The following is a 57671-nucleotide window of genomic DNA, read 5'->3' on the forward strand; positions in this document are numbered from 1 at the left end:
CAATTATACAGAATAATTGGGTACTATCGAACATAAGGACTAGAGTCGTAAGTTTTGTGTGGTAACTCAACTGATGGCTCTAGTCCTTCTCTTTTTCAAGTCTATGGCTTATCCGTGATTCAGGTTAATTATAGTAAATTATTATTTTAAATGATTAAAAATATGGAAATCAGCTATAAAATAAGTGATAAAAGCCTATTTGATTTACTTAGATTAAAATTCAAAACAAGTTTGGCAGACTGTGTTGAGTCGAAAAAAGACGATTTTTCAATTTTTAGTGAACATATTGATGTCTTGGAATTGTTATGGGGAATAGAAAAAAATATAGACAATAATAAAATTCACCAGTCTGTAAGGTTGGTTAACCTAATGACTAAAACTGCTTATATCTTTAAGCAGTTATTTCAAGTGTGGAATCACAATCGTGGAATATGGGAAGTCACCAGTTCGATTGAATTTCAGTGCTTTCATACGCTTTTATCTGTAGCTCGAGATACTACAATAGGAACTTCTATAAGCCATTGGCAACTTTATTATTTGAGATATGAGGCTCAAGTTGAGCTTGATTGTTTAGTAAATCTAATAAAATCTTTGAATGCTCAATTGAACAAAGGAGCAGGTCTTATCTCTGAAAGGCAGAAAAATTACTTTAGTCTACAGAAGCAGGATAAAGCACCCCATCCGCATAATCACCATTTAGCAAGTTCATCATCGTTTAGATGATTTAGAAATCATGGAAACTGTTTTACCAAAAATGGAGTACGTTCATCATCGTTTAGATGATTTAGAAAAGAATGGACTGGAGTCAATTTATACAGACTGGGTTCATCATCGTTTAGATGATTTAGAAAATACGACCTTGCATTAACAAGTCGCGAATAGTGTTCATCATCGTTTAGATGATTTAGAAAGTCAAACGCCATTCGCATGCCGTAATCATTGCGTTCATCATCGTTTAGATGATTTAGAAACCAAAACGGCTAAGACTAAGCTGAGAAAACACGTTCATCATCGTTTAGATGATTTAGAAAGATATTAGACGACTGCTAGTTACGTCAGTAGCGTTCATCATCGTTTAGATGATTTAGAAAATCAGCGTGATGTTTAATCAACTCTAGCACATGTTCATCATCGTTTAGATGATTTAGAAATAAAAAATTCCTAAGTTTAAGAACATAGGTATGTTCATCATCGTTTAGATGATTTAGAAAAGACGCTTGTAGTTTAATTCCAGATTTTTGATGTTCATCATCGTTTAGATGATTTAGAAAAACACTAACCGCACTGTTTTGTTTAGGCATCTGTTCATCATCGTTTAGATGATTTAGAAAGCTTTGATGGTGGTGGCCTAGATGATCTATTCGTTCATCATCGTTTAGATGATTTAGAAAACGAATGGGCATGGGTTAAAGAAGTTAAGGATGTTCATCATCGTTTAGATGATTTAGAAATTTAGACGCAATTGTGATTTATGAATTGAAAGGTTCATCATCGTTTAGATGATTTAGAAAGTCTAAAACGGCTCATTTTTTTTGTTCCTTTGGTTCATCATCGTTTAGATGATTTAGAAATACAGTGCACATCCTTGGCTGTCCTAAAGATAGTTCATCATCGTTTAGATGATTTAGAAATTGAAAATGAGATCAGTAATTTTTTTATTAACGTTCATCATCGTTTAGATGATTTAGAAAATTAATAATGACCATTATTAATAATGGTGCTCGTTCATCATCGTTTAGATGATTTAGAAATCTGTGTAAGAACAATGACAATATTCATGAACGTTCATCATCGTTTAGATGATTTAGAAATGCGGGAGATAAAATCCAGTGGACCACACGTAGTTCATCATCGTTTAGATGATTTAGAAAACAACCGTAACGGTATGACGTTGCAGAGCTAAGTTCATCATCGTTTAGATGATTTAGAAACGAATGGAAAGCCGTTTGTAAGCGATACCGTTGTTCATCATCGGTTAGATGATTTAGAAAATACACCTGATGGGACTGGGCGTGTGCACTGAGTTCATCATCGTTTAGATGATTTAGAAATATCAGTGGAATATTTGGCGTGGGCATCTACGGTTCATCATCGTTTAGATGATTTAGAAAAGGATATATGATTCGTATCCGCGGCCTGTTCCGTTCATCATCGTTTAGATGATTTAGAAAAATACCGTCAGCACCCCAAGTAAAACCAATTGGTTCATCATCGTTTAGATGATTTAGAAAAAGTAGTGCCCAAACACAACCAAGACGATTAAGTTCATCATCGTTTAGATGATTTAGAAACAATAAAGTCTGGTCTTGACATAGTTTTATTCTCCCTCTTAGGCTTTATCTTCTTCTGCTTTACTAACACACCTCGACTGAATAATTTAACCTTTTGTTTGCCCAATGGTAATTCTTTACTATCAACATTATATGGTAAGAAGAAATGCCTATACGTGAAATATGGAACCAAGTAGTTAGCAATCTCTTTATGTAAGGCCTTATTCAAAATTTCGACCACAACTGAATCTTGATTTAAGGCATGTACTGAACGCATGATTGGTAGATTAACTACTTGTGAAAAAAATGAATTTGGCTTTACTGGCCCAAACTCTAATTGTTGACGTAATAAAAAACTTTTCCATGCCTCATCCAATTTTTTAGCAAGAATTAATCGGTTTTTAGATGTGACACCAGTGCATTTTAAAATAACAATCAAATCGATATAGGGCCTGTTTTGGTGATCATGCAACCATACCAAGAAATATCCTAACAATTCCTTTAACAACTCAGTACGCTTGTTAAGACGAAGAAATTCAGTAAAAAATGATGAAAAAGTACTCCTTAAAGTCTCACTATCAAAATAGGGATGATTATAAAAAATTTGAAATCTTGCCAACTGAAAGTCTTGTTTAAAAAAAGCTTGAACGTATTTTCTTGTTTCGGCTGTTCTTTTCTCATAGTAGGTAAATTGGTCATCGCTATAAAAGGTTTTTTTATGGACAGAAATAGAATTGAAATCAGGTATGCGAACTTCATGTTTAGGAATACCACTGGCAAAAGGAGTCTGATCACGAGCAATGTTAAAACCATGTAATTGTTCTACAGTTAAACGGCTATCTCTACGTAGAGCAATCTCCCTAATCTTAAACCAAATATCGCTCTTGAGAAGTAGATCAAAACGGCCATGCAGAACCCTATTAGAAATTTCATAGGTATCAATTGCGTCACCACCCATTAGAATAAAATTCTTCAGGAGGAATAATAATTGATTACCTATACGTGTTACCCGCACCTGTTTTTCATTTTTTTGTGCCCCATAGGTGAAAATAAAGAAAGGCTCTCTTTGCTGACTAAGATTGTCTATAAAAATACTGAGATAGTAAAAACCAGAAAGATCATCTAGTCTTCCTTGAAAATCATCCCTCAACTCAAGCTCATGATAGTAGATGAATGCAGCCTTATTTTTTTCTTGTAGTAATTTATCTAAATTCTTAGTATCCCAAACCACATCAACACTAGAACTATAATTCTTAAACTTCCTAAAATCCATAGGTTGCTCATAGTCATCAAGTTGATTTTGCTTTACGCCTAGATACATCCCAGAGAATTCTTCATTGACCATTATTAATGAGGTATTGAAGTTAGTAATCGTTCTTAATTTGAAAAATTGTTCATAACGACAATAAGGACTTACTGTCCAATAAAAAAAGCGTCTTAATTGCTTTTCATTACTTAAAGACCCAACCACAGATTGATATGCTAGTTGCTCAATTTCCTTACCCCAATCTTCTAATTCAATGGGATAATCGATAATGAGGCCAGCTAATTTGTTAGATATAAGTCTGATCAAATTTTGCTTTGATTTTTTTGCACTACCTGCATAGATCAGAATACAACTAAACTTTAAACCTCGTTCACCATCATCTTCATATTTATAAAAAGCTTTTACTAATGCTGGATCACTTTCCAAGATTTTCTTTTTTATAAACTCAATATCCTTGTATCTCTGTTGAGTAAACTTATCAAAATTAAAATACAAACTTTTGTTCGGAAAATGAAAATTTAAACAGGTCGTAAAGAGTGATCCATACATCTTAAATAAAGAAAATACTTCCTGATACGTCTTTCTAAATCATCTAAACGATGATGAACGTTTCAGTAGCTGGTGTTGATGCAACAAATAATTTCTAAATCATCTAAACGATGATGAACTAACAAATTCAAGAACGTAAGGATATGACAAATTTCTAAATCATCTAAACGATGATGAACGCCGTTCCCTTGTGCTCGTATTCCTTGACCACTTTCTAAATCATCTAAACGATGATGAACAATGAATAGAATTTGAAAGCGTTATTCGCTTTTTTCTAAATCATCTAAACGATGATGAACCTACACCGTCTTTCTCAGCACGGTATACAGACTTTCTAAATCATCTAAACGATGATGAACAATGCAAGCCCCCAAAAGTTCAGGCAGTGATTTTTCTAAATCATCTAAACGATGATGAACATAGACTTTTTCTACACCGTCTTTCTCAGCACTTTCTAAATCATCTAAACGATGATGAACTTTCACATAATTTTCAGGACACTTTCCAGTGGTTTCTAAATCATCTAAACGATGATGAACCGGTTCATCAGCTCATACGTCACCCTGCATCTTTTCTAAATCATCTAAACGATGATGAACTTAGCATTAGTATCTTTTTGACCGTTGATTAATTTCTAAATCATCTAAACGATGATGAACCGATGGTCGTTTGCATTCTTTAAGCAGATTCTTTTCTAAATCATCTAAACGATGATGAACGAGGTGGATGACAAGGTTGTTAATGCCACTGATTTCTAAATCATCTAAACGATGATGAACAACATTCTCGTCTGGCTTATGTGAGCAATGGATTTCTAAATCATCTAAACGATGATGAACGTTCCAGATAAGGGCTTGATTCACCTGGATAATTTCTAAATCATCTAAACGATGATGAACCCACTGGCACCTTCGTTCTTGGAATTATGTTCTTTCTAAATCATCTAAACGATGATGAACTACTTGCAGTCCAAGAATTACCACCATTTTGATTTCTAAATCATCTAAACGATGATGAACAAGAGGATGCCGCTAAGGCTGCAACAAAGTCATTTCTAAATCATCTAAACGATGATGAACATGCTGAGTTGCTTCTGTTCAATGATGATTTGTTTCTAAATCATCTAAACGATGATGAACATTATTGGCCCAGTCATTATATTGGCTCTCAATTTCTAAATCATCTAAACGATGATGAACCGTAGGCATCGAAAAGATCCCCCACCGTTCCATTTCTAAATCATCTAAACGATGATGAACGAACATTCCCGTTTACCAGTGTTGTCACAGTTTTTCTAAATCATCTAAACGATGATGAACCAGTAAAGGTGTAGTTGGTTGAAAAGGTTTGGTTTCTAAATCATCTAAACGATGATGAACGGGAACGCTTGATTGACCGTCCCGAACGCTTTTTTCTAAATCATCTAAACGATGATGAACGTTGTGTACTAAATCCAACAGGTGGATTTTCATTTCTAAATCATCTAAACGATGATGAACTCCCCCGTGATTAACAATCCATTTACAACAAATTTCTAAATCATCTAAACGATGATGAACGCGACGAGCTTAACGCTATAGGTGACGTTATCTTTCTAAATCATCTAAACGATGATGAACTAGATCGTGCTAGAGCCATGCTTGATAAGTTCTTTCTAAATCATCTAAACGATGATGAACGCGCGCTAGACGCGTTTGAACCATCTGACTTATTTCTAAATCATCTAAACGATGATGAACAAATGGGAGGGCTTAAAGCTCACAGCGTATCATTTCTAAATCATCTAAACGATGATGAACGGGTATGACAAGGCAGGCAAGGCATTGATCAATTTCTAAATCATCTAAACGATGATGAACTTTCACGTACGGCGCCAAACTTCATATAGTCTTTTCTAAATCATCTAAACGATGATGAATAAAAAAGCACCCAACTGGGTGCCATAAGTTAATTTCTAAATCATCTAAACGATGATGAACATAGCGGATGTTGAGGGTAATGTGGCCGCATATTTCTAAATCATCTAAACGATGATGAACACTGAGTCTTTTAAGAAATACTGCCTATCTTTTTTCTAAATCATCTAAACGATGATGAACAGCATGATCAGTGAACCATTGAAGAAGTATGCTTTCTAAATCATCTAAACGATGATGAACCAACAAAAAAAGAATTACTGACGGGCAATGTTTTTCTAAATCATCTAAACGATGATGAACGTCATTATGCAGCGATTACATGAAGAGGATTTTTTCTAAATCATCTAAACGATGATGAACATTGATAAATCTTTAGAGCGTAATACACGTAGTTTCTAAATCATCTAAACGATGATGAACTGTCAGGAATGAGATGGATCTTGTTCGGTTAATTTCTAAATCATCTAAACGATGATGAACACGAAGCTTAGTAGTGATGGTGCGGGTGGTGTTTTCTAAATCATCTAAACGATGATGAACGGTACATCGTTGGTGTTGAGCACGGCCAGTTATTTCTAAATCATCTAAACGATGATGAACTCAGGAAATGCTCCATGAGCGTACCTATCAGATTTCTAAATCATCTAAACGATGATGAACGCCATCAAGCATCTGCATGACCCGATCACGCATTTCTAAATCATCTAAACGATGATGAACACTGACGTAATTACCGCGACTGTCAAGATAGCTTTCTAAATCATCTAAACGATGATGAACGTTTCAGTCTCGGCAAGTCTCTTGCTGTGACTTTTCTAAATCATCTAAACGATGATGAACGTCATTGAAGAGGTGGCAGCGATTGTTGGCTTTTTCTAAATCATCTAAACGATGATGAACTGTAAAGCAGGCACCTGTTTACGCTCCAGATATTTCTAAATCATCTAAACGATGATGAACGATTAACTGGATATTTTTTCATGATCTTCTTTTTTCTAAATCATCTAAACGATGATGAACGCTGACCTGCATCGACTTCATCCAGCCTTGCATTTCTAAATCATCTAAACGATGATGAACCCGCACTTCGTCCAACCCACTTAGCAAATGCATTTCTAAATCATCTAAACGATGATGAACATAACGTGGCTAGAAAAAAGAAATTTGAGATATTTCTAAATCATCTAAACGATGATGAACCATTGAAGTCAGATGGGATAGATGTTGCTTGTTTTCTAAATCATCTAAACGATGATGAACAAAACAATCCCCGCAACCTTTGATTTAGTCATTTTCTAAATCATCTAAACGATGATGAACGGGTTTGCCTTGATGGTGAAATCTTTGGCATTTTTCTAAATCATCTAAACGATGATGAACTAAATCATCCAGAACGAGCTGATCCGCTTTCGTTTCTAAATCATCTAAACGATGATGAACTATGTAAAAACAATAGCTTGTGAAGCTGTTCATTTCTAAATCATCTAAACGATGATGAACTAGGTGGCCCATTGAAATTTCACAGAATTCAATTTCTAAATCATCTAAACGATGATGAACAAAATTACACGTGTATTAAATTGAACTTGCATTTTCTAAATCATCTAAACGATGATGAACATGACCCATTCGCGTAGTGTCAACAGGAAACATTTCTAAATCATCTAAACGATGATGAACGCAGCGCCAGGTGAATTGCGTTGGTTTGCAATTTTCTAAATCATCTAAACGATGATGAACGCCAACAGAGAAAACTCCAAGCGGGAAATTCTTTTCTAAATCATCTAAACGATGATGAACGATAACGGTCATCATGTAAATCAAACGTAATGTTTCTAAATCATCTAAACGATGATGAACCAAAAGCCAATGACGGGCTATCACCTGATTGATTTCTAAATCATCTAAACGATGATGAACGTACATGAAGCCACCTTAGATTTTGACAATTATTTCTAAATCATCTAAACGATGATGAACCACCAGAGATCAGTGCATTATCATCCCATATCTTTCTAAATCATCTAAACGATGATGAACGTACTGTTTTTTACACCCGAAAGTTGTCTATATTTCTAAATCATCTAAACGATGATGAACAAATTAACTCCAGATGCAGGCAAGTCCAGTAATTTCTAAATCATCTAAACGATGATGAACGATTCTTGTGAACCACAATATGTATATCGTATTTTCTAAATCATCTAAACGATGATGAACAGCTCGGCAACTGGCTACAAATCAGCAAGCTCTTTCTAAATCATCTAAACGATGATGAACCACAGCGTATAGCTCAAGCAGCAGAACAGGTTTTTCTAAATCATCTAAACGATGATGAACCTTGTCTAAGCTCGGTTTGAACAGGAGCAACATTTCTAAATCATCTAAACGATGATGAACAAGTGGCGTTTTTAGACTTACAGTACGTGTTTTTTCTAAATCATCTAAACGATGATGAACTGGAGTTAATCAAGCACAAAACTCCTAAAATCAATTATATAAGCTTTTAATGAGTGAAAATACTTCAAAAAGAAGTGATATTTATAACTAGATGATTTTATTTGATTTTAGTGCATAAATCAGAAATGAAGCCAAACATATAATCTAACAGGTCATTATCTTGACAAGTTTCAATCAATTGCATACGAAAGTCTTTTTGATTTTGTCCCTTAGCAGCGCAAGAAAAAGCAAGTGGCATAACAAAAGCATCTTTAACTAAATCAGCAATATCAAATACCAACCCACCACGACGAGTTTTACCATGCAGGATAGGCAAGGCAAAGCTAATTCCCATGCCATTTAGGGCAACGGCTGCATAACCATAGGCAATATAATTGCCATGATCTAGATAATTATTGGCGATATCTGTAATGGTATCGTGAGAATTTTTACCCTCATTCCGAGTGAAATCAAGTTTAAAACCTTTTGCCAATTCTTTGTATAAAGCTTTTGCCCATCGACCCTCGGCAGCCAATAATTCTTGCTGATTGGTCGCTTGATCAATATCTTGTTTAAAGGTATTTAACGCATTTTCATTGATATAAATACCGTGTTGAATCAGATCAATATTCTTTTTCCATGTATCAGAAACTAAAACAACACGTTCCAATAATAATATTTTTGCCATAAGCAGGCGTGCATCATCATCTAGCCATGCTCTCATCCAAATTTGCATATGGTCAGTTGGACGGTATTCACTTTGAGGTGCAAGAAAGGTTAAATCTAAAGCAGAAAATAGGGGAGAGCCACCAGAACCACAGAATCCAACCATGACATTGGATTCTGCTAAACGTCGAGCGGCTGCATCTGTGATGGAACTGCCTTTACCCAATAAAAGAAAAGCCGTATTTTTCTCAGGAATATTATAAAAATACTCAACAGGTTGTAGGCTATTGGTTAAATATACAACCCGATCATCTTTTAAGATAACTTGTACTTTTTCCAAATAAAATACACAAGCTCGCTTTGAAAGCATTAGCGGTTTGCTACGTTCCTGACGGAGTTGGCTCATAACTCCTCCTTAAAATACAGGCAAGGCAAAAGGGCTTTCTTTACGAGCCAGTCCATAACTATCAGGTAAACCATGTCCTGCATTTTCACAGTCTTGAATATCAATAATGATGGTAAAGCCCTGACCTGTACTTTGACTTATGACCTGAAAAAATGGTTTATCTTTTGCTGCTTGTAAACGTCGATCACGCAAAGGCTCATTTTGATGGGAAAGTTGGGTACGTTCTGCTTTTTGGGTTGGAATGCGAAAACGTCGATAACTTTTCCAACCTGATATTTTGGCTGTAGGCACGGCAATCGCTGTCCCTAGAACAGTATAGTCTCGAATTTTCCAGTGTCCTTTAATGGCTTCAATCAGTTGCTCTAAGTCATCTTGTTGTTCTGCAAAAATACGCAAAATATCAAAATTAGGTTTAGCTGTACGACCATGCTTTTTTTCAAACTGTTCTTGTTTGGCTTTTAATTTATCAGACATTTCTACAGCCAACGCATAATGCGCTGGCAGTTTGCGAAATGCACCATGAATCACGGTATAAATCTGATTACGAATATGACCCAGTTTTAAATCCGTATCATCTGAAGATTCCAGTACACGGACATCAAGGTAGAAATGAGCATCCATGATTATTCACCCTCAGAGTACACGCCACCACGAATTAAACACGCAATCAGGAACATCCCTTTATCACTGTTTGGATCAAGCTCATCCACTTCTTTTAAAATATCAAATGCAGATACTTTATCTCTACCCACCCGATAAAAAATCTGTCCCTCTAAATTTGCACCATTCGGTTCAACCGCAATTGGTTTTTTATCATTTTCCTCAAACAATGGATACCAGGTATCAATTGTTCTTAGCGCATTACCAATCTTTTGGTCACGCAATGCAGCCTGACCTAAATATTGATTGTCGTTGGCCTTATGATCAGGTTTTTTAGGCGTGAGTTGATAGAGAGAACGAGAAAATCCTTTAGTTTTTTCTTCTAAATAATTTTGAGAGGGAAATACTTCAACACCTCCCATACCAAAATCAACAATCGCTTCAATATGCAAAGCCGCATTGGTCGATTCGCCAGTAATACCTTTTAGTAAAATATTAGCCAGTTTTTGTTCTTGCTCAGATGGATTTTCAAAACTCTTGAGGTTGTAGGAGAGCGCATCAAAACTAAATTTTTCAGGATAGTCTTGTGCAGTCACTTGAATATTAATACTTTCAGCAACGATACGATTACGCCATAACCAACGACCATTGATGATATTACGGATATAGCGACGTACAACTTCTTTCAGTCCATCACTTTGTTTAGCACGATCGACAAAACCTAAAAATGCTTGACGGAAATTATATTCCTCACTTTTATCAGCACCTGCTTTGGATGCGCTGGCAAATAGGACATAACTTAAATCGATAAAACGAAAATCCCATTTCACCAGAAGTTTAGCATTCGGTTGTAATTTTGCAGATTCAGTCAATTGAATATTGGTGACTTCACGGGCAAGAGAATTACCTGTTGCTGCACCTTTCTCTTTATTGCCTGCCACATTCTGAGTACCTCGAATACCGTGATACATCACGTGTAAAGCTTCTTGTTTGCCATCTTCATATAAGTTAAAGAATGCTCCATCACTTACCACTGTGCCACGTTGTAGGGAAAGGCTGCCAGGTAATTTTTTAAAAATTGTCATGTGAAAAATCCTTATATTTAAAGCTTAATTTGCATTGGTACAGTTTTGTTGTAAAAGGAAAATGTCATCTTGTGGCCATTGATAAGTCCACAAAAGTTGTTGCAAGTCATGCCATGTATCACTTTCAGCTTCGGTTGATTTACGTAAAATTTCCCCTAGAGAAAAATATTGCACAATTCCTGTTAAAGGTTCGGCGTAAGCATGGGTTGTACTTTGCTGATCTTGAGCTTGGCGAATCCCAGTACGCTGATCGGTTGCTGTTTCAAGCAGGGCATAACCCAAAGTCGTAGCGGAAATCCAGCTTAAACTTTGGTCATTAAAAAATGCTCTCAGTGGATCAGACTTTAATGCTAACAGTTGGGTAAATGCCTGAATTCGATTGATTTGATGGCGTTGTTGATATTCAAGTAATAAGTCTTGTCTATTCAAAATCACAAAACCTGTTTTGATCTTTTTTAGTGCTGTTTCCAGTTCATTGTCACTGTGTGTGGTAATGTCGGAAAACTCGATAATCTGTCCTCCTGCAAAACGACTGCGCTTTAAAATATTGGTCAGTTTCTCTGGACTAATTCGAGAACTGGCAAACTTAATAATTAGACTAAACTCTAAATGACAGGAGGCTGTGGGTTGTAAAGACAATGCATATTTATTTTTGGAGGAATAATCCTTTTTACCAATAAATACTGCACCACGTCGTTGAGCGGGCGTAAACTTTCCATACGCCTGTCCACCTAAACGTTGCTGATCATGGTGAATATAAATGATGCCTTGATCTTGTGTACCCAGTTGCTTTGCCAAATGATGAGCAAACATATTGGCAGTCATGAGTGGTACGCCACCTAACAAAAAGCCATTGCTTTGCATATTGGCATTTTGCACCCGAATACGAGGAATAACCGCATAACGACTCATCGAATGATCTCCCGTAAACGTCGGGCGAGGTAGCCTTTAGCATTTTGATCCAAGGGTATGCTTATTTCTGGTAGTTCAGGACGAAGATAGAATGACTGGCCAATGATTTTATCCGCTAATTCATCAGCAAATTGAATACGCCAAATATCATCTCTTAACTCAGGCACAATAAGCCCTTGAATAACAAATCTCACTTGTGGGTGTAATAAAGAAGTTAAAGGCTCTTGATTATTTTCTTCATTTTTAGAATAGATAGGTAATCTATCCTGAACAGTTTTAAGTACTTGTAATTGCTTATGTCCTTGATAGTTTACAAAATCAAAGATGTTTTTTAGAAAGGACAACTCAGCTCGACGAACTCTAGCATTGGTCTCAGGTGCAAATACTCCTAAGTCATTCCAATCTTGATAGGTATTTTGTGCTGTGGCAATCAGCTTTTCTTCAAGCATTTTTGACCATAAAATAATGTCAGGAATAATTTCTTCATCATTTTTAAACAAGATTTTATTTGGAATATAATATTCAAATCCTGTATGGAAAATCTTAAATGCTGCACGAATATTCTCATCTATTTTAGGTGAATCTAGAGTAATTGGACGTTGCATGGCTCGTACAAGACTTCCAACATTTTGTGGATTTGCACCGCCAATGCCGAAAACAGCAGTTTGAATTCCATTGAACTCACTGTCTTTTTCTTTACGAACAATATTAATGGCATCAACTTCCTGATTAATCAAATAATTGACACCAGCAGCAGTGAGTGGACTTATTGAGACATATTCACCATTTTGGGGAATTAAAAGCTGGCGCATCCGAATATCAATATCTTCTGTCCCTGCCTGATAAGGTGTAGCAAAAATAGGCTGGATATACGGTTTAAGTCGTTCAACTTGTTGTTGAAATTCGGTTTCTTCTGAACTGATGTCATCATTCAGCATCGCAGCTTTAACCACTTTAAAAAGAGAAGCGGTTTTACCTGCATTAGCCTGATAGTCGGTTGGAATCAGAAAGTTTTCATTGAGTAGGGTTCTGGCACTGAGATAAGGCAAATCAAGTGCCTGTTGCGTACTTAAACGAAGCCCGCCTTTTTCAATATTAGAATTGATGGTCTTAAATGAAAAATGTACTGATTCCTCTAAAGCATTTATAAAAACATCATTTTCTGGTTCGGGCATTAGGTTCTCCATTTTTCTTGTCTTAATCTTTTTTAACAGATTCTTTTACGCATACAAACAGTTAGCTCTACTTATGCGACATAGGGTGTCGCATAAGTATTTTGTCTAAAGCTTATGACTTTATATCGGTAATTAATGTGAATTAACTTGTATGACAAGGATTACAACAGTAATAGCAACCATTGATTCTTGCTTGAGGCCAATTTCTTTTCGCCAATGAAACAGCACCAAAGCAATAAGTATGTTCACCTAAGTCAATTCTATTTTGAGGTTGGGGCATAAATGGACAACCAGTGGTTAGGTTGTGAACTTCATGATCGCCATTCGCTTGAGCATTTTGGTTAATGATGAACTTAGACATACATTATTCCCCGCTTTGTGATTTGCTGAGGAAGTAATAAAATTTGCAACTTAAAGCTGCATGGAAATAGGACAGGTTGTGCTACCATTTAGATAGTCCTCCGTAGTAATTAGACACTGTGGAAATGGACAAAAGCAGATATGAAGTTTTTGCAGGCTGAATATCTGCTTTTTTTATGTCCATTTATTCATAAAAATATCTGAATAAAATACTGGTGTCAATTTAAAATTTAAAAGTAACTATTAAGGATAATTTTATGAATTTTTAGACATGTTACACTCATGATGCCATCGTATTAGATGGTTGAGAAATTAATGGTTACACTTAATTTTTATATGTTTGTCATCGCTTAGATGGTTTAGAAGTGCTTTGGAATGAGACATCCTAAGAGGAATGAGTATGATCAAACGATTAAAAGATTTTAAGGTTGAAAATCATAAAGCACGTTCAGCTTTGGCTGGACAAGTCGTGCCTATTCAGTTTGAAAATAATGATGCAACTAAGCGTATGGTTATGCACAGTGCTAAACGTGTTATTCGTCAACATAAAGAAGAAATACAAGAGCTTGCTTATAAATGAGTATGATTAATTCAACCTTTGTAATTGCTGTTCATGACGAGATTCTTCGTCAGACAGGTGTGGGTCGAGAGGGATGTCATATTGAAAAACTAGAGAGCGTGTTGGGACGTATTGATCAGCAAATTTATTATAATAATGTCAATGATTTATTTGAAATAGCAGCATGGTATGGTATTGCTTTAGCCAAAGGTCATGCTTTTGTGGATGGTAACAAGCGCACTGGACTAGCTGTAATGCTGACTTTTTTAGAGATTCAAGGCGTGTCCATTCATGAGAGTACAGGCTTAGATGATCTAATGGTTGATATTGTGGAGAGTCAGGATCAACATGAGGATTTAGCTAAAATTGTTTCTGATTTCTTATATGAACTGTCTGAAATATAATAAAGTTACAGATTCAACTTTGTTGTGATAAAAAATACGACGCAAAATGTCGTTTTGATAATTATTAACTTACGTCTTATCTTTCCCTACTAAAACAACCCACTATATTGTTAATACTTAAGAATTTAACAACTATAAACTATGCACGTTATTTTCATCTCCGCTTGCGAAAAAAGAGCTTTAAAAAAGACTCGAGCGATTTTAGACAGCTATGCCATTCGTACAGGTCATACTTCTTGGCAAGCCCCAATGACCGAAGCAGCTTTAAAAGAAATAAAAAGTGCATTAAACAAAGTTGCAACACGGCAAACAGCAGTTGCTGCCTATCGAAATTTTGGTATGCGACGCATGAAGCTGGCTTGGGTGGTAGGCGCTAAACAAAAGTTTGCTCTAGATGGTGCATATCCAGTTGCTTCGACCAAGAAACATCAAAAACGATTAATGCTAGAAAATTGGGTTAAAGCCAGTAGTTTGTTGGCAGGTGCAGCAGGAGATATGCACGATATTGGTAAGGCATCAATGCATTTTCAGCAAAAACTTAGCCCACAAATGGCAGGGCAGCGAGTCAAAGATGATGTCCGCCATGAATGGCTATCCATGAAACTCTTACAGCAACTGAGAAAAAATGGCTGGGATTGGCAGTTTGCTTGGAACAATCTAAATAAGGGTTTAGAAAAATTTACTTTGGATGATCGTGAGATTAATAATGACTCGGAGTATGGTATTTCCAATCAGCTTGAAGCGGTTGACTATCTTGTTGTCACACATCATGGTTTATTGGGAATTGAACCTGATGGTAAGCATCCGCCTTTTAATGCTTTACCACATTATGAAAATCATGTTCGAGAGTTAAATCCGAGTTTGCAACAACTGACATGTGCAGGTGATTTGCCACACTCTATTTTTAATAGTCATCAAAAAAGAATGCAGCGTTTAACTGTATTGCTACCTCAGCAAACTGTCACCAAGCCGAAAGATCAAGGGCTTTATTGGAAAGCATTGGCTTTACATTCACGAGCGGCTTTGATTCATGCTGATCATATTGTTTCTGCCCAACAGTTTTCCGCAGTGAAACCTGAAAATGTCGCTTTATTTGCCAATACTAAATTTAAAGAGACAGGCAAAGCCAAAAAAGAAAAACTGCAAGATCAACCCTTAGAATGGCATTTACATCAAGTCGGTGATCGAGCCTCTCGTATCGCTGTTCAGATGATGACCGACCTGAATTTATCAGGGTTATCTGAGCAAACAGTCGATTATATTTGCCAACCAACGACTAATCCTCGTTTTCAGTGGCAAAATATTGCTGCTGGTGCTTTACAAAAACAGATTCAGAAAACACCAGAAATACCTGCTTTAATTTTAAATATTGCAGGTACAGGTAGTGGTAAAACTCGTATGAACTTACGAGCAGCATGTACGCTAAGACCTGATGATCCACGTATGAGTATTGCTTTAAATTTGCGTTCTTTAACGTTGCAAACAGGTCATGCTTTGCAATCGTCCATGAATCTATCTGATGAAGAAATTGCTGTTGTTATTGGTGATACCGTGACACAAGATTTATTTAATGCAGCTAAATTAACTGCATATATTGATGAAGATGAAAATCAGTCTGAACCGATTTTTGATGCTTTTGGTGATGAATGTGGTTTACCTGACTGGCTTAATCCATTATTTACCATTGAACAAAAAGGGAGGAAAGTGTTTGATCAAAAAGGTATGACGGTACTGGCTTCGCCCTTATTGGTATCCACAGTTGATTATTTGATTGCCGCAGGAGAACCACATCGACAAGGGCATCATGTCAAAGCGTTGCTCCGTATTATGAGCAGTGATTTGATTCTGGATGAAGTTGATGGTTATGAACCGAAAGCACTCATTGCTGTACTGCGTTTAGTGCAATTAGCAGCCATGTATGGACGTAATGTGATTTGTTCGTCTGCAACCTTATCACTTACAGTGGCGAAAACCATTCATCGAGCATTTGAATCGGGTATGCAAATGCGAGCTGCCTTATATGAAAAACAACAGAAATCAATCATTGCTGTGATTGATAATGAACTTAAACCTCAAATCTGGTTAGATCATTCTGATCAACCATCTGATTTTAATCATAAATATCAACAGCATCTTGATACCTTGCAAACCCATTTAATAGAAAAGCCAACCTATCGTTTGGCACAGCTTATTCCCTTTACGGATACTTCTGTATTGAGTTGGAAACAGGCAATATTGGCAGCGGCTCAAACATTACATCATGATCATGCTTGGGATTTTAATCAAACAGGAAAGCAAATTTCGCTGGGTCTGATTCGAGTTGCCAACATTAAGCATGCGATTGGATTGGCTCAGTTTTTATCTGAGCATTGGTCGGAGGTAAAGGTTGTTTGTTATCATGCCAATGATTGGCTGATTTCTCGTTTTTATAAAGAGCAACGTTTGGATCTGCTTTTAACACGACATAAAGATGGCAAAAAAAGAAAAACGGGTAATGAACAGATTCTAAAAGACGCTGAGGTTATCGATCTAGTTACAAATTGTTCTGCTAGTTCCGTACCTTTTATCGTTGTAGCAACACCTGTAGAAGAGGTTGGGCGAGACCATGATTTTGATTGGGCGATTATTGATGCTTCGAGTGTGCAATCTATTGTGCAAACCGCAGGGCGGATTAATCGACATCGCTTGGATAAAATTAAACAGCCAAATGTGATGATTCCACAATGGAATTATCGTTATTGCCAAGATCGAGATCGGGAACGCTATAAAAAACAGGCAACTCAAAGAAGTAAAGTTTTTATCTACCCAGGATATGAAGGCTACAGTTCATCATCTAATACTGTAAGCACCTATAAAACTCAAAATTTAGCTGAACTTTTACCGTGGGATGAGAGTCAGCAATTGGTAATCAATGCTCGTTTGCGTTTTGATCAGCAGAGCTGCTTGTTTGCGCAACTGGATGATCAACAGATTCAGAAGTTTTGCCAAGATTATTTTTATGATCAAGGGGAACAGATGTTTTCTCGTGCAGATGTCGATGCCTGTATTATGACGGAACATATTTATAATGAAACACCATTACGTGAGCGTGATTACCAAGAAATTTATAAGTTTAAATGGGATGATGGTTTGGTTGTAGAAAAACAGGTATATGGGATTGATGTTAAAGCGAGCCAATATGCGAACTATACCAAGTATGGTTTAGTTTGGGATCAGGTTAAATTTGAGGAGAGAGCTGCAACACCACAAGCATGGTTGGCATTGACACCACAACAAATGCTTGATTATTGTCATGAATATAAAATTTCTGATGAGCAGGGCTGTCGAGTTTCTTTAACAGCTTATGATGATCAAATGACAATTTGGTGTTATGACTATGGATTTGGCGTAATGCGAAAAGACTGATGTCTCTTTAAAGCTTTGCTTGGATTAACTTAATATTTTCACAATAATCTGCCCAAGCCTGCATCATTTCAGTACGTTTGTCTAAGTGCTTGGTTCGGTTATAAGCTGTTCCGTGCATGTCTCTGACTTTATGAGCCAATTGTTGCTCAATCCATTCAATAGGGTATTCAAGTACCTCTTCTAAAATAGTTCTGGCAGATGCTCGGAAACCATGACCACATGCTTCATCTGATGTATAGCCTAAGCGACGTAAAGCCTGATTAATTGTATTCTCAGACATTGGTTTTTGCCATGAGGTAAGAGAGGGGAAAACATACTCACTGTTTGCCTGAGTAATTTTAGCAAGCTCTTTTAGTATTTGAATGACTTGGGTGGATAAAGGAACGATATGAGATACACCAGTTTTTTTCTTGGTTTTAGGGGGAGTATATTCCCAACGACCCTTTTCTAAATCGATATCTTTCCATTTCGCATGACGTAATTCGCCTGGGCGAACGAAGACTAAAGGGGCAATGCGTAAAGCATATTGAGTGATGATCGAACCATCATAATGATCCAAGTCATTTAGGAGTTTTGAAAATTCATCGGGATTAGTGATTGCTGCCATGTGTTTGGTTTCAGCTACAGTCAAAACACCTCTTAAATCTTGTGTGACATCACACTCACATAGCCCTAATGAAACAGCATAACGGAAAATCTGGCCACATTTGGTTTTTACTTTCTTTGCCGTTTCATGTTTGCTTTCTTTTTCGTAAATACGGCAAATATTTAAAATATCCATTGGTTTTAGTTCATGGATAGGAATCTTGCCAATATGTTTGAAAATCACTTCAAATAAACGTTGTTGTCCTTTAACTGTAGCTTCAGCAAAATTCTGTTTTGTTGCCCATTCCTGAGCTACAACTGAGAATAAATTCTTATTTGCACTTAGAATCTCATTCTCAATTCTTTGTTTATCTACTTGAGGGTCAATGTTTTGGGTAAGTAATGTGCGTGCCTCATCACGTCGTTGTCTCGCTTCTGCCAGACCAATGATAGGGTAGTTACCAAAGCTTATAGAGTTACGTTTCTTGGTATAAGGACGAGCATAGTCAAAGCGCCAAAATTTTTCTCCATTCTTGGCAATCATCAGAAATAAGCCTTTCCCATCTGATAGCTTTTGTGTTTTCTCAGGATCAGCTTTAATCTTTCTTATCTTAGTATCTGTAAGTGGTACAACAACTTTTGGCATTTTTGCGGTATCAGTTTATGTGGTAAGATGATTTTACCGTATAAATTACCGTAAAGAAACTTGGATTTTGGCAGATCAATAGAGACAGTTATTAACTTTGAATGATTTAATATGTTGATTTTTATCGATTAAGTTGTTTTAAATATACTGTAAAATATAAAATTAGACCATGAAATGGTGCGCCCTGCGGGACTCGAACCCACGTCGGTCGCTTAGGAGGCAACTGCTCTATCCAGTTAAGCTAAGGGCGCATAGTGCGGTGATTGTAAATGAAAAAGCATAAACAAAAAAGTGATTGCTAGAACAATCACTTTTTCAATACCGATCAACTGTTTAATTCTTGGCTTTTAGATTCAGCACTTTATACAGTACAAACATGAGCACAATCCAGATTGGAATCATTAACACGGATTCCTTAAAGCCCTGTTGCCACATGATATAAAGTACCACCGCAATGAAAGCCAGCACCAGATAGTTACTCAATGGCGACCATAAGGCAGGGAAGCTGGTTTTCAGGCCTTTTGCTTTGGCCATCGCCTTGAATTTCAAATGTGTCAGGCTGATCATGGCCCAGTTGAGCACAAGAGCACCAACGACCACATACATCAAATGGCCCAGGGCATCCTCTGGAACAAAGTAATTCAACAAAACACATCCAAAGATCAATAAGGCAGACAGTAAAACCGCTGGTACAGGCACGCCCTGTTTATTGGTCTTGGCAAACACTTTAGGGGCATTGCCTTGTTGAGCCAGACCGTACAGCATACGGCTATTGGCATACATACCACTGTTATAGACTGATAAAGCTGCAGTCAGGATAATAAAATTGAGTAAATGCGCAGCCCAACCAATCCCCATCTGGCTAAAAATCATTACAAATGGACTTTTATCCAGACCACCTAAATCCAACTGGTTCCAAGGCACAAGTGACAACAGGATGGTGAGTGAACCGACATAGAAAATCAGGATACGAATCACCACCTGATTGATCGCTTTAGGAATGGTTTTCTTGGGATCATTGGCTTCGGCCGCGGCCATACCAATCAATTCAATTCCACCAAAGGCAAACATCAGGAAAGCCAGCATATAGAACAGGCCATCGAAGCCATTTGGGAAAAATCCGCCATGTGCCCACAGGTTACTGAATGACGCGGTTGAATTGGCATCCGCTGTGAACAGGAGGAACAGGCCAAACAGGATCATCGCAACCACTGCGGTCACCTTGATAATCGCCAACCAGAATTCCGATTCTCCGTAGAATTTCACATTGGTCAGGTTAATCGCGGTAATGATGACAAAGAAGAACAGCACCGACTGCCAGGCGGCAATATGAGGCCACCAGTAATTGATATATTTGGCGACCGCCGTCAGCTCACTCATGGCAACAAGGATATACAATACCCAATAGTTCCAGCCTGACAGGAAACCTGGAAACTTACCCCAATACTGATAGGCGAAATGGCTAAATGAACCTGCAACAGGTTCTTCAACAATCATTTCACCGAGTTGACGCATGATTAAAAAGGCAATCAAACCACCAATCGCATAACCCAAGATAATGGATGGTCCAGCAGACTGGATCACCTGTGCAGAACCTAAAAATAAGCCCGTACCAATTGCTCCACCCATCGCAATGAGCTGGATATGGCGGTTTTTTAGTCCACGCTGAAGTTGAGAAGAATCGTTGTTCAAAGGACTGAGCTCGACGATGAATAAGTGGATTATTCTAATAGATTGCAGGATTTTCGCCTAGTAAAAGTACAGGCAGGCTATGACTGTAAAGTAGTTTTTAAAAGTTATTTAAAATCCTGTATTTGAATGACTGGTAAAATAAATGTTGATTTATATTTGTACGCTTGAAAGGTCACTTTGTTTTTTTAACCATGTTTATTGGCTTTCGTGCCATTGTTAAATCATGCTGATATACCCAATATAAAGGTCATATTTTGCCTAAAATACTTAGGGTTTGTTGACATTTCAGCCATGCATTGCGTTATCGGCTAAAACGACATAAACAAGGCATGAAACGCAGGCAATGGCGACCCCCTTGTCAAGTTTCATAACGCAGTTTATGGAAGTTTTAGCCATAACCCTACGGGACAGGGACATTTTTTGCCGCTACTTCGTTATGTTTTGCTCGCTTAGAATAACTAAGCTTCACAAAACCTGCCTTGTATCGTCTAAAAAATGTCCTGTGTCGCAATGAGAGCTGAAAGCTCGCAAGGTGAAATGTCAACAGACCCTAGCCTAAAAACCGTTGGTCGTATGGCATTTATGACTGCTGTGCAGTAACGTTGAACACAAAACCTAGCTGCACCAAAACATGATAAAAGGATGAAATTGACATGAGCTCAGTACCGCAAATCAAAGTCCCAGCAACCTATATGCGTGGTGGCACAAGTAAGGGGGTGTTTTTCAAGCTGGATGATTTGCCTGAAGTGGCACAGGTGGCAGGAAAGGCCCGCGATCAACTTCTTCTTCGTGTGATTGGCAGTCCAGACCCATATGGCAAGCAAATTGATGGTATGGGTGGTGCAACTTCAAGCACCAGCAAAACCGTGATTCTGGCAAAAAGTTCACAACCAGAACACGATGTCGATTATTTATTTGGACAGGTTTCCATTGACCAGCCATTTGTGGACTGGAGTGGTAACTGTGGCAACCTCACCGCAGCAGTGGGTTCATTTGCCATTTCCAATGGTCTGGTGGATGCCGAGCGTATTCCTGAAAATGGCATCTGTACGGTACGCATCTGGCAGAAGAATATTCAGAAAACCATTATTGCACATGTGCCAGTGACCAACGGTCAGGTACAGGAAACAGGTGATTTTGAGCTAGATGGCGTGACTTTTCCCGCAGCGGAAGTGCAAATTGAATTTTTAGACCCTGCCGATGATGGTGAAGAGGGCGGCGATATGTTCCCTACAGGCAATGTGGTGGATCAGCTTGAAGTGCCTGACATTGGTATATTTCAGGCCACCTTTATCAATGCGGGTATTCCAACTATTTTCCTGAATGCGGAAGATATTGGCTATCAGGGTACAGAATTGCAGGATCATATCAACGGTGATAATGCTGCTTTGGCACGTTTCGAAAAAATCCGTGCCTATGGTGCGGTGCAGATGGGATTGATCAAGGATATTTCTGAAGCGGCTGCCCGTCAGCATACGCCTAAAATTGCCTTTGTTTCTCAGCCGAAAACCTACACTTCTTCAAGTGGCAAAACCGTTGAGGCGGCTGATGTTGATTTATTGGTTCGTGCCTTGTCGATGGGTAAGCTGCACCACGCCATGATGGGCACAGCCGCAGTTGCGATTGGTACGGCGGCAGCAATTCCAGGCACGTTGGTGAATCTGGCAGCGGGCGGTGGTGAGCGTGAAGCGGTTCGTTTTGGTCATCCATCAGGGACATTGCGTGTTGGCGCCCAAGCTGAGTTGATTGATGGCAAATGGGCTGTAAAAAAAGCCATTATGAGCCGTAGCGCACGTGTGTTAATGGAAGGCTGGGTGCGTGTACCTGGTGATACGTTCTAAATTATCCCAGTAAATTTCTTGATAAAGTCTCCTTTTGGAGGCTTTATTATTTTGAATAAGTTAAAAATACAAACACAATTTCCTGAGATAAATAATGGTATGATGTCGCCATTCTGACAGGTCCTGTCTTTATTCTTATCATTCAAGCTTCCAGAGGCAATTGTGTCATCTATTTCTCAAGTTAATGCGGATGTTTTACAACAAGCTCAACAACGTATTCAACAGGATTTATTGACAGCATTGGCTGCATTCTCCATTCCAGAACCGTTAAAGGCCGCTGTGCATCATGCCGTGATGCTGGGTGGAAAGCGTGTTCGTCCTGCATTGTGTTATGCGGCTGCCTCATTGCAAGCCAACCCTTATTTTGCGGCCGCCCGCCGTGCAGCCGTTGCGGTTGAGTTGATCCACTGTTACTCATTGGCACATGATGACTTACCCTGTATGGACAATGATTTACTGCGTCGTGGGCAGCCAACCTGCCATGTGGCATTTGGTGAGGATACTGCCTTGTTGGCGGGGGACATCTTGCAATCCATGGCATTTGAAATTCTGGGAAGCCGTTTGTTTGATGAACAGGGGCAGGGCACGGAGGCAGCGATTGTACTCAAGCAAATGCAGATTTTAGCCACTGCCAGTTCAAAAATGGTCTGTGGTCAGGTACTCGACTTACAGGCTGAAGGCAAACAGGTCGATCAGGCTGAACTGGAAAATATTCACCGTAATAAAACAGGTGCCTTGATTCAGGCCGCGATTATGATGGGTGCAGTGACGATTTTTGCAGGTACGGATCAGGCGATTCCAAAGTTGCGCCAGTTTGGGCAAAGCATTGGTTTGGCTTTTCAGGTTCAGGATGACATTCTGGATATTACCGCCAGCACTGAAACATTGGGTAAAACTGCGGGTAAGGATGAGCAGGTACAAAAATCGACTTATCCAGCCTTAATGGGTTTGGAAAAAGCCCAAGTCTATGCGCAAACCCTGCATGATCAAGCATTTGAAGCATTGGGCTATTTTGGTGATGACGCCAGAGAGCTGGTGGCAATTGCACAGTTTTTATTGGCACGAAAAAGTTAATGACAGGAACAGCATCATAATGAATATTAAAACTTTACGTTTTGTGGGTACGCTTGAGGGAATCAGTTTTCTGTTATTGCTTGGTGTTGCGATGCCGATTAAATATATTGGGGATAATCCTATTTTTGTCAAATATATTGGCATGGGACATGGGGTGCTGTTCTTATTGTTTTTAGCGGTCTTGCTGGTTGTCTGTCACCGTATGAAATGGTCACTGAGTATTTTTAACATGGGTTTGATTGCTGCTATCCTACCTTTTGGCCCTTTTATTTTTGATCGTAAAATTAAGAAATTAGCTGAGCAATAAATATCAACTACACAAGTTAAATGGAATTTGCTCAATAAAAAAACGCACCATCTTTAGGGATAGTGCATTTTTTATAACTAAAAATTAATGCTTACCCATAATCCCACGGATTGCATTGAGTACATCAGCAGGCAATACCACAGTTTTTGAATTACTTGATTTAGATAAATCCTGCATGGCTTTCACATATTGTTCACCCAATAGGTAAGCAACAGGAATTTCTTTATCTCCCACAGCACTGGTGACCATTTCAATGGCGCGTTGTGAAGACTCTGCAAGAACAACCTGTGCCTCGGCATCACGACGGGAGGCTTCCAGACGACCATCCGCCTCTAGAATAGCAGCCTGTTTTTCACCATCCGCCTTGGTTACAGTCGCACGACGTTGACGCTCAGCCGCAGCCTGTGCCTCCATTGCTGCCTGCATAGTGTGAGATGGCTGGATATCCTGAATCTCAACGGTTTTGAGCGTGATTCCCCAATCGGAAATATCATCAGAAATCGCGGCTTTTAATTTGGCCTTGATATGGTCACGGGAAGACAGCGCATCATCCAGGTCCATTTCACCCACGATGGAACGTAGTGAGGTTTGAACAAGGTTTTGAATTGCCCATGTATAGTTTTCAATGCCATACACCGCTTTTTCAGGTGTGGTGAGATTGATATAGGCAACCGCATTCATCACCAGAACCGCATTGTCGCGTGTAATCACTTCCTGTGAAGGAATGTCCAGCACAATATCCTTGGTGGTGATTTTATAAGCCACTTCATCAACATACGGAATGACAAAATTCAGGCCAGGACTCAACGTGGTATGGTATTTACCTAAACGTTGTACAATCCATTTATAACCCTGGGGAACAATACGAACCCCTTTAAAAATAGTTATACCAATAAAAGCCAAAAGAGCTAAAACAATAATCGCTCCAGCAGACATATCAAAACCCTCTTTGTTATGAAATATTACTACTATGTGGTTGGACCACTAGATCGTTACCTAGAATATCAACGACCCGAACACGGTCACCGACCTGAACAGCCGTTGTGGTTCGGCAATTCCATTCATCTGACCCTAAAACAGGCATTGGAAAGCGTACAATGATCTGATCATGGTCAAGCCCAGTACGGATGACCATACCCACTTGTCCAATCGTGGCTTCCCGTGGTAATCCTGCCTTTGTTTTATCAGTCGAGAGTGGCTTGATAAACTTAAACCAGAGTATCGTACATAAAATAGATAAAATGCCCCAGGTCACCACTTGGGTGGTAAAGCCCATCATTGGGAAAAGCCACAGTAAAATACACACCATGACTGCTGCTATGCCAAACCATAATGCGGCAAAAGCAGGCAAAATCAACTCTGAAAGAATCAGTAAAATCCCTAATACAAACCAGTGCCAAGGCTCAACTACAAACTCCATAGATTTGCTCGCATCATTAAACTGAGTGGAGGTGAAAAAACATTCACTTTCCCCACTCTAGCAGATGATTATCTTTATGAATATAAAAAGATTGTTTTTTTAGGATGTGGGGGAAATGCGAGCTGGAAAGCTTACTCATAGAGCAAGCATCTTTGAACTGCACACCACCCCTTAATATTATTTTTTTAGAATTTAGCCCGAGGCGCTGGCTGTAATGCAGCAGGGGACTTCTTAAAATCAGTAATGGCTTTTTGAATGGCAACGATTTTACCCTGAGCCGCTCTTTCACCCTCTAAAATCGCTTCATTACTTGATTTCAGGTCAAGCACACCAAGATGACCAACTTTAGGCTGAATCACGACGTTTGCCTGATTCAGTTCCTCATTGATACTTTGCTGTCCCATAATATTAATGGTCTGGTCGAGCAATCCCCACATACTCAATGGTTTGTCACCCGTTGGACGCGCTGAAATATCCACCGCAATCACAATATCAGCACCCATGTCTTTCGCTGTTTTGACTGGAATTGGACTGACCAAGCCACCATCGACATATTTGGTATTGCCAATTACAGTGGGTACAAAAACGTTCGGAATACTACAGGATGCGCGTACCGCCTGACCTGCATTGCCCTTAATAAATTCAGCCTTTTTGCCATTGTCTAAACGGGTTGCAACCGCAGCAAAACGGATTGGGAATTTTTCAATCGGTTTATTGCCCACCTGAGTATTGACATAGTTCTGTAGTTTCTGACCTAAAATAATGCCCTGACTGTTGAGGGTTAAATCGCGTAGATCAGACTCTTGCAGCTTTAGGGCGAGGTTTTGCATCTGGTAAGGCGTTTGACCACTGGCATAGATACTACCGACAAAGCTGCCAGCACTGGTGCCTGTCACAATCTTGGCCTTAATCCCATGAGATTCCAATACCTTGATCACGCCAATATGAGCAAAGCCCTTGGCACCACCACCACCTAAAGCCAGTGCAATCACAGGTTCACGGGCCTTGATTGCTGTTGTGGGAGGTGTTTTTTTTGCAGTCTGATCACAACCAAATAAAGCCAGGCTAATTAAAGTCAGGCAAGACAGTCGAGCAATTTTCATATTAAATGCAGATAAAGTGTACAAAAAGATGGGCACATCAGAGCAGATTTGCCCTTAATTTTCTAGTTTTTTTTCACAAGTTTTTGTAAGGGTTCAGCCAGCCAGTGTGGATTCTTGGGTGAGAAATGACCCTCATAGCATTTCATAATTTTTTCAAGGTCTTGCTGGTAGTGTCCTGTTGTGGTGAACGCGCCCAGACTATAAATGGTCTTATGGGCATAATCGAAAGAAAACATCACAATCGGTACGCCAGCGGCATGGGCAATATGATAAAAGCCACTTTTCATTTTCTCTGCTTTTTTACGGGTGCCCTCTGGTGCCATCCCCACCCAGATTTTGTCATATTTCTGGATAGTCGTTACCACCTGTTCGGTCAGTCCATGCGCGCTGTCCCGATGCACTGGAATCAGGCCAGCCCAGTTTAAAAAAGGCGCAAAAGGCGGTTTAAATAAAGTGTCCTTACCCAGCACCGTCACCTTTAAACCCAGACCCCCAATTGCAAGAAACCCATACCAGCCATCAATATTTGAGGTGTGTGGTGAAATAATTGCCACCGCTTTGGGGAGGTTGGGAATCTCTCCAACCACTTTCCATCCCTGACCAATGAAAAGTTTTCTGCACAATGCACGACTATACGCTGTGCCACGTTGCGGAACTAGCGGCGGTAAATCTGGAAAATCTTGTGGCATAAGCGAAGATAGATCAAGAACAACTCCTATCATCTTAAATCCTCATGACAGTGCCTGCATTGGCAAAAAATAAGATTTTATTGCCATGACACTGAAAGGATTGGATACTCTGGGTTTCGCCATAGCTTGCCAAGGGAAACTGAACAAAGTGCCTAATCTCCGACAGATTTACATTTTATTGTTTTCCCTATATTGGGCGCAGGGACTTCCCGTTGGCTTTATGACCCATGCCTTGCCCGTGATTTTAAGGGCGCAGGGGGTGTCTCTAGCACATATTGGCGGCTTTGGGTTGTTGATGTTGCCGTGGTCAATCAAGATTTTTTGGGCGGCCTATGTGGATCGTTATGCCTTGTCACGTCTGGGACATTATCGTAGCTGGATTGTCCCCACCCAATTATGTAGCGTGGTCATTCTAGTCATTTTGTCTTTTTTTCCCATTCAGTCTCTGGACCAACCCAGTTATTTGATCATTTTTTTTGTGCTATTGCTGCTGATCAATCTTACTGGAGCAACTCAGGATATTGCCACAGATGGTCTTGCTGTGAACCTGCTTAAAAGTGATCAGCAACATTGGGGCAATACCTTTCAGGTGATCGGTTCCCGTCTGGGTTTCATTGTCGGTGGTGGAGCGGTGCTCTGGTGTCTGGACTGGCTACATTGGCAGGCAACATTTCTTGTGTTGGCGGTACTGGTTTTCCTGAACACCTTACCTGTTTTATTTTATAGGGAACCGCTTCATTCAAGACCAAGCGTTGATGATCCAGAGGTTGCTCCCTCATTCATACAGGCCATCAGGAATTACCTGAATTATTTTAGCTCATCCAAAGTGCTTAAAAGCTGGTTAATGGTCTTGATCAGCTTCAAGGTCGCCGATGGTTTGGCAGGGCCGTTATTAAAGCCGCTTATGGTGGATATGGGATTGAGCTTCACCCAAATTGGCGTGTTTATCACCATGTTTGGTGCCATTGCTGCGCTGATCGGGGCGGCTTGTGCAGGTGTGCTGCTGAAATATTTTTCTCGGGCACAGTGCCTGATCATATTTTCCCTGTTGAAAATCCTGAGTCTGGTCGCTTATGCCGTTGTTGCGTATGCATATGACCAGCAGGTTCAGGTTGCACCGTTATGGCTATATGCCGTGAACGCATTTGAAGACGCCTGTTCCGCGATGCTGTTGGTGGTGATGTTGACCTTGGTTATGCAATATAGCCGTAAGCAATTTGCTGGAACAGACTTTACCTTTCAGGTGTCAGTCATGGCGACAGTGAGTGGTTTGCTGTATCTGATCAGTGGAATCGTAGGGGATGTACTCGGATATTACCGTTATTTGGCCATGATTTGTGGGGTTGCCATTTTGTGTTTATGGCCAATATTCCTTTGGAAAAATAATGCAAGGTGATGAGGGTCTGTTGATATTTCAGCCATGCCTTGCGTTATAGGCTAAAACGACATAAACAAGGCATGAAACGTAGGCAATGGCGAACCCCTTGTCAAGTTTCATAACGCAGTTTAGGGAAGTTTTAGCCATAACCCTACGGGACAGGGACATTTTTTGCCGCTACGGCGTTATGCCTTATTCATTTAGAATAGCTAAATTTCATAAGTCATGCCTTGTACCGTCTAAAAAATGTCCACTGTCGCAATGAGAGCTGAATAGCTCGCAAGGTGAAATGTCAACAGACCCTATCTATTTTATTACAATTTTTTTCTAAAATGCCCTATGGTTGAAATAGGTTTTATGTGCTGAAGCCATGTTTTATATGGAAAATTGAAGTGTTTTATAAAAAATAGTTGTTTTATGAATAAAGGTATTTTTGTTGAAATGGAAAATAAATTTATTTTTTTAATTGATTGATAGTTAAAATAATAATCTGGGTGATAGGATAAGAAAAAGTGAGTTAAACGATGCTGGGGAAGTGTCTAAAAATTAAACTTTAGTCGAAAATGGAATAAATTAATAAGATTTTAATCGTTTTGTCATATAAAGTTAATGTGTAGGATTTGTTACAAATTTAGCTAGGACGTACACAATGAAAATCAAAATTGTAACAGCAGCAGTGCTTAGTTTACTTGCAACCACAACATTTGCAGCACCAACCATTTACGGTGAGATTGATGCCAGTGTTGACTATTTACCAGAAAAAAATGCCAATACAGACAATAGGGATGTATGGGAAGTCAGCTCTAACAGTTCATTTATTGGTGTTAAGGGTGATGAAAAACTTACAGACCGTTTAAGTGCCGTTTATGCCATTGAATGGGGCTTCAGCGCAGATGGTGACAGCACAGACTGGTCACAGCGTAACCGTTTTGTCGGTTTGAAAGATGCCCAGTTGGGTACAGTGAAAATTGGTGTACATGATACGCCATTGAAGCAACTTTCTAGTGTCGTTGATACTTTTAACAACTATGTTGCCAACAAGGCCGACATTGGTGGAATCTTTGGTGGTGAAACACGTGTTAGCAACGTCGTTGTGTATGAATCACCAGCAGTAAAAGTTCCTGTACTGGACGGAGCCATTAAAGTAAGTGGCCTATTGGCAACAGGCGAAGCAACAGGAATTGATACCAGTAAATCAGGTGTTGTTAAAACAGCAGGCCGTGGTTTAGGTGATGCATGGTCAGCGTCAGCAAGCTTTGAAAGTCCGTTATTGGTTGCTGGTGTTGCTTATGATAAAGCCATTCCAAGCCCATTCTTGGGAAGAGGTTTCTTAAATGCCTCTGATAAAGCAATTCCTACTTCTGGTACTACAACGACTGCACCAACTGTAACAGCAGCAGCCAATACTTTACGTGTGATTGGCCGTATCAACCCAGTGAATGGTTTGGCACTTAAAGCGTTGTTCCAGACTTCAGAAGTTGAAAAAGCGGCTGGAAACACAGCGGGAGCCGATACAATTGATGATGCAAAAGGTTGGTTGGTGGGGGCAGAATATACCATTCCACAGGCAAAAAACTGGACAGTAAAAGGTCAATATAGCCAGAACACCACCAGCTTTAAACCAGCAGGTGTTGAAGACTTTGAAGCCAAACAGATCATTGGTGGCGTGGACTATGCATTTAACAAGCAGGTGAAAACTTATGGTTATGCAGGTTACCTAACGCTTGAACAGGCCAGTAAAAAGGATAAACAACCTGTTGCTGGTTTAGGTCTGGAATTTAAGTTCTAAGAATTAATATCATTATTATTTTAACAAAAAGACGATCACTTGATCGTCTTTTTCTATTTAAGTCATTTTTAAGTTTGTATTTTTATATTAAAAAGGAAGCAGGATATTTATGTTTAGACTGTAATGATGACATTTTTTCAAAATTTAAAGATAAAACCCATTTCTTTAATTGCATTTAATCTATTGTTGGCAATTTGGTTAGGTGTATTTTTAAATATTGCCTTTTTTGAAAAAATACACACGCTGACACCATATAATGGTGTAAAGGCAGGATTATTTGTTGTCGCTTCAATCATTATTGTGGTTGCCACCTATAACTTTATTTTCCAGCTTTTTAACTGGAAATGGACAGCAAAACCTTTGGCGATTGCATTGGTGTTTATTGGCGGTTTTGCCGCTTATGCAGTGAATACCTTGGGTGTACTCATTACATCTGACCAAATCCAGAACTTGATGCAGACTGATATTGCGGAAGCGCGTGATACCTGGTCATGGCATTTGGTGACATGGACTTTGGGAATGACAGTACTGCCGATTATTGTGATTCTCATGATGAAAATCAAACCTGAACCCATCATTCGTCAGCTATTGCATAAGCTAATCGCTTTAGTTGTCTCCTTGGCAATGGTGTTAGGGCTATTATTTGTTTTCTATGTTGATTTTGCATCTATTTTTCGTACTAACCGTGACCTGAAAGGCATGATTTCGCCGCAGAATATGATTGCTTCCTTTGCTTCATATTATAAGAAGAAAGCGCCGAAAGAGAATTTACCGCTAGTCGTGTATGGTGAAGATGCCGTGATGCAAAAGGCACAGGCTACCTCTTTACCGAAACTGATGGTTCTGGTCGTAGGTGAGACAGCACGTGCTGAAAACTTCTCTTTAAATGGTTATGGTAAAAATACCAACCCAAGACTGGCACAGCAGGATATTTTAAACTTTTCACAGGTTAGTTCATGCGGTACAGCAACTGCGGTTTCGGTTCCGTGTATGTTTTCAGGTATGCCCCGTAAACAATATGAGGAGCGTCTGGCCAGCCATCGTGAGGGATTACTGGATATTGCCCAGCGGGCGGGTTATCAGGTGACGTGGATTGATAATAATTCAGGCTGTAAAGGCACCTGTGACCGTGTCAATCAATTCAAGATTCCTGAACCAATCCAGCAGAAATGGTGCAAGGACAAGGAATGTTTTGACGATATTCTGATTGATAGCTTTAAGGCCTATTTAGCCACAATTCCTCAGGATGACAATCGTCCACGCCTGATTGTGCTGCATCAAATGGGCAGTCATGGTCCAGCCTACTATAAACGTGTTCCTACACAATTCAAGGTGTTCAAGCCGACCTGTGACACCAACGCCATTCAGGGCTGTAGCAGAGATGCATTGCTGAACAGTTATGACAATACCTTGCTCTATACCGATTATGTTTTAGACACCCTGATTGAAACATTAAAAAATACAACGAAATATCAAACCGCTTTGTGGTATTTATCTGATCATGGAGAGTCCACAGGTGAAAGCGGTATGTATTTGCATGGTGCGCCTTATGCGATTGCACCAACGCAACAGACCCATATCCCGATGTTGATGTGGTTCTCCACTGTCTGGCAACATCAGGCAAAACAACAGGTCAAATGTTTGGCACAGCAGGGCAGGCAGGAGTTGAGTCAGGATAACCTGTTCCCGACCATGCTGAGCCTGCTTGATGTGAAAAGCAAAGTGATCGACCCGAATAACGATATGCTGGCAGCATGTCCCTAATCCATAAGGTGTGATGAAGTCATGACCAAAATCTTGATGATCGAAGATGATTTTATGATTGCAGAGTCAACAATGACGCTGCTGCGCTATCATCAGTTTGAAGTGGAGGGGGTCAATAATGGGGTCGATGGCTTGGCATTACTGACCAAACAGTCTTTTGATCTGGTCCTGCTGGATTTAGGCCTGCCGCTGATGGATGGCATGCAGATTCTCAGACAGATTCGCCAGCGTACCTCAATTCCTGTGCTGATTATTTCGGCACGGGACCAGTTGCAGAATCGGGTCGATGGCCTGAATCAGGGCGCGGATGATTATCTGGTCAAGCCTTATGAGTTTGATGAGTTGCTTGCCCGCATCAATGCGCTATTGCGTCGTGGAAATGCTGAGACAGCCCAGCTTAAAAATCAGTCGCATTTGCTGAAAAGTGGCGACCTGACGCTGGACGTGGAACAGCATTTGGCGACATTCAAGGGACAGCACCTTGAGCTGTCCAACCGTGAATGGGCCATCCTGATTCCAATGGTTACGCATCCCAATAAAATCTTCTCCAAGGCCAACCTTGAAGACAAGCTGTATGACTTTGATAGTGAGGTCACTAGCAATACTATTGAGGTCTATGTCCATCACCTGCGTGCCAAGCTGGGGAAAAACTTTATCCGCACCATACGTGGTCTGGGCTACCGATTAGGACAAGAATAATTGATGCGACAGAGCGCAAAACATTATTCCCTAAAAAAACGACTGATTTTAGGGACCTCGGTCTTTAGTGTACTGCTGGGATGTATGCTGGTCTTTGTCGCCTATAAAATTGCACTGCATGAGGTCAATGAAATTCTGGATACGCAAATGCAGTATCTGGCAGAGCGTACCGCTGAACAGCCATTTTCCAAAGTGGACAGTCATGCTGAAATTCACCGCAGTTACCACGAAGAGGACCTGCTGGTGGATATCTGGCTGTATAAGGACCAGAGCCATTTGCTGAATAGCCTGCATTTACTGGTGGAACCTGTAAAACAGGCGGGTTTCTATAGCCAACAAACCGCACAGGGTACATGGCGGGTCTATGTCATTCCCTTAAAAGACTATCAGATACAGATTAGCCAGCAGGAAAAGGTACGTCAAAGCTTTGCATGGGAACTGGCAGGCAGCATGTTTATTCCCTATGTGCTGTTGCTGCCGTTTGCGATCATCGTACTGGCCTTTATTATCAGTTTAAGCCTAAAACCGTTGGAAGATTTTAAAGCTGAGCTGACCCAGCGTGGCTCTGAGGGACTGGCACCGATTGATAGTGAGGAATATCCGCAGGAACTGATTCCAACCATTGAGGAAATGAACCGTTTATTTGAACGTATCCAGCACGCACAGACCGAACAGAAACAGTTTATTGCCGATGCGGCACATGAACTCAGAACGCCTGTCACCGCCTTGAACCTGCAAACCAAGATTCTGATTAGCCAGTTTCCTGAACATGAGGCTTTGCAAAACCTCAGCAAGGGACTAGCGCGTATTCAGCACTTGGTAACACAGTTGCTGGCCTTGGCAAAACAGGATGTTGGATTAAGCCTGATTGAACCCAATACCAGGTTTTGCCTGAATGATGTGGCACTGAACTGTGTGGAGCAACTGGTTAATCTCGCCATGCAAAAGGAAATTGATCTGGGCTTTGAACGTAATGACCTGATCGAAATGCAGAGCCTTGAGCCAACCGTTCACTCGATTATCTTTAACCTGATTGACAATGCGATCAAGTACACCCCGAATCAGGGCATCATCAATATCTCTGTATATGATGATACCGATGGCTTTGCCTATGTGCAGATTGATGACAGCGGGCAGGGCATTGATCCAGACCAATACGACAAGGTGCTAAAACGTTTTTACCGTGTGCATCATCATCTGGAAGTGGGTAGTGGCCTTGGACTTTCAATTGTGGATAAGGCCACGCAGCGTTTGGGTGGCACACTCACTTTATCAAGAAGTATTGATTTAGGCGGTTTATCGGTGCTGGTAAAACTTCCTAAAAAACTGGAGCATCATGCATAGAGAAAACTATGCTGATGCCTTTTCAGCGTGTTCTTTGAGGTCGCGCAGAAACAGCACACATTTCTGAATACGTTTTCCATCATTACCGACCTTGCTTACATTGAAATTAAGTACCCAGCTCAGGCGTTTTCCAACCTTGGCAATGTCCTTATAGACTTGCGGCTCAGCCAGCAGGGCTTTGTACAGGATGAGGCTGGCATCATTTAATTGTTCAAATTCAAAATGATAGGCCGTTGAGAAAATAAACAGCAACCAGTCACGTACAAAGCAGTCATGCAGGCTGAGTACATCACGTGGATCAGTTTCAAAGTCAATAAAGCTAAACTGATTCTGCTCATCGACTAGAATATTACGTGCAAAGGCTTCACTTAAATATCCACCTTTCTGATGTATGCTTTGAATGGACTGAATTGCCTGGGTAAATAGTAGAAATTGTGCATCAGGATTTTCCTTGCGGCGGGCAAGCGCCTGATCCAGTTGCTGAATCTGGCTTTGATGCTGTATTCCAATGTCCTGTAATAAAATGCCTTTTTCCGAAACTGCCAACACATTTGGCGTGGAAACCCCTAATTCCCTGAGTTGCTGAATACGCTTGAATTCACACTGAATTGCGATTGACCCCCCTCGGTTGGGAACGGGCATGATTGCACCGAGGTTGAATATTTTTGCCAGCCATTTCAGTGGGGTGTAGAGCCATAAACCATGACGCTCGGAAGCCTTTTTAAGCCAGACCTTGCCGATGTTGAGTTGGTAGGCCTCAATCGAATTCTGTTGTGTGGTTAAAGACGATTCTAAAAAAGTTTGAAAGTCAGACATAGGCCAGCAAAAAACATCCTGATGTTTATAAACACTTACTTGTAGTAGGTGTTCACTTTACCACATCAAGCTGCGCTTGCGGTACGGAATTACGGTCGGGGAGCGATACGTGGTATTTTTCAGTGACCGCATAGAGAACAAAGTTAATGGTCAGGCAAATCCAGCCTGTCCAGAGATTATGGCTGAGGAAGTGTGCGCCCCGCATCATCTGTGCCCAACCCATCGCAAAACCCAGTGTTAAACCTGCAAATAAATAAAACCATGCACGGTTTCTTTCACGCAAACGGTAGCAGAAATAACCCGTGACCAAGGCAAAGCCTGTACTGGCATGACCTCCTGGAAAACAATGCCCCGCAGTTGCGGAGAAATCCCAGATAAAACCCGTAGTAGTTTGGTGGGTCATAGCCCAAGGGCAGGCATGGGCTGAATGGGCTTTTATTAAACCAATCGTACAGGTACACAGCATACTGACCCAGAACATATAGCCATATTGCCAACGGTTGACCTTGAGTTTCTCCACCTTGAATGAGGCACACCAGAGCACAAAAAAGCTGATGTAGACCAATGTGAGGATTTTCTTCACATAGGTATGATTCAGGGTCGCTAAGTACCAGTCACCCTTTGATGCGAACTGACCTGCACTGTTGACCCATGGTTGAATGAGATATAAATCAATCTGTCCAGCGACTGGAAATACAAAAATCAATACCAACCCACCGAGAATGAGTAGGCAACTGTTCCATAAGAGAAAAGGGGATTTCATTAACATAATGAATAAATGATACTGGCGCAGATTTGACTGAGATTTAAAATGATGGAACTTAATATGAAATTAACTGAACCTTAAACAGAAATTAAATTTATTTGAATGATAATTTTTATTATTATAATAAAATTGTTGTTTGTATTATAAGGTAATACAAATTTATAAAATAAATGTGGGGCGAGCTAATATATTTAAAATGTATATTTGAAATAAAAATAAATAACCTGAGTTCGATATAAAATCCTTGATGAAATATAATGCCCGAAAAAGTCATCCGCGATAGCTGTGCAAGATGGTTGCCCTTGCAGAGCTTCGCTCCTCATGCCGAATGAGAAACAACGTTTCGCAAAGGGGGCTAGACTGGGCACACCAAAGCGTTTAAAGCTTTGGTGCAGTGCAAGAAGTAGTAGCTGATTCTGAAATTGAATGAGAACTTGGCAAGACTCCACCAAGATATTTTTTCAAAAAGTTAGACCAATATTTAAGTCGAACTCAGGCTGATTCATTCTTTGTATGCGCCAGAATCAAATCATTCGCAGGAAATAATCCAGCAGGCTATCTTGTCTTTCCGCCCAATTCATTCTTAAAAGCTCAAGAACAGAACCATCAACAATAAATAAAAATATCGTTGCATCCTCAACCGTCACAGTATTTTTCATCTTTAACAGTAAAGACCGAATTTGTCTGATTAACCATTTTCTATATCCGACAGCGATTCGATAGGCCTTGGGATATAACTTTTCAAGCTCAAAAATAGCCTTAAACAACAAATGATACGGGCCATTTAAATCGACATGGAGCAGATAAATTTTCCTCAATTGGTCAAGCACATTTGAATGATGGCAACAGGCCCTGATTCTCCTGATTTTTTCTTTTAGCGTATCTTTTTGAAAAATAAGGCACAGCTCTATAAGTTTTTCTTTGGACTGAAAATAACGATAAAATGTTGCCTTCGCTATATTGGTTTCACTAATAATCCGATCCACACCCACCTGCTGAAATCCATACAAGTTAAAAAGATTTCTTGAGTAATCAAGCACTGATAGTGCCCTTGAGGAAATTTCTAAATTTGGCATAAACACACCACTAAACATAAGTTTTTTTGTTGTATATGCATGAGATCAGAATGCCACCGCCTTTTTAGGAACAGCAAAAAATAGGCATGACTCCGCCATAGACGACTGTGCCTTGGCTCATCTCAGATGCTTTATTGTCGATATGATTTTTTTAGTCGGTCTGATCTAAAGTTTGTAAAACCTATAGATGATCAAACAGCATCAAAAGTCTGCTGGAATGTATGGGAATAAAGGCTTTGGCAATGATTGCCGATGAAAAAGAAATGGTGCGCATAGTAAACCCCTGTTAAAATAGAAGTTCTACCAAACCATTGTCTGATTATGGTGGCAGAACGAAAGAGGGTTAGCAGACTGGACATACAGAACCAGCACGCGCGAACGCGTCCCCCGTCCGTTCTACCGCAAAGGGGGACGAGTGGTTTTTTACACATGCAAAGAATACTCAGATGAATAAACTCTGATGCGCTGTATGAACGGTCTGCTAAAACCGTCTGACCATGAGGGTCAGCACACAAAGCATAGTCCGCAAGGTTTGGCGTGTCAATATTCTATAGAGACAGGTGATCAAACAGTGTGAATGGATTGTTGGGAAAGATTTAAAATTAAGTTGAATTCAGGTTTAAATATATTTTTTATAGTTAACATCATTCCCTTGTAGTGAGGTCTGCACATACAAGGGAAATTTTAGGAATACTTGTTTCTAATCATTAAACCACATCAGAACATGGATTCTTCAGAGTTTGCCGAAATTTTGTGAATGGAAAGGTCTGCACCGCGATATTCATCTTCCTGAGAAAGACGGATACCCAAAGTCGCCTTTAAGATGCCATACACGACAAAACCACCAATCAGCGCAATGACAATACCTAAGCCTGTACCAATGATTTGGGAAATGATGGACACGCCACCCAAACCACCTAAAGCCTGCTGACCAAAGATACCCGCAGCGATACCACCCACTGCACCACAGACACCATGTAAAGGCCACACACCCAGTACATCATCCACCTTGAGCTTGTTTTGTGTATAAGTGAACAGGTAAACAAACAGGGCACCCGCAACGCCGCCAATCAATAATGCACCAATAGGATGCACAATATCGGAACCCGCACAGATTGCGACTAAACCTGCCAATGGACCATTGTGTAGGAAACCAGGGTCATTTTTACCCATAAAGTTTGCAGCCAATGTACCGCCAACCATTGCCATCAGTGAGTTGATCGCCACCAAGCCAGAGATGGCCTCCACACGTTGCGCACTCATCACGTTAAAGCCAAACCAGCCCACAATCAAAATCCATGAGCCTAAGGCAAGGAATGGAATGGATGATGGTGGATGCGCACTGACACGACCATCATTCTTATAGCGACCATTTCGAGCACCCAGCAGGATTACCGCCGCCAATGCAATCCATCCCCCCATGGCATGCACAACCACTGAACCTGCAAAGTCATGGAACCCAGCACCAAAGGTTTTTTCCAGCCAACCCTGCAAGCCATAATTGCCATTCCAGATCATGCCCTCAAAGAATGGATAGATCAGTGCAACCAGAATCAGCGTGGCAATGGCTTGGGAGCGCATTTTGGCACGTTCAGCAATACCACCAGAGATAATTGCTGGAATGGCGGCAGCAAAGGTGAGCAGGAAGAAACAGCGCATCAGGTTGTAGCCATGATCGGCAGCCAAGGTAGTGCCTGCATGGAAAAAGTTCTGTCCGTATGCAATCCAGTAGCCCACAAAGAAATAGGCAATTGCTGAAATGGCAAAATCAGTTAAGATTTTGCTGAGCGCATTGACCTGGTTTTTATGGCGTACTGTGCCCAGTTCCAAAAATGCAAAGCCAGCATGCATTGCCAATACCAGTACTGCACCGAGCAGTAAGAAAAATAGATCTACGTTTTGCATAGTGGTGCTCAAAAAAAGTGCTAAATTTGGTTTTGATGCAAATATTTGATTCGTTTTTTGCACCAAAATAGATTTAGTAAATCTAAAAACTCAAGTTGTCGTGGAACAACCCAATTTGATGAATTTTATAATGCAAAAAATGCACCAATTTAGAATTTAAATTGTAATCTTGGTGAAAAGTGGTGCGATTTGCTTAAAAAGAGCACAGTTTTATAGAGGGGAAATAGAATGACTGATGTTGTTGCGCGTTTGATTAAGCTGAAGCCTAATGTGATGGAGAATGTTGAGGCTTGGAAAAATGCGGGTTATATAAACCAATTGACCAACCTTAAACCTGAAATATTTTGAAAGTCTTTGCTATTACGAGTGACCAAAGGTAAGCCTTGAGCCATGGCAATTGCTGCAATCTGTCCATCTGCAAAGGGAATATTAAGCCCATTTTGTTGTGCTTCTAAGCGAATTTCAGCATGAATTTTGGCAGCAGATTCATGATAAGAAAGAATGGGAATCAGACTGACAATGTCATGTAAAAAAGAACCAATCATTTCTTTACGTTGGCCTTGAGGCATTTTAAGCCAACCAAAACGCAGTTCATGCCAAACTAAGCTCGGAATCGCAATTTCATGTTGATACAGTTGAAATTGCGAAATGACATGCTGATTGGGTTGTGGCTTGATTAATTCAGAAATGATGTTGGTATCTAAAAGGTAGCTAATATGAGAGAGGGTAGGATTTACCATGAAAAATCTCGCCCCTGTTCTTGTGAGCGTTCAGGCTGAAAATCATCAGTCTCATTTTGCAAATCTTGTATATGTTGTTGATGCCATGCTGACCATGCCTGCATAAGAGTTTGTGGTTGATTGCCTAATTTTTGATAGTCATTGAAAGATAATAGCACCGCAGAGGTTTGCCCTCGTTGTGAAATAAAAATCGGTTGCCCTTGTTTGCTTTGTTGTATCAGTTGTGCAAGATTGGCTCGGACTTGGCTAAATGGAATGTTGTTCATATTATTTGTCCTATTTAGATGTACATTTTAATTGTACATTTTGTATAGGGAGTCTAGCAAGCATAAGATGCCGATTGTGAGGAGTTAAAGCAGCAGATGAAGTGGGAAAAAGAGCATTTAAAGCATATGAAAAAGGTGATTGGGAGAGGGATTTTGTTGGGATATTGGGACTTCGATTTCTAAAACTCTCCTCCAAGGCATAGGTATCTACACATCTTGATAGATATCTTACTGCTATAGGTTAATTCACAAAGGGGAGATGAGATTATGAAAAAATTTTATTCATAATCAAACTAAGCTCACATTGCTCAGTTTCTTGATATGTGATTTTTGGTAGATAACTAATATTTTCTCTTTCTATAATTTGTAATGCATTAAGAGCTTTTGATGGTTTATCTTCGCCTGAAGTTTGAGCTGGATAGTAGGCTTCAATAGCCCCTAAATTCAATACGAAAAAACCTAAGTCATATAATCGATTGATTAACTGAATTTTTTCATCTAAATATAATGTTTCAGGCAATTTCAATGTTTCTCTACGCTTATTATTAGTTTCAAATTCAAAGAGATCATCAATCTCTTGTAAGTCTTCTTCTGAAACCGTATCTTGATTTTTGACTTTTTGAGCTAATTCTTTTAATCGAATATATTTTTCTTGCCAAGAGCGTTTTTTACATTGTTCGGAAATCATAGAACCCTTGATCTTGCAGCTAATATCTTGCTGTTCACATATATGATCAAGCTTTGTTAATAAATTATTTCTTAAAATTTGTAATTCTGGAGATTCAGTACCTAACTCAAGTTTATCAAACCCATCAATTAGGATATCTAAATCTAGGAGAGTGAATACCTCAATGTCAAAATGTTTATAAAACTCATAAAATCTTTTTGTGTTCATTTTTCCATTTATTCTGACAATTGGAATATTTGTCTTTTCAAAGCAATAAGAGTCATTAATAAATTTTGATAAGCCTTTTAAGAAAATTAAGTCAGAATCACCTTCCACCAATAGAACTTTTTTTGAGAAAAATGCTGGTGTACTGTTTTCATAACAAATAATTTGGAAAGCATCTTTGTAGGAACTATTTTGCACAAAGTTAATTTCTTTGGATTTTGAGCATGGAGGTAATGAGGAAAAGTCCTTATATATTTTAATAAAACAAGTTTCTTTAGCTGTAGCAGAGAAAAAGTTTGGAGAATGTGTTGTGACAAAGACTTGATCTTTTGAAGATAATTTTTCAAGAACGTTATAGAGGATTCTTTGACCATTGGGATGGAGGTACAGCTCAGGCTCTTCAAAAAGAAAAATGTAATCTGTATTTTGGTTATCAGAATTAAGCTTTTCAACGTAAGTTCTAAGTATAGAAAAAACTAGAGTACGTTTAACACCATCACCTTTATAATCAATAGTTGTTTTTATACCATCATCTATTAAAATTTGAGTGCTATTAAAAATTTGTTTTACTTCTGGGTTAGGAATTCTTAGCTCTAATTTAATTTGTGAAAAGCTTTCTTGAAAAACCCTTTCTATTTCAGTTTCTAATGATTTAAGGCTAGGTAATCGTTCGTCAAGAATATTTTCAGTGCCATCAGCATCTTTGATAAGCTGGCGGTTTAGCATTTTGTTGAGCTTATCAAAAGAGTTTTTTATTTCTAAAAATTCAGGGGATTTTTCAATTTGTGTGAAAAGAATTTTTATTAACTTACCAAAACTTGTACTTTCTTTAGTCTTTGTTTCATCAGTAAAATCTTTTACAGCTGGAATATAAATAGGCTCAGGAAACATTGGTGTAACTGTGTTGCTGAATCCAGTTGGCAAACTTTCCCAGTCATAAACGAAGTTATCATTAGGGAGATTACCAATTAGCTCTTCGATCTTTTCTTTTGCGACGGTTTGCGAGGAAACCGAGCTAATCATATCTTGTGTGAATTGATATGTTTCTCTCAAAAAGTTTTTAATTTCAGGTGCTTTTTTACCTTTAAGTTCATTAGCTATCCAATCAGTTTTATAAATTATATTGATAGGAACTTTTTTGTAGCAAAGTAAGTCACTTGTGAAATCTAGTTTATATTTTCTGCGAAATTTGATTGTATTATTTTCAATAATATTTTGAATTCTTGATCTATTTTCTTCATCTGATATTTTATTTAAGTCATTTTCATTTACATTACTAAAAGTTATATCAATAAAAATTTCCTTAGATTTATCATAGTAGTCAGATTCTGAAATTTTTGTACCTTTTAGAAATAAATTAATAGCCAAAAGAGCAGTTGATTTTCCAGCATTATTTTCACCTATCACGCAATTCATTTGTGATGGTGTCAAATCAATTTCTTTAAGACCTCGAAAGTTTTCAATATGTATATTTGAAATTTTCATTGTTTAGTATCTATTTAATTTTTAATAATTATATTTTTAAATTGAAGAAAAAGCCACCCTAAGATGACTTTTTAAATATTAAAAATAATAAATCAAAGCGCAGCAATCTGCTCCATACTTGCTTTAATCTTCGCTAGCTGATCAGCAAACTCAGCCAATTTAACCTTTTCACCCTCAACAACGGCTGCTGGTGCTTTCGCAACAAAGCCCTCATTGGCGAGTTTATTGGCAATTTGATCATGTTGCTTTTGAACCTTATCTAGGTCTTTCTGCAAACGGCCCAACTCAGCTTTAGGATCAATCAAGCCTTTCATTGGTACAAATACCGATGCATGACCCACAACACTTGAAGAAGACAATGGTGGTTCTTCACCTTGCGCTAGGAAAGTCAGGCTTTCAACTTTCGCCAATGCCTTAAATAACGCTTCAATACGAGTGATTTGCGTTTTTTCAGCATCAGAAATGTTTTGCAGCAATACAGGTAACAAACGCGCATTACCCAAGCCCATTTCACCACGAATATTACGTACTGCACCAATCAAGCCTTGTAACCACTGCATATCTGCTTCTGCTTGATCATTGATTTTCGCTTGATCAGGCACAGGGTATTGCGCGGTCATAATGGTTGCGCCACCTTTGCCCAACATTGGTGCAAGGGTTTGCCAGATTTCTTCAGTCAAATATGGCATGAGTGGATGTGCCAAACGTAAAGAAGCTTCCATTACTGCAAGCAACACACGGCGAACTTCTGCCTTACGTTCTTCTGACACATTGGCATCATTAAGCACAGGCTTGGTCAGCTCGACATACCAGTCGCAGTATTCATTCCAGATAAAATCATAGATTGCTTGCGCAGCAAGGTCTAAACGGTAGGTGGCAAATGCTTGATGAACCGCAGCTTCTGCTTTTTGTAAACGGCTGATGATCCATTGTTCAGGAAGTTCCCATAGATCAGGACGTGCTTCCTGCCCAACGGTTTGTCCCTCAACATTCATCAATACAAAACGTGTTGCATTCCAAATCTTGTTACAGAAGTTACGGTAGCCTTCAACACGTTTGAGATCGAACTTGATGTCACGACCTGTATTGGCAAGTGCACAGAACGTAAAACGAACCGCATCCGTACCATAGGCATTGATGCCGTCTGGAAATTCTTTACGGGTTGATTTCTCAATCTTCGCCGCATCTTTTGGGTTCATTAAACCTGTAGTACGTTTGGCAACCAGACTTTCAAGATCAATACCATCAATTAAATCTAACGGATCAAGTACGTTGCCCTTAGACTTGGACATCTTCTGACCTTCACCATCACGTACCAAACCGTGAACGTAAACCGTCTTGAATGGTACTTGCGATGAACCATCTTCATTCTTCATAAAGTGCATGGTCATCATGATCATACGCGCAACCCAGAAGAAGATGATGTCAAAACCTGTCACCAACACATCAGTCGGGTGGAACGTTTTAAGGAAATCATTGGCTGCATCTTTCTGTGCGTCGCCAGTCCAGCCTAAAGTTGAGAATGTCCAAAGCGCAGAGGAGAACCATGTATCCAGTACATCTTCATCCTGATTTAATTCAATGTCAGCAGCGATGTTGTTTTTGGCACGAACTTCTTCTTCGTTGCGTCCCACATACACATTGCCCTCGGCATCATACCAGGCAGGAATACGATGACCCCACCACAGTTGACGCGAAATACACCAGTCCTGAATGTCACGCATCCAAGACATATACATATTGGTGTATTGCTCTGGAACAAACTTGATACGACCGTCCTGAACTGCTTCAATCGCAGGTTCAGCAAGTGGCGCAATCTTCACATACCATTGATCTGTTAATAATGGCTCAACGATCACACCTGAACGGTCACCGCGCGGAGCTTTCAGGTCATACGGATCAATCTTGTCCAGCCAGCCCTCAGCTTCCGCTTGTTCAACCAGTTTTTTACGGGCAGCAAAACGCTCTAAGCCGATATAGTCCGCAGGAGCAGGTAACAGTTGTGAAATTTGCTCACCCGCTTTGGCGATATATTCAAACTCAGCCAACACTTCTGCATTTTTATTAAAGATATTAATAATGGCTAAGTTACAGCGTTTACCTACTTCATAGTCATTGAAGTCATGCGCTGGAGTGATTTTTACACAGCCCGTACCGAAATCTTTTTCGACATATTCATCGGCCACAACAGGCACTAAACGACCTGTAATTGGGAGAATAATGTTTTTACCAATCAAGTGGGCATAACGTTCATCTTCAGGATGGACTGCAACTGCTGTATCGCCTAATAAAGTTTCTGGACGTGTGGTTGCCACCACAAGATAGTCATTACCATCTTTGGTTTTTAGTGATTTATCTTCAAAGAAATACTTAAAGTGCCACAATGAGCCTTTTTCTTCCTTGCTTTCAACTTCAAGGTCAGAAAGGGCAGTTTGCAGTTTTGGATCCCAGTTCACCAAACGCTTGCCACGATAGATCAAGCCATCTTCGTGCAAACGAACAAACACTTCTTTCACTGCATTGGACAAGCCCTCATCCATGGTGAAGCGTTCACGAGACCAGTCCACAGATGAACCTAAACGGCGGATTTGCTTGGTAATGGTGCCGCCAGATTGTTCTTTCCATTCCCAAACTTTGTCGATGAACTTGTCACGACCCAAGTCATGACGGGTCACACCTTGTAAACCGAGTTGACGCTCAACCACCATCTGCGTTGCAATCCCCGCATGGTCAGTTCCTGGTTGCCATAAGGTGTTTTTACCCATCATACGGTTGTAGCGGGTTAGGGCATCCATGATGGCATTGTTGAAACCATGCCCCATGTGCAGACTACCTGTCACGTTTGGCGGTGGAATCATGATACAGAATGATTCACCCTGACCTGATGGTTTGAAGTAACCCTGTTGTTCCCAGATTTGATACCATTTCTTTTCGATCTCGGTTGGATCGTAAGTGGTTGCAATATTTTGAGCAGATTGAGCGTCAGTCATAGTACAGAAGATTAAAATTGAATAAAAAATTGGGTGTATTATAACGTAATTTCAATAAATTTAGTTTGTCATCGCAAAGGGGAGTGGAAATGAGAAGCTATGAATGTTCATGTGCTGGAGAGAATGAAAATTGTTTTAAGTGCTATGGCACTGGTACAGTAGTAGAAGAAATAAGTCCTAGTGCTAAATATAAAGTATTGAGTAGTAAAGTCGTCACAAATGAAGTTGTAAAAGAAAAAGTTGTAAAAAATAAAATGAGTTATTGTTCTTTTTGTAAAGAGCAGTTTCTTGAAGAAGAAATTAAGGAACATATTAGAACTTCTCATGGGTTAAATAACAAAAAAAAAGAAAAATTTGAAATCCAAGTTCTTAAGTGTAGTAAAAAAACTCCCAATTTAGCTCAATTAGTGGGAATTTCAAGAAGAAAAAAGAAGAAAAAAACTTCTAATAAATTAAAAAATAAGGCAAAAATGAATTCCAGCCAAGTTAACAGCTCTTATGAATCAGGTAGAGATATGTTTGATGCTACAAAGGATTATGCTCATAATTTTCGAGAACATGGAAGATATGGGTCACATCCTATCCATGATGATTATGATGAGATAGATAATGATTAGGTAGCAGTTTTATTGACTAGCAATCCATCAAAATTTTCCACTAAAAAAGCCGACGAAATGCGTTGGTTTTTTAGTGGAAAAAAGTTAGATTTATGTGTATTGGATCACATAATTAAAGATGTAGATGCATAAAATAACAATATAAGAATGCTAAAACTAAAAGGATGGTTCAGATGAGTTATTCAATTTTATTGAAAATTAATGAAGCAACACACGGACAATTTGAAACAATCCGCCAGCAACTGAATGCTGGAACACATGAAAGCCAGTCGCGGGTGTTGGGGGAGGTCCTTTCAGAAATCGCCTGCGACATTGTTGAGCAGGTCTTTTCAGTTTTGCTGATTCAGAATCGCCAACCTACACAGCTCACACAAAAATATACGGCAGAATCAGAAAAAGTCATTCAGCAGATTATTGGTGCGGTGCGCAAATATATGCCGTGGTCAATTGCATTGTTTGGCAATGAACGCCTCTGTCCCTTTGCCAACTATTTTTCCAATATGATTAAGTACCATGATGAACAGGTCTATGTGTCTTATCCGATTGATCGACATCTGGTACAACAGGCCCATGCTTTGGTGACAAAACTGAAGAATAATGAAATCAGTGACATGGTGGATGTATTTCAGACTCTGGTTCAAATTGTGGATTTGGGCGTGACCAACCTGATTCGTGAACCGAAAAAGTGCCTGAACTTTAATACCGTGGTTGATAAAACCCTGAATGGGGTGATCAATATGACGGCGCATCTGAGCTATAAACGTTTGGAAAAGATGGGAAATCAGGTGGATACAGACGCTGCGGCTGATTGCGTCAACCATTTTTTGGCATTTATGCATGTCGATGCGGAATAGAATATGGTAAATTCGGCGTGTAGAAAGCCAAAAATGATATAAAACAGTTTGATGGAAAAATAAGGGCTTGTTGAACAAGCCCTTATTTTATGCAATCTAAGAATTAGGGTAATTAGAATGAACACCGCCGTTTTTTTAAATATTCATGCGGATACATACGCGAGATTTGCGCATATTCGAGCGCAGCTATTACAGGGCAGTAAGGAAAGTCAGGCAAATGCTTTGGGGAATGTCCTGTCAGAAATGGCTTGTGAAGTGATTGAACAGGTTTTTATGGTGCTGTTACAGGAAAACCAGCATTATTCCCAGACGGGTGAATCTGAAAAGGTGATTCAGCAAATTCTGGAAGCCATTCGCAAATATATGCCGTGGTCAGTTTCATTCTTTGGCAATGACCGTTTGGTTCCTTTGGTGGAATATCTCTCCAAAACCATTCAGGTCGAAGATGAAAAGGTTTACATGACCTATCCAATTGAACAGCAGCTTGCACAACAGGTGAAAAGCTCCAGCCAGAAGCTTGCAGGTGGAGACCGTCATGAAACGGTAAATGCGTTGAAACTGCTGACCGATGTGATTGATGTCGGTGTGACCCATTTAATTCGTGAACCGAAAAAATGCCTGAAGTTTAATTTTGTGGTGGATAAAACCCTCAATGGCGTGATCAACATGACTACACATCTAGGCTATAAACGTTTGGAAAAACTAGGTACTCAACTGGATGAGCAGGTTGCGGTCATTTATGTGGATTACTTCTTAAAATTTATGCGTCATCAGGCATAGAGGATCATTGATATGGCAAAGCTAAAAAACCTTGAAAATAAAGTGATATGGATTACAGGTGCTTCTTCTGGTTTGGGCAAGGCGCTGGCGAGGGAATGTGCCTTGCAGGGTGCACAGGTGGTGCTGACCTCACGCCGTTATGATGAACTCGAAGCTGTGCGTGTCGGTTTATTCAAGCCAGAACGTCATGTTTCAATTGCCGCCGATATTACTGATGAAGCTCAGGTACGTCATGCGCATGAACAGGTTTTGGCATGCAAAGGACGAATTGACTGGCTCATCAACAATGCAGGTCTGAGCCAGCGTGCCCTGATTCAGGACACCACCATGCAAACTGAACGTGCCATCATGGAAGTGGATTATTTTTCACAGGTGTTCTTTACCAAGACTGTGTTACCAACATTGCTCAAACAAAAGTCTGGTCGGGTGGTGTTTGTCTCCAGTGTGGCGGGCCTATTGGGTACACAATATCGCGCCAGTTATTCAGCTGCCAAAGCGGCGATTCATATGTGGGCAAATAGTCTTCGCGCCGAGGTTTCAAAAGATGGGGTTGCTGTTTCGGTGGTTTTTCCAGGCTTTGTTAAAACCAATGTCTCTTTTAATGCCTTAAATGGTGAGGGTAAGCCACAGGGACATCAGGACGAAGCCATTGAAAATGGTTTGGATGCCGATGTATTCGCCCAGCGTGTGGTTGAGGCATTAATGGCAGGTGAGGAATATGTGGTTGTCGGTGGGAAGAAAGAACAACTGGGTGTATTGGTGTCCCGTTTGTCACCAAGCCTGTTGTATAAAATGATTCGTAAAACCAAAGTGAAGTAAAAGGGGCTTTTGCTCCCTTTTACTCATTTAAAATAGCTGTACCATAAGCAAACACTTCAACCATGCCACCTTGCAGGCCCAGTTCAGTGGTACTGAGACGAACCCCCATGATCTGGTTTGCACCCATCTTGTGTGCTTCCTGCTTGAGCCTAACTATTGCCTCACGTCGTGCCCGTTCCACTACACTTTCATAGCTGACGAGACGACCACCAAAGAAGTTTTTAATGGTGGCAAGCACATATTTAAAATAGTCATGTGAGATCACCACATTGCTGCTTACCAGTTGACCTTTTGCAGTCGTTTCAACAAAGCGGTTGGTATCAATGCGGATATGGGCAAATTGCCTTTCTTTCTCATCCAGTTCGCGTAAGTGTTTTTGTTCAATATGACGACCAAAACCCCAACCGACTGAAAAAAGAATCAGAAAAATAACGATCTGAAAAATTAATCCATCCATTGTATTGCCTATGCACCAAATGGATTAGGAAGTTTAGGCGCCACAGGCTGAACCACGACAGCCGTACCATATACAAAAAGTTCGGACGCGCCTTGGGCAATATTCGATGTGGAAAAGCGAATCCCCACAATCGCATTGGCGCCTAAACCGCGTGCCTTGTCGATCATGCGTTGCGTGGCTTCCTGACGGGATTCCTCAAGAAGTTCGGTATAACCCGTCAGTTCGCCGCCCACGATATTTTTTAAACCCGCCATCAGGTCACGACCCACGTGCTTACTGCGGACAGTGCTGCCATACACCACATCAAGCTGACGTAAAATTTCATGGCCAGGTACAGATTCCAAGCTGCTGAGTAACATATTGCCTCAAGTAATTTCTATATTGTAAATTCACGATAAATCAAGATGAACAAGAAAGAAACTTCTATAGATAAAAAAAGACCATCCCAAATGAAAACAATGGGGATGGCCGCTGAAAATTGAATAATTAAAGCATCATTGTCTTACGACAGAGAAATAGCCTTGACTTACGGTATATTGTGCACCTAAGGCACCGACAAGTTTGCCAGAAAAGCTTCCTTCAATGGTATTGCCAACCGAAAGTACCGTAACTGTGCATGCTCCACCTGTATTACGTTCTGATTTACCACTATGCGCATTTATGCTGTCAGAAGCATATTGGAACGTTATATTGTTTAGGGACAGATAGGCACTATCTCCAGATGATTTTGCGAGTTCTAGGGTAGAGGTACATTCATAAGTGCCTACTTTTTCAGGAAATGCCAAAGTCCAGTTCCCAGCTTCACTACTGGTTAAAAGTGAGTCGGAGTTGAATTGTAGCTTAATTAAATTACCATCTATTGTTATCCCTGTAGTATTTGCAGCCTTGCTATAGGTGTAAGTTTTGGTGGTTACATTACTTGCAGCAATTGCTGTAATACCAGACTTCCCATTCAAACGAGCTTTATCGGCCAGTTCTTCGGCAGTGGGTTCAGTACGTGCCGCGGCATTTGGATCAAAAGGAACAGCATTAATGGTTTCAATTGCACCACTTCCACCAGATAGGTTGGCATAGGCTGCAATCATGGCAGGTTTACTGGTTAAGCTATCCAGTGTTAAACGAATCCCTCCCTGAGCTTTTGAATCACCAGCTTTTTCACTGTCAATCTGTACAATATACTTGGTTTTTTGAGTGGTAACCCATTTGCCACCTTGCCAGCTTCCCTCATCAATCACGGTTGAGGTGACATAGTCATCATTACCATTCCACTTATTTTCAACTGTCGCATCACTACACCCTAGGGCTGATTTACCTGAGTTACTTACAGAGCCATCCGCCTTGACCGTAACAGTAATTTTGGGTTTATTACAGGTATTTGCCATCGCCTCGCCTCGCCAGATTCCTGCAATATGTTTAAAGACTTCGGGTAGAGCAGCACCATAGGCAAGCACATTGTTACGGAATCCATATTCAGCAAAACCACCTGCCCAGCCTGTAATTTGGCCGCTTTTGGTTAACTCCACACTAATATGTTTATCAGGGGTATTTCCATTATTTAAAAATAATTTACCGATAGCAGGAGTCAATGCACCATAGATTACCGATTTATTATTTAAGGCGTTAATCACTGTGCCATCATGCGCTTTAAGTTGTAATGACCAGTTTTCTGCTGTGCCACTGATGGTAAGACTACCCTCGCCAATATGGCTTTCTTTTCCTGCTGGTGCACGGAAAATGGCAACAGGGTAAGTTCCTTTTACGCTGTTAAAGAAAGCTTCATTATTGGCAGCACTATAGTTGTTAAATGTGGCTAATCCAATCGCATTGGCAGGTGTCGTTGTGCCGCCATTATTATTTCCATTGTTGTTATTACCCCCATTATTATTGTTGTTGCCACCATTGTTGCCTGTACTTGCAGCAGGTAATGTGCCTCCTGTTGCATAGGTTGTGGTCAATGCCGCCAGATTGCTGTTGGCTGCCTGAATTGCGGCCATAACCGCCTCAAGCAGGTCATCGTAACTGTTACCTGCCTGAGGATCAAAAGCGGTAAAAAATGGATTGAAATCCACAATATCTGGATAGTTAAAACCTTGTGCCGTTAAGTCGTTTTTGAGCTTGTTGACCGCCGCATCAATTTGGGCAGCAAGCTTGCTGAAATCAATATTTGCTGCCTTGAATAAATCTTCCAGTTTTAAACCCAGTGCATTATTGGAGGCACCTGCCAAAGCCAGTGTGGTAAGTGGTGTGATATTGACATTGGTTTGATTGCCCAGACTTAGACCATATAGGTTTTGTGTGTTTGCAATATTATTGGCAGTTCCTCCCGCCACATTCACAACACAAGGTAAATTCGCTGTAGGTACAGCAAAGTTCCAGTTTCCTGTATTGCCTGTGGTTGTGGCATTGCTTTTGTTATATCCAGCGCAGTTTAAACTGATATTTGCCCCAACCAAAGGTGCACCAATTGCCGCTGTTCCTGTCAGTGTTGTGGTATTTGCAGGTGTCTCATCTTTAGGCGTATCAGTTTTTGCTGAGTTCGAACTGCTTGTTGAAGAACCATCATCAAACCAGCATCCTGTTAATGCCAGCATCATGCTCAAGCTTAGCGGTGCAAGTATCCATGTTTTCCCAGTTTTAATAGACATTCCTGATCTCCTTTTCCTTGTTTTGCAAGATTTTGTTCTTTAAGGTATTTTTTATTATGGATCAAATAAAGGAGAATACTATCCTCTGAACAGGGGAGGAATATTTGGCAAATTTAATGGAAAATAATAAAGCTATCGCAAAAAACTTTTTAGGGAATGTCGTGTGTAGGGACGCGAGTATGAAAATAATGACGAGGTTTACACCTGTTTCCATTTTATTTATGGCTGCGATTTTCGCAATCATGTGGTCGGGGGCTGTGATATGGGTGAGCTTTAACCAGCCGTATATGGGCTTAAAGCTAGGGATTGTGGGTGAGCAGATTAGGATACTGGATACGGATTCCAGTTTAGCAGGAACGATGGAGAGTCCTAAAAATCAGGTGTTGAAAAGAATCAGCATCCCAACTCAAGCGATTGACCTGATCCCGATGGATTTGGCACCAGAACCTGACAGTGCAATGGGAACCTATCGTAATTATGCTCAGTTTCTGGAAAGGCAGGGACAAATTGCAGATATGTTGCGGCAGCAAAAACTAGAACTCACGCTTGGTGATGGTCAGGTCTATTCCATATCTGTGACACCCCATCGTCCAGTAAAAACATTTGATCTGGCTTTCTGGGTGCAGTTGATTGTTGGTGTGGTGGCATGGTTGATTTCTGCGGCTGTATACGCATTCCGATCAAATGAATTGGCAGCACGTTATCTATTATTATCAGGGATATGCACCTTGGTATTTTCCAGTTTTGCTGGAATTTATAGCACCAGAGAGATTGCATTACCCACAACATTATTTCAATTTCTGAGTGACCTAAATTTCTTTGGTGGTAGTGTATTTATCGCCAGTTTTGTTGCCTTGCTTTTATATTACCCACGCCGTATCGCACCCAACTGGGTGGGGGTGGGTGTTATTGGTATTTTTGTGCTTTGGTTTATCGCCCAGCAGATGGGCATGTTTGAGTCCATGACCTTTGCCCGACGCTTTTTAGTGATGCTCGGTTTGCTCTGCTCATTTGTTCTCGCTGCAATACACTGGTGGTTCTCCCAATATGCTCCGCTTGAGCGCGCTGCCTTGCAATGGTTTTTATTGTCCTGGCTATTGGGGACATCCCTGTTTGTCCTGTTTATCTTATTGCCCACCTTATTTGGTTTTGATACCTCAGCATTACAGGGCTATGCATTTACCTTGTTTTTACTGGTCTATATTGGTTTGGCATTCGGTATTTTACGTTACCGTTTATTTGAGCTTGGGATCTGGTGGGGAAGAATCCTATTATTGCTGATTGCCATTCTGTTTTTAATCTTGCTCGATATTATCTTTATTAGCCTGTTAAATCTCTCCCCAAAGATTTCCATGACCTTGGCCTTGGTTGTTTGTGGAATACTCTGGTTACCTTTGCGTGGCTGGATCTGGGAAAAGTTTTTAGGCTATCTTAGCCCAAAGCGAGAGCTGCAATTCCGTGAAATTATTGGTGTTACCTTGGCAACGGCACAGCAAAACCAACAGCAGCTCTGGCAGGAAGTTTTGCAGAAAAACTTTGCCGCCTTGCAGGTTGACGAGGGTATATATACCGAAGCGCCAGTTTTGGCACAGCAGGGTTTACAGTTGCACATTCCCGCCATTCAACAACTGCATGCGGTGACACTGGGCTATGCAGGGCAGGGACGTCGCCTTTTTTCACAGTATGATGTTGCCATTGCAACAGAGCTTTGTGAGATGCTGGATTATGCGATACAGGCGAAGATGGCTTATGAAGCAGGTGTGATCGAGGAACGTCAACGTATTCGTCGGGATTTACATGACAATATCAGTTCGCAACTGGTCAATGCCTTGCATAGCCAGCAACCACAGCGTAAGGACGATATGATTCGTAATACCCTGACAGATTTAAGGGATGTGATTAATCACAGTATGTCGGGTGGAATATGCTTTGAGGAATTATTGATCAATATCCGAGCTGAAATTGCCGAACGTCTGGCATTGGCAGATATTCAGTTGGATTGGTCAATGACAGGCAATGTACAGCAAGCCATGAGCCTGGAAATGATTCATGGGCTCCGTTCAATTCTACGTGAAGCGACCAATAACTGTATCCGTCATGCTTATGCCCAACATCTCAAAATTAAAATTCGGATTGAAACCCAGTTTTTATTGTTGCAGGTTCAGGATGATGGGCAGGGTTTAGCTGAGCTTAAAATAGGACAGGGACAAGGTTTAACCAATATGCAGACAAGGGTGCAACTATTGGGGGGAGAAATACAATTCCTCAATCAACAGGGGTTGTTGATTGATATGAAGTTGCCACTTGGCTCAAATAGGGAATAATCACAAATGCATATTCTGGTTGTTGAGGATAGTTTGGAAACACGGCAATGGTTGCAGACCGTTATTGTAGATGCTTTTCCTGATGCAAGGATTAAAGCGGCAAATTCGGTCAAGGAGGGCCTGTCGATCTGTTTGGATCAGCAATTTCAGATTGCACTGATTGATCTGGGTTTGCCCGATGGTTCGGGGATTGAAGTGTTAAGTTATCTACGCCAGCGTCATCCTGATACGCAATGTGTGGTGATGAGTGTACTGGGTGATGACCTACATATTGTCAATGCGTTGGCAGGGGGGGGCGGAGGGCTACTTAGTCAAGGAACAACCCAAGGAATTGATTATTCATCAACTAAGGCAGTTACGTTTAGGAATCCCTGCATTATCTCCCTCAATTGCCCGCCGTTTGATGGCTCATTTCCAGTCCACCCGATCTGTGGCCACCATAGAGCATAATTTAACCGAGAGGGAAAAACAGGTATTGCTTTATATTGGTCAGGGTTTACGCAATGGTGAGGTGGCAAAACAGTTGGAGATTGCAGAAAGTACCGTCGCAAGCCATATTAAGTCGATTTACCATAAACTGGGAATTTCATCGCGTGCCGAAGCGGCACAATATGCCAATCATTTGGGATTAAATTATTATTCAGTTGGGCTTAAAATAAAATAGCCATCTCGGGAGATGGCTATAGATAGTACATTATATTAAGGTTTATTGTGCAGCATGTATTTCAGCACTAGAGGGTTGAGGCGTTACCGTATCACTGGTATTGGCCTTTAAACCTCCACCCAATGTTTTGTAAAGCTCAACCTGGTTGTTCAGGTTTGCTTGCTGTAACAACAGTAAACCTTGCTCAGCCGAATACGCTGAACGCTGGGCATCCAACACGGTTAAATAACTATCAATACCTGCACGGAAACGGGCGTTAGACAGCTTATAGGTAGTGTTGGTTGCATCCACCAAACGGCGTTGCGCGGTTAAACGGTCACCAATGTTGGCACGGGTTGCCAAGGCATCATTCACTTCACGGAAAGCAGATTGAACTGACTTTTCATAGTTTGCCAAGGCAATTTTCTGATCAGTCTCTGAAATCTTGATGTTGGCTTTACGTGTACCCCAATCGAAGATTGGCAAGCTGATATTTGGCCCAATTGACCAGGCTGCATTACCCGCCTTAAAAAGGTTGCTCAAATCTGTTGAAGCATAACCTGCCGAACCTGTCAGGCTAATCGTTGGGTAAAGTTGTGCTTTGGCTGCACCAATATTTGCACCTGCGGCACTGAGTTGATATTCAGCCGCCTTGATATCTGGGCGATTATTGAGCAAGTCACTTGGTAAGCCAGCACTTAAAGCGCTTTGTTTGGTAATTTGAGAAATTTGCTGTTGTGGCAATAAGTTTTGAGGAACTGTTTGTCCAACAAGTAAATTTAACAAGTTTTGTGCTTGTGCGATCTGTGTTTTATAGTTGGCAACATCATTACGTGCGGTTTCAACCGAAATTTGCGCCTGACGTAATGGAATCTCACTATCAATGCCCACATCGAAACGTTTCTTGTTCAGGTTAAACGAGTCTTGCTGTGCCTTGAGGGTTTGATCCGCAAGTTTCAACTGTGCGCTTGCATATGAATAATTTAACCAAACCTGAGTGATCTGGCTGATTAAACTAATTTGTGTGGCATCACGCGCACTCTGTGTCGCAAGGTAGCTGTCCAGTGCCGCATCTTTTAAGCTGGCAACACGGCCCCAAAAATCCAACTCATACGTTGTTTGTGGTATACCCACTTGATAAGTCGAATAAGGATTGTTTGGATCATGGCTAGGGGATACCTGTCGAGTTGCGCCACCCCCGACACCAATGGTTGGCAATCTGTTGTTTTCTGAGATTTGGTATTGTTGCTGCGCTTTTTGAATGTTGAGGACAGCCGTACGCAAGTCACGGTTGTTGGCAAGTGCCATATCAATCACTTGCAGTAAACGCTGGTCAGCAAAGAAATCTTTGTAACCCTGTTCAGCGATTGATGTTCCAGAAGACTTGCCATAAGAGGCAAAGCTTTCAGGAATATCTGTGTTCACAACAGGCTCTGGCCCGCGCATGCTTTGGCAGGCAGCCAAAGACAGCGCGAGTGCAGAGATTGCAATGCCACGACTGGAAATAGACCATACAGTTTGCATCACGATCAATGCTCCTGAGTATTTAAAGTTTTAGGTTTGTACTTAAAGATACTACGAATCCACACGAAGAATACAGGGATGAAGAAGATACCTAAAAGTGTTGAGGAAATGACACCACCCAATACACCATAACCGACTGAGTGCTGGCTACCCGCACCTGCACCGCTTGCAAGCGCCAATGGCAAGACACCAAAGCCGAATGCCAGTGTGGTCATGATAATTGGACGTAGACGCATTTTGGATGCATGCAAGGTTGCTTCAAGCAACTCTTCACCTTTTTCCTGTAATTCTTTTGCGAATTCAACAATCAGGATTGCATTCTTGGCTGAAAGACCAATCACCGCAATCATGGCAACCTGGAAATAGATGTTATTGGATAAGTTTGGATTCTTAAACAATACCATGCCCAGGAATGTCAGAATCACCGCACCAATAATCCCTAACGGCACTACAAGTAATACCGAGAATGGAATTGACCAGCTTTCGTACAGTGCCGCCAAGCATAAGAATACAATCAAAAGGGAGAGGGCATACAAGAACGGAGCTTGAGCGCCAGAGTCACGTTCTTCCAGTGACAAACCTGTCCATTCATAGTCAAAGCCCTGTAAGCCCATGGATGGTAATTTCTGGATGATTTCTTCCATGGCTTTCATGGAGTCGCCAGAACTTACACCTGGAGCAGGCGTACCTTGAATATTGACGGATGATACGCCGTTATAACGTTCAAGACGTGGTGAACCATAGGTCCATTTACCAGTTGCAAATGCAGAGAACGGAACCATTTCGCCTTTGTTGTTACGCACATACCACTGGTTCAGGTCTTCAGGCATCATACGGGCATTGGCTTCACCCTGTACATATACCTTTTTCACGCGTCCACGATCAATGAAGTCATTGATGTATGAACCACCCCAGGCAATGCCCATGGTGCTGTTAATGTCAGCGACACTGACGCCCATTGCACCCGCCTGGGCCTGATCAACATCAATCTGATACTGTGGTGTGTCTTCCTGACCATTTGGACGTACGCCCATCAGACGCTTGTCTTGGGATGCCAAACCGAGAATGGTGTTACGTGCTGCAATCAGCTTTTCATGGCCCTGACCACTCACATCTTTTAACTGTAGGTTAAAGCCAGCGGTGACACCCAGTTCAGGCATGGCTGGAAGCTGCAACGGCATGATGTAGGACGCATCCTTGACAATCATGTTCAGTGCCATACCACGCTGGATAATAGAACCAATTTTTGTCTCAGCCGTGGTACGGTCTTTCCAGTCTTTCAACTTCACAAACGCCAGACCCGCGTTTTGTCCCATCCCCGTAAAAGAGAAACCAGCAACAGTAAAGATAGACTCCACTGTATCCTTTTCTTTTTCCATAAAGAAATGAGTCATGGTATCCAGTACTGCATCAGTACGGCTTAGGGTTGCATTTGGTGGAAGCTGTACAAGCGTCAACACCACGCCCTGATCTTCATCAGGCAGGAACGAAGACGGAAGTTTTGGGAACAGGAATGCAAGCGCAGCGATTACGACTGCATACAGAATACCAGAAAACACTTTATGGTGAATCATGCGGTCTACACCGCCCTGATAGCCATGTGAAATACGGTCAAATGTACGGTTGAACCATCTAAAGAAACGGGCAAAGATATTGTTGCTTTGTTCCTTGTTTGGATCATGCTGTTTAAGAATGGTCGCACATAGCGCTGGCGTAAATGTCAAT

Annotated in this window: 43 protein-coding genes, 1 tRNA gene and 2 CRISPR repeat arrays (1 of these 46 running past the window's edge); of the genes, 18 read left to right on the forward strand and 26 right to left on the reverse strand. The window is 40.5% G+C overall.

The features are described 5' to 3' along the window. Positions 1-703: 703 nt before the first annotated feature. A CRISPR array of direct repeats spans positions 704-2291; the repeat unit is 28 nt; unit sequence GTTCATCATCGTTTAGATGATTTAGAAA. Positions 2292-4117: 1826 nt separating this feature from the next. Next, positions 4118-8465: a CRISPR direct-repeat array (repeat unit 28 nt; unit sequence TTTCTAAATCATCTAAACGATGATGAAC). A 97-nt stretch (positions 8466-8562) separates the two neighbouring features. The 6 genes from cas1f to QTA56_RS17030 form a co-directional block, all read right to left on the reverse strand. Then, complete coding sequence (cas1f, locus tag QTA56_RS17005; protein WP_267982165.1) at positions 8563-9516, reverse strand: type I-F CRISPR-associated endonuclease Cas1f; 954 nt, start codon at positions 9514-9516, stop codon at positions 8563-8565. A gap of 9 nt (positions 9517-9525) precedes the next feature. Next, on the reverse strand, positions 9526-10137 hold the full coding sequence (gene cas6f, locus QTA56_RS17010) for a type I-F CRISPR-associated endoribonuclease Cas6/Csy4 (protein WP_267982166.1): 612 nt from the start codon (positions 10135-10137) through the stop codon (positions 9526-9528). A gap of 2 nt (positions 10138-10139) precedes the next feature. Further along, on the reverse strand, positions 10140-11201 hold the full coding sequence (gene csy3, locus QTA56_RS17015; protein WP_267982167.1) for a type I-F CRISPR-associated protein Csy3: 1062 nt from the start codon (positions 11199-11201) through the stop codon (positions 10140-10142). 24 nt (positions 11202-11225) lie between these two features. Then, entirely contained in the window at positions 11226-12113 is an 888-nt protein-coding gene (csy2, locus tag QTA56_RS17020; RefSeq protein ID WP_267982168.1) for a type I-F CRISPR-associated protein Csy2, read from the reverse strand. Beyond that, positions 12110-13288 carry a hypothetical protein gene (locus QTA56_RS17025; protein ID WP_267982169.1) on the reverse strand — a complete coding sequence of 393 codons (1179 nt, stop codon included), beginning with the start codon at positions 13286-13288 and terminating at the stop codon, positions 12110-12112. Before QTA56_RS17025 ends, csy2 begins: the two co-directional genes overlap by 4 nt. Positions 13289-13430: 142 nt before the next feature. Beyond that, on the reverse strand, positions 13431-13649 hold the full coding sequence (locus tag QTA56_RS17030; protein WP_267982170.1) for a hypothetical protein: 219 nt from the start codon (positions 13647-13649) through the stop codon (positions 13431-13433). A 399-nt stretch (positions 13650-14048) separates the two neighbouring features. Here QTA56_RS17030 and QTA56_RS17035 point away from each other — a divergent pair, with 399 nt between their 5' ends. The 3 genes from QTA56_RS17035 to cas3f all read left to right on the forward strand — a co-directional run bounded on the left by QTA56_RS17035 (position 14049) and on the right by cas3f (position 18016). Then, positions 14049-14228: a hypothetical protein gene (locus QTA56_RS17035; RefSeq protein WP_267982171.1), complete on the forward strand. Its 180-nt coding sequence runs from the start codon at positions 14049-14051 to the stop codon at positions 14226-14228. After that, the gene (locus QTA56_RS17040) at positions 14225-14611 is read left to right on the forward strand and encodes a type II toxin-antitoxin system death-on-curing family toxin (RefSeq protein ID WP_267982172.1); all 387 of its coding nucleotides are present in this window, start codon (positions 14225-14227) and stop codon (positions 14609-14611) included. The genes QTA56_RS17035 and QTA56_RS17040 overlap by 4 nt, the downstream gene beginning before the upstream one ends. Before the next feature lie 141 nt (positions 14612-14752). After that, positions 14753-18016: a type I-F CRISPR-associated helicase Cas3f gene (cas3f, locus tag QTA56_RS17045; RefSeq protein ID WP_267982173.1), complete on the forward strand. Its 3264-nt coding sequence runs from the start codon at positions 14753-14755 to the stop codon at positions 18014-18016. A 7-nt stretch (positions 18017-18023) separates the two neighbouring features. On the opposite strand, the gene QTA56_RS17050 is transcribed toward cas3f, so the two are convergent. The 3 genes from QTA56_RS17050 to QTA56_RS17060 all read right to left on the reverse strand — a co-directional run bounded on the left by QTA56_RS17050 (position 18024) and on the right by QTA56_RS17060 (position 20939). After that, positions 18024-19247, reverse strand: coding sequence for a tyrosine-type recombinase/integrase (locus QTA56_RS17050; RefSeq protein ID WP_267982174.1), 1224 nt, complete (start codon positions 19245-19247; stop codon positions 18024-18026). Positions 19248-19422: 175 nt separating this feature from the next. Continuing rightward, a tRNA-Arg gene (locus QTA56_RS17055) sits at positions 19423-19498 on the reverse strand. Between the two features lie 82 nt (positions 19499-19580). Next, complete coding sequence (locus QTA56_RS17060; RefSeq protein ID WP_267982175.1) at positions 19581-20939, reverse strand: amino acid permease; 1359 nt, start codon at positions 20937-20939, stop codon at positions 19581-19583. Positions 20940-21592: 653 nt separating this feature from the next. Here QTA56_RS17060 and prpF point away from each other — a divergent pair. From prpF to QTA56_RS17075, 3 genes are all read left to right on the forward strand, one after another. Continuing rightward, the gene (gene prpF / locus QTA56_RS17065) at positions 21593-22780 is read left to right on the forward strand and encodes a 2-methylaconitate cis-trans isomerase PrpF (RefSeq protein ID WP_267982176.1); all 1188 of its coding nucleotides are present in this window, start codon (positions 21593-21595) and stop codon (positions 22778-22780) included. 162 nt (positions 22781-22942) lie between these two features. Next, the gene (locus QTA56_RS17070; RefSeq protein WP_267982177.1) at positions 22943-23854 is read left to right on the forward strand and encodes a polyprenyl synthetase family protein; all 912 of its coding nucleotides are present in this window, start codon (positions 22943-22945) and stop codon (positions 23852-23854) included. Positions 23855-23873: 19 nt separating this feature from the next. Then, positions 23874-24161, forward strand: a complete 288-nt coding sequence (locus QTA56_RS17075; RefSeq protein ID WP_267982178.1) for a DUF3817 domain-containing protein — start codon at positions 23874-23876, stop codon at positions 24159-24161. A gap of 84 nt (positions 24162-24245) precedes the next feature. On the opposite strand, the gene QTA56_RS17080 is transcribed toward QTA56_RS17075, so the two are convergent. The 4 genes from QTA56_RS17080 to QTA56_RS17095 form a co-directional block, all read right to left on the reverse strand. Beyond that, positions 24246-25097 (reverse strand): SPFH domain-containing protein, encoded by an 852-nt coding sequence (locus tag QTA56_RS17080; RefSeq protein ID WP_267982179.1) that lies wholly within the window; start codon positions 25095-25097, stop codon positions 24246-24248. A 16-nt stretch (positions 25098-25113) separates the two neighbouring features. Next, the gene (locus QTA56_RS17085; protein ID WP_004675003.1) at positions 25114-25581 is read right to left on the reverse strand and encodes an NfeD family protein; all 468 of its coding nucleotides are present in this window, start codon (positions 25579-25581) and stop codon (positions 25114-25116) included. Positions 25582-25766: 185 nt separating this feature from the next. Beyond that, on the reverse strand, positions 25767-26684 hold the full coding sequence (locus tag QTA56_RS17090) for a patatin-like phospholipase family protein (RefSeq protein WP_267982180.1): 918 nt from the start codon (positions 26682-26684) through the stop codon (positions 25767-25769). A gap of 62 nt (positions 26685-26746) precedes the next feature. Continuing rightward, on the reverse strand, positions 26747-27373 hold the full coding sequence (locus QTA56_RS17095; protein WP_267982208.1) for a 1-acyl-sn-glycerol-3-phosphate acyltransferase: 627 nt from the start codon (positions 27371-27373) through the stop codon (positions 26747-26749). Positions 27374-27521: 148 nt separating this feature from the next. On the opposite strand from QTA56_RS17095, the gene QTA56_RS17100 reads away from it, so the two are divergent. The 5 genes from QTA56_RS17100 (at position 27522) to QTA56_RS17120 (ending at position 34347) form a co-directional block, all read left to right on the forward strand. Next, positions 27522-28769 carry an MFS transporter gene (locus QTA56_RS17100; RefSeq protein WP_267982181.1) on the forward strand — a complete coding sequence of 416 codons (1248 nt, stop codon included), beginning with the start codon at positions 27522-27524 and terminating at the stop codon, positions 28767-28769. 631 nt (positions 28770-29400) lie between these two features. Continuing rightward, complete coding sequence (locus QTA56_RS17105) at positions 29401-30540, forward strand: porin (RefSeq protein ID WP_267982182.1); 1140 nt, start codon at positions 29401-29403, stop codon at positions 30538-30540. A 123-nt stretch (positions 30541-30663) separates the two neighbouring features. Next, positions 30664-32304, forward strand: coding sequence for a phosphoethanolamine transferase (locus QTA56_RS17110; protein ID WP_267982183.1), 1641 nt, complete (start codon positions 30664-30666; stop codon positions 32302-32304). A gap of 21 nt (positions 32305-32325) precedes the next feature. After that, on the forward strand, positions 32326-33003 hold the full coding sequence (locus QTA56_RS17115; protein ID WP_267982184.1) for a response regulator transcription factor: 678 nt from the start codon (positions 32326-32328) through the stop codon (positions 33001-33003). A gap of 3 nt (positions 33004-33006) precedes the next feature. Beyond that, the gene (locus QTA56_RS17120; RefSeq protein WP_267982185.1) at positions 33007-34347 is read left to right on the forward strand and encodes an ATP-binding protein; all 1341 of its coding nucleotides are present in this window, start codon (positions 33007-33009) and stop codon (positions 34345-34347) included. A gap of 6 nt (positions 34348-34353) precedes the next feature. Here QTA56_RS17120 and QTA56_RS17125 read toward each other — a convergent pair whose 3' ends face one another. The 8 genes from QTA56_RS17125 to QTA56_RS17160 form a co-directional block, all read right to left on the reverse strand. Next, the gene (locus tag QTA56_RS17125; RefSeq protein ID WP_267982186.1) at positions 34354-35163 is read right to left on the reverse strand and encodes a lipopolysaccharide kinase InaA family protein; all 810 of its coding nucleotides are present in this window, start codon (positions 35161-35163) and stop codon (positions 34354-34356) included. A gap of 52 nt (positions 35164-35215) precedes the next feature. After that, entirely contained in the window at positions 35216-35932 is a 717-nt protein-coding gene (locus tag QTA56_RS17130) for a phosphatase PAP2 family protein (protein ID WP_267982187.1), read from the reverse strand. Positions 35933-36453: 521 nt separating this feature from the next. Beyond that, complete coding sequence (locus QTA56_RS17135) at positions 36454-37005, reverse strand: TetR/AcrR family transcriptional regulator (protein ID WP_267982209.1); 552 nt, start codon at positions 37003-37005, stop codon at positions 36454-36456. A 717-nt stretch (positions 37006-37722) separates the two neighbouring features. Then, entirely contained in the window at positions 37723-38910 is a 1188-nt protein-coding gene (locus QTA56_RS17140; RefSeq protein WP_267982188.1) for an ammonium transporter, read from the reverse strand. Between the two features lie 305 nt (positions 38911-39215). Next, a complete protein-coding gene (locus tag QTA56_RS17145; RefSeq protein ID WP_267982189.1) occupies positions 39216-39650 on the reverse strand; it encodes a type II toxin-antitoxin system VapC family toxin in 435 nt (144 codons plus the stop codon). Next, positions 39644-39916 carry a type II toxin-antitoxin system Phd/YefM family antitoxin gene (locus QTA56_RS17150; protein WP_267982190.1) on the reverse strand — a complete coding sequence of 91 codons (273 nt, stop codon included), beginning with the start codon at positions 39914-39916 and terminating at the stop codon, positions 39644-39646. Before QTA56_RS17150 ends, QTA56_RS17145 begins: the two co-directional genes overlap by 7 nt. 265 nt (positions 39917-40181) lie before the next feature. Further along, a complete protein-coding gene (locus QTA56_RS17155; RefSeq protein ID WP_267982191.1) occupies positions 40182-42293 on the reverse strand; it encodes an ATP-dependent nuclease in 2112 nt (703 codons plus the stop codon). 92 nt (positions 42294-42385) lie between these two features. Continuing rightward, positions 42386-45283: a valine--tRNA ligase gene (locus tag QTA56_RS17160; protein ID WP_267982192.1), complete on the reverse strand. Its 2898-nt coding sequence runs from the start codon at positions 45281-45283 to the stop codon at positions 42386-42388. An 89-nt stretch (positions 45284-45372) separates the two neighbouring features. Here QTA56_RS17160 and QTA56_RS17165 point away from each other — a divergent pair, with 89 nt between their 5' ends. The 4 genes from QTA56_RS17165 to QTA56_RS17180 all read left to right on the forward strand — a co-directional run bounded on the left by QTA56_RS17165 (position 45373) and on the right by QTA56_RS17180 (position 48353). Next, entirely contained in the window at positions 45373-45900 is a 528-nt protein-coding gene (locus QTA56_RS17165; protein WP_267982193.1) for a hypothetical protein, read from the forward strand. Positions 45901-46073: 173 nt separating this feature from the next. Further along, positions 46074-46754 carry a hypothetical protein gene (locus tag QTA56_RS17170; protein ID WP_267982194.1) on the forward strand — a complete coding sequence of 227 codons (681 nt, stop codon included), beginning with the start codon at positions 46074-46076 and terminating at the stop codon, positions 46752-46754. A gap of 117 nt (positions 46755-46871) precedes the next feature. Further along, the gene (locus QTA56_RS17175) at positions 46872-47534 is read left to right on the forward strand and encodes a hypothetical protein (RefSeq protein ID WP_267982195.1); all 663 of its coding nucleotides are present in this window, start codon (positions 46872-46874) and stop codon (positions 47532-47534) included. Positions 47535-47546: 12 nt separating this feature from the next. Next, on the forward strand, positions 47547-48353 hold the full coding sequence (locus tag QTA56_RS17180; protein ID WP_267982196.1) for an SDR family NAD(P)-dependent oxidoreductase: 807 nt from the start codon (positions 47547-47549) through the stop codon (positions 48351-48353). Between the two features lie 19 nt (positions 48354-48372). Here QTA56_RS17180 and QTA56_RS17185 read toward each other — a convergent pair whose 3' ends face one another. From QTA56_RS17185 to QTA56_RS17195, 3 genes are all read right to left on the reverse strand, one after another. After that, positions 48373-48810: a YbjQ family protein gene (locus tag QTA56_RS17185; protein ID WP_267982197.1), complete on the reverse strand. Its 438-nt coding sequence runs from the start codon at positions 48808-48810 to the stop codon at positions 48373-48375. A gap of 8 nt (positions 48811-48818) precedes the next feature. Further along, complete coding sequence (locus QTA56_RS17190; protein WP_267982198.1) at positions 48819-49169, reverse strand: YbjQ family protein; 351 nt, start codon at positions 49167-49169, stop codon at positions 48819-48821. Between the two features lie 135 nt (positions 49170-49304). After that, the gene (locus QTA56_RS17195; protein ID WP_267982199.1) at positions 49305-51455 is read right to left on the reverse strand and encodes a hypothetical protein; all 2151 of its coding nucleotides are present in this window, start codon (positions 51453-51455) and stop codon (positions 49305-49307) included. Between the two features lie 179 nt (positions 51456-51634). On the opposite strand from QTA56_RS17195, the gene QTA56_RS17200 reads away from it, so the two are divergent. Genes QTA56_RS17200 through QTA56_RS17210 form a run of 3 tightly spaced genes read left to right on the forward strand, consistent with a single transcriptional unit; the run spans position 51635 to position 54443 of the window. Next, positions 51635-53779, forward strand: coding sequence for a sensor histidine kinase (locus tag QTA56_RS17200; RefSeq protein ID WP_267982200.1), 2145 nt, complete (start codon positions 51635-51637; stop codon positions 53777-53779). A 6-nt stretch (positions 53780-53785) separates the two neighbouring features. Continuing rightward, positions 53786-54229 (forward strand): response regulator, encoded by a 444-nt coding sequence (locus QTA56_RS17205; protein ID WP_267982201.1) that lies wholly within the window; start codon positions 53786-53788, stop codon positions 54227-54229. After that, on the forward strand, positions 54183-54443 hold the full coding sequence (locus QTA56_RS17210) for a response regulator transcription factor (protein WP_267982202.1): 261 nt from the start codon (positions 54183-54185) through the stop codon (positions 54441-54443). The genes QTA56_RS17205 and QTA56_RS17210 overlap by 47 nt, the downstream gene beginning before the upstream one ends. 42 nt (positions 54444-54485) lie before the next feature. On the opposite strand, the gene adeK is transcribed toward QTA56_RS17210, so the two are convergent. Together adeK and adeJ are read right to left on the reverse strand one after the other, a co-directional pair. Next, positions 54486-55946 (reverse strand): multidrug efflux RND transporter AdeIJK outer membrane channel subunit AdeK, encoded by a 1461-nt coding sequence (adeK, locus tag QTA56_RS17215; RefSeq protein ID WP_267982210.1) that lies wholly within the window; start codon positions 55944-55946, stop codon positions 54486-54488. Positions 55947-55951: 5 nt separating this feature from the next. Further along, positions 55952-57671: the 3' portion of a multidrug efflux RND transporter permease subunit AdeJ gene (gene adeJ, locus QTA56_RS17220; RefSeq protein WP_267982203.1), read on the reverse strand. It continues 1454 nt past the right edge of the window; the window shows 1720 of its 3174 coding nt (coding positions 1455-3174); its start codon lies off the right edge, out of view — the gene reads right to left on this strand; its stop codon occupies positions 55952-55954.

Source organism: Acinetobacter thutiue, from assembly GCF_030385805.1.
Taxonomy (GTDB): Bacteria; Pseudomonadota; Gammaproteobacteria; order Pseudomonadales; family Moraxellaceae; genus Acinetobacter; species Acinetobacter corruptisaponis.

What these genes read in the sequence shown, in the direction of transcription:
- csy3 (WP_267982167.1), bottom strand. Translation starts at nt 11,201, where the DNA reads ATGACAATTTTTAAAAAATTACCTGGCAGCCTTTCCCTACAACGTGGC.
- QTA56_RS17025 (WP_267982169.1), bottom strand. Translation starts at nt 13,288, where the DNA reads ATGCCCGAACCAGAAAATGATGTTTTTATAAATGCTTTAGAGGAATCA.
- QTA56_RS17110 (WP_267982183.1), top strand. Translation starts at nt 30,664, where the DNA reads ATGATGACATTTTTTCAAAATTTAAAGATAAAACCCATTTCTTTAATT.
- QTA56_RS17090 (WP_267982180.1), bottom strand. Translation starts at nt 26,684, where the DNA reads ATGAAAATTGCTCGACTGTCTTGCCTGACTTTAATTAGCCTGGCTTTA.
- QTA56_RS17205 (WP_267982201.1), top strand. Translation starts at nt 53,786, where the DNA reads ATGCATATTCTGGTTGTTGAGGATAGTTTGGAAACACGGCAATGGTTG.
- cas6f (WP_267982166.1), bottom strand. Translation starts at nt 10,137, where the DNA reads ATGGATGCTCATTTCTACCTTGATGTCCGTGTACTGGAATCTTCAGAT.
- QTA56_RS17030 (WP_267982170.1), bottom strand. Translation starts at nt 13,649, where the DNA reads ATGTCTAAGTTCATCATTAACCAAAATGCTCAAGCGAATGGCGATCAT.
- QTA56_RS17050 (WP_267982174.1), bottom strand. Translation starts at nt 19,247, where the DNA reads ATGCCAAAAGTTGTTGTACCACTTACAGATACTAAGATAAGAAAGATT.
- QTA56_RS17130 (WP_267982187.1), bottom strand. Translation starts at nt 35,932, where the DNA reads ATGTTAATGAAATCCCCTTTTCTCTTATGGAACAGTTGCCTACTCATT.
- QTA56_RS17105 (WP_267982182.1), top strand. Translation starts at nt 29,401, where the DNA reads ATGAAAATCAAAATTGTAACAGCAGCAGTGCTTAGTTTACTTGCAACC.
- QTA56_RS17210 (WP_267982202.1), top strand. Translation starts at nt 54,183, where the DNA reads ATGGCTCATTTCCAGTCCACCCGATCTGTGGCCACCATAGAGCATAAT.
- QTA56_RS17140 (WP_267982188.1), bottom strand. Translation starts at nt 38,910, where the DNA reads ATGCAAAACGTAGATCTATTTTTCTTACTGCTCGGTGCAGTACTGGTA.
- QTA56_RS17035 (WP_267982171.1), top strand. Translation starts at nt 14,049, where the DNA reads ATGATCAAACGATTAAAAGATTTTAAGGTTGAAAATCATAAAGCACGT.
- QTA56_RS17120 (WP_267982185.1), top strand. Translation starts at nt 33,007, where the DNA reads ATGCGACAGAGCGCAAAACATTATTCCCTAAAAAAACGACTGATTTTA.
- QTA56_RS17185 (WP_267982197.1), bottom strand. Translation starts at nt 48,810, where the DNA reads ATGGATGGATTAATTTTTCAGATCGTTATTTTTCTGATTCTTTTTTCA.
- QTA56_RS17115 (WP_267982184.1), top strand. Translation starts at nt 32,326, where the DNA reads ATGACCAAAATCTTGATGATCGAAGATGATTTTATGATTGCAGAGTCA.
- QTA56_RS17145 (WP_267982189.1), bottom strand. Translation starts at nt 39,650, where the DNA reads ATGGTAAATCCTACCCTCTCTCATATTAGCTACCTTTTAGATACCAAC.
- QTA56_RS17175 (WP_267982195.1), top strand. Translation starts at nt 46,872, where the DNA reads ATGAACACCGCCGTTTTTTTAAATATTCATGCGGATACATACGCGAGA.
- cas1f (WP_267982165.1), bottom strand. Translation starts at nt 9,516, where the DNA reads ATGAGCCAACTCCGTCAGGAACGTAGCAAACCGCTAATGCTTTCAAAG.
- QTA56_RS17170 (WP_267982194.1), top strand. Translation starts at nt 46,074, where the DNA reads ATGAGTTATTCAATTTTATTGAAAATTAATGAAGCAACACACGGACAA.
- QTA56_RS17125 (WP_267982186.1), bottom strand. Translation starts at nt 35,163, where the DNA reads ATGTCTGACTTTCAAACTTTTTTAGAATCGTCTTTAACCACACAACAG.
- QTA56_RS17040 (WP_267982172.1), top strand. Translation starts at nt 14,225, where the DNA reads ATGAGTATGATTAATTCAACCTTTGTAATTGCTGTTCATGACGAGATT.
- QTA56_RS17190 (WP_267982198.1), bottom strand. Translation starts at nt 49,169, where the DNA reads ATGTTACTCAGCAGCTTGGAATCTGTACCTGGCCATGAAATTTTACGT.
- QTA56_RS17085 (WP_004675003.1), bottom strand. Translation starts at nt 25,581, where the DNA reads ATGGAGTTTGTAGTTGAGCCTTGGCACTGGTTTGTATTAGGGATTTTA.
- QTA56_RS17180 (WP_267982196.1), top strand. Translation starts at nt 47,547, where the DNA reads ATGGCAAAGCTAAAAAACCTTGAAAATAAAGTGATATGGATTACAGGT.
- QTA56_RS17155 (WP_267982191.1), bottom strand. Translation starts at nt 42,293, where the DNA reads ATGAAAATTTCAAATATACATATTGAAAACTTTCGAGGTCTTAAAGAA.
- QTA56_RS17150 (WP_267982190.1), bottom strand. Translation starts at nt 39,916, where the DNA reads ATGAACAACATTCCATTTAGCCAAGTCCGAGCCAATCTTGCACAACTG.
- QTA56_RS17075 (WP_267982178.1), top strand. Translation starts at nt 23,874, where the DNA reads ATGAATATTAAAACTTTACGTTTTGTGGGTACGCTTGAGGGAATCAGT.
- QTA56_RS17135 (WP_267982209.1), bottom strand. Translation starts at nt 37,005, where the DNA reads ATGCCAAATTTAGAAATTTCCTCAAGGGCACTATCAGTGCTTGATTAC.
- csy2 (WP_267982168.1), bottom strand. Translation starts at nt 12,113, where the DNA reads ATGAGTCGTTATGCGGTTATTCCTCGTATTCGGGTGCAAAATGCCAAT.
- QTA56_RS17095 (WP_267982208.1), bottom strand. Translation starts at nt 27,373, where the DNA reads ATGCCACAAGATTTTCCAGATTTACCGCCGCTAGTTCCGCAACGTGGC.
- QTA56_RS17160 (WP_267982192.1), bottom strand. Translation starts at nt 45,283, where the DNA reads ATGACTGACGCTCAATCTGCTCAAAATATTGCAACCACTTACGATCCA.
- adeK (WP_267982210.1), bottom strand. Translation starts at nt 55,946, where the DNA reads ATGCAAACTGTATGGTCTATTTCCAGTCGTGGCATTGCAATCTCTGCA.
- QTA56_RS17165 (WP_267982193.1), top strand. Translation starts at nt 45,373, where the DNA reads ATGAGAAGCTATGAATGTTCATGTGCTGGAGAGAATGAAAATTGTTTT.
- cas3f (WP_267982173.1), top strand. Translation starts at nt 14,753, where the DNA reads ATGCACGTTATTTTCATCTCCGCTTGCGAAAAAAGAGCTTTAAAAAAG.
- QTA56_RS17080 (WP_267982179.1), bottom strand. Translation starts at nt 25,097, where the DNA reads ATGTCTGCTGGAGCGATTATTGTTTTAGCTCTTTTGGCTTTTATTGGT.
- QTA56_RS17200 (WP_267982200.1), top strand. Translation starts at nt 51,635, where the DNA reads ATGAAAATAATGACGAGGTTTACACCTGTTTCCATTTTATTTATGGCT.
- prpF (WP_267982176.1), top strand. Translation starts at nt 21,593, where the DNA reads ATGAGCTCAGTACCGCAAATCAAAGTCCCAGCAACCTATATGCGTGGT.
- QTA56_RS17195 (WP_267982199.1), bottom strand. Translation starts at nt 51,455, where the DNA reads ATGTCTATTAAAACTGGGAAAACATGGATACTTGCACCGCTAAGCTTG.